The organism is Caminibacter sp. (genome assembly GCF_053999135.1).
In genome coordinates this window covers 1-53,125 of record NZ_JBMXVQ010000051.1, presented here as the reverse complement: position 1 = coordinate 53,125, position 53,125 = coordinate 1, and the positions used below count along the sequence as shown (strand labels likewise).

The 53,125-nt window shown below is 32.6% G+C and carries 60 protein-coding genes and 1 pseudogene; 25 read left to right on the top strand and 36 right to left on the bottom strand.

Translation table 11 applies throughout. The annotated features are described in order from the left end of the window. Positions 1–114: 114 nt before the first annotated feature. Entirely contained in the window at positions 115–420 is a 306-nt protein-coding gene (locus tag ACXJH6_RS04440; protein WP_456470558.1) for a hypothetical protein, read from the top strand. 44 nt (positions 421–464) lie between these two features. On the opposite strand, the gene ACXJH6_RS04435 is transcribed toward ACXJH6_RS04440, so the two are convergent. From ACXJH6_RS04435 to rbp, 10 genes are all read right to left on the bottom strand, one after another. Further along, the gene (locus ACXJH6_RS04435; RefSeq protein ID WP_456470557.1) at positions 465–1,103 is read right to left on the bottom strand and encodes a Crp/Fnr family transcriptional regulator; all 639 of its coding nucleotides are present in this window, start codon (positions 1,101–1,103) and stop codon (positions 465–467) included. Further along, positions 1,100–2,353: a homoserine dehydrogenase gene (locus ACXJH6_RS04430; protein WP_456470556.1), complete on the bottom strand. Its 1,254-nt coding sequence runs from the start codon at positions 2,351–2,353 to the stop codon at positions 1,100–1,102. The genes ACXJH6_RS04435 and ACXJH6_RS04430 overlap by 4 nt, the downstream gene beginning before the upstream one ends. Next, complete coding sequence (locus ACXJH6_RS04425; protein WP_456470555.1) at positions 2,346–3,182, bottom strand: RpnC/YadD family protein; 837 nt, start codon at positions 3,180–3,182, stop codon at positions 2,346–2,348. Before ACXJH6_RS04425 ends, ACXJH6_RS04430 begins: the two co-directional genes overlap by 8 nt. Beyond that, the gene (locus ACXJH6_RS04420; protein ID WP_456470554.1) at positions 3,179–4,378 is read right to left on the bottom strand and encodes an LL-diaminopimelate aminotransferase; all 1,200 of its coding nucleotides are present in this window, start codon (positions 4,376–4,378) and stop codon (positions 3,179–3,181) included. Before ACXJH6_RS04420 ends, ACXJH6_RS04425 begins: the two co-directional genes overlap by 4 nt. Beyond that, entirely contained in the window at positions 4,375–5,151 is a 777-nt protein-coding gene (locus ACXJH6_RS04415) for a hypothetical protein (protein WP_456470553.1), read from the bottom strand. The genes ACXJH6_RS04420 and ACXJH6_RS04415 overlap by 4 nt, the downstream gene beginning before the upstream one ends. Next, positions 5,148–5,897 (bottom strand): helix-turn-helix domain-containing protein, encoded by a 750-nt coding sequence (locus tag ACXJH6_RS04410; RefSeq protein ID WP_456470552.1) that lies wholly within the window; start codon positions 5,895–5,897, stop codon positions 5,148–5,150. The genes ACXJH6_RS04415 and ACXJH6_RS04410 overlap by 4 nt, the downstream gene beginning before the upstream one ends. Next, positions 5,887–6,552 (bottom strand): 23S rRNA (guanosine(2251)-2'-O)-methyltransferase RlmB, encoded by a 666-nt coding sequence (gene rlmB, locus ACXJH6_RS04405; protein WP_456470551.1) that lies wholly within the window; start codon positions 6,550–6,552, stop codon positions 5,887–5,889. Before rlmB ends, ACXJH6_RS04410 begins: the two co-directional genes overlap by 11 nt. A gap of 45 nt (positions 6,553–6,597) precedes the next feature. Further along, a complete protein-coding gene (gene rsmI, locus ACXJH6_RS04400) occupies positions 6,598–7,386 on the bottom strand; it encodes a 16S rRNA (cytidine(1402)-2'-O)-methyltransferase (RefSeq protein ID WP_456470550.1) in 789 nt (262 codons plus the stop codon). Then, on the bottom strand, positions 7,387–7,587 hold the full coding sequence (rpmE, locus tag ACXJH6_RS04395) for a 50S ribosomal protein L31 (RefSeq protein ID WP_456470549.1): 201 nt from the start codon (positions 7,585–7,587) through the stop codon (positions 7,387–7,389). Positions 7,588–7,737: 150 nt separating this feature from the next. Further along, positions 7,738–7,989, bottom strand: a complete 252-nt coding sequence (rbp, locus tag ACXJH6_RS04390) for an RNA-binding regulator (RefSeq protein ID WP_456470548.1) — start codon at positions 7,987–7,989, stop codon at positions 7,738–7,740. Positions 7,990–8,087: 98 nt separating this feature from the next. Between rbp and ACXJH6_RS04385 the strand changes: the two genes are divergently transcribed. After that, positions 8,088–8,525 (top strand): DNA polymerase III subunit alpha, encoded by a 438-nt coding sequence (locus ACXJH6_RS04385; RefSeq protein WP_456470547.1) that lies wholly within the window; start codon positions 8,088–8,090, stop codon positions 8,523–8,525. On the opposite strand, the gene ACXJH6_RS04380 is transcribed toward ACXJH6_RS04385, so the two are convergent. Together ACXJH6_RS04380 and dnaE are read right to left on the bottom strand one after the other, a co-directional pair. Further along, positions 8,509–9,000, bottom strand: coding sequence for a hypothetical protein (locus tag ACXJH6_RS04380; protein ID WP_456470546.1), 492 nt, complete (start codon positions 8,998–9,000; stop codon positions 8,509–8,511). The two genes, ACXJH6_RS04385 and ACXJH6_RS04380, sit on opposite strands and share 17 nt — an antisense overlap. Positions 9,001–9,030: 30 nt before the next feature. After that, on the bottom strand, positions 9,031–11,934 hold the full coding sequence (gene dnaE, locus ACXJH6_RS04375; RefSeq protein WP_456470545.1) for a DNA polymerase III subunit alpha: 2,904 nt from the start codon (positions 11,932–11,934) through the stop codon (positions 9,031–9,033). Between the two features lie 52 nt (positions 11,935–11,986). On the opposite strand from dnaE, the gene thrC reads away from it, so the two are divergent. Both thrC and ACXJH6_RS04365 read left to right on the top strand, forming a co-directional pair. Further along, a complete protein-coding gene (thrC, locus tag ACXJH6_RS04370; RefSeq protein ID WP_456470544.1) occupies positions 11,987–13,507 on the top strand; it encodes a threonine synthase in 1,521 nt (506 codons plus the stop codon). A 25-nt stretch (positions 13,508–13,532) separates the two neighbouring features. After that, positions 13,533–13,736, top strand: coding sequence for a hypothetical protein (locus ACXJH6_RS04365; protein WP_456470543.1), 204 nt, complete (start codon positions 13,533–13,535; stop codon positions 13,734–13,736). A 392-nt stretch (positions 13,737–14,128) separates the two neighbouring features. Here the strand turns inward: ACXJH6_RS04365 and ACXJH6_RS04360 are convergent, their stop codons facing one another. Next, entirely contained in the window at positions 14,129–14,854 is a 726-nt protein-coding gene (locus ACXJH6_RS04360; RefSeq protein WP_456470542.1) for a YdcF family protein, read from the bottom strand. 12 nt (positions 14,855–14,866) lie between these two features. Between ACXJH6_RS04360 and ACXJH6_RS04355 the strand changes: the two genes are divergently transcribed. The 3 genes from ACXJH6_RS04355 to ACXJH6_RS04345 all read left to right on the top strand — a co-directional run bounded on the left by ACXJH6_RS04355 (position 14,867) and on the right by ACXJH6_RS04345 (position 18,695). Beyond that, entirely contained in the window at positions 14,867–15,586 is a 720-nt protein-coding gene (locus ACXJH6_RS04355; RefSeq protein WP_456470541.1) for an SDR family NAD(P)-dependent oxidoreductase, read from the top strand. 28 nt (positions 15,587–15,614) lie between these two features. Beyond that, complete coding sequence (locus tag ACXJH6_RS04350) at positions 15,615–17,654, top strand: molybdopterin oxidoreductase family protein (protein WP_456470540.1); 2,040 nt, start codon at positions 15,615–15,617, stop codon at positions 17,652–17,654. A gap of 153 nt (positions 17,655–17,807) precedes the next feature. Further along, positions 17,808–18,695: a YfdX family protein gene (locus ACXJH6_RS04345; RefSeq protein WP_456470539.1), complete on the top strand. Its 888-nt coding sequence runs from the start codon at positions 17,808–17,810 to the stop codon at positions 18,693–18,695. Positions 18,696–18,703: 8 nt separating this feature from the next. Here the strand turns inward: ACXJH6_RS04345 and ACXJH6_RS04340 are convergent, their stop codons facing one another. The 7 genes from ACXJH6_RS04340 to ribA are packed head-to-tail and all read right to left on the bottom strand — an operon-like array spanning position 18,704 to position 23,387. Further along, the gene (locus ACXJH6_RS04340; RefSeq protein ID WP_456470538.1) at positions 18,704–19,780 is read right to left on the bottom strand and encodes an FtsW/RodA/SpoVE family cell cycle protein; all 1,077 of its coding nucleotides are present in this window, start codon (positions 19,778–19,780) and stop codon (positions 18,704–18,706) included. Next, positions 19,771–21,204 (bottom strand): methyl-accepting chemotaxis protein, encoded by a 1,434-nt coding sequence (locus tag ACXJH6_RS04335; protein WP_456470537.1) that lies wholly within the window; start codon positions 21,202–21,204, stop codon positions 19,771–19,773. The genes ACXJH6_RS04340 and ACXJH6_RS04335 overlap by 10 nt, the downstream gene beginning before the upstream one ends. Continuing rightward, the gene (locus ACXJH6_RS04330; protein ID WP_456470536.1) at positions 21,194–21,727 is read right to left on the bottom strand and encodes a PAS domain-containing protein; all 534 of its coding nucleotides are present in this window, start codon (positions 21,725–21,727) and stop codon (positions 21,194–21,196) included. The genes ACXJH6_RS04335 and ACXJH6_RS04330 overlap by 11 nt, the downstream gene beginning before the upstream one ends. Beyond that, positions 21,724–22,101 (bottom strand): hypothetical protein, encoded by a 378-nt coding sequence (locus tag ACXJH6_RS04325; protein ID WP_456470535.1) that lies wholly within the window; start codon positions 22,099–22,101, stop codon positions 21,724–21,726. The genes ACXJH6_RS04330 and ACXJH6_RS04325 overlap by 4 nt, the downstream gene beginning before the upstream one ends. After that, on the bottom strand, positions 22,088–22,285 hold the full coding sequence (locus ACXJH6_RS04320) for a hypothetical protein (protein ID WP_456470534.1): 198 nt from the start codon (positions 22,283–22,285) through the stop codon (positions 22,088–22,090). The genes ACXJH6_RS04325 and ACXJH6_RS04320 overlap by 14 nt, the downstream gene beginning before the upstream one ends. Then, positions 22,273–22,812: a 16S rRNA (guanine(527)-N(7))-methyltransferase RsmG gene (gene rsmG / locus ACXJH6_RS04315; RefSeq protein WP_456470533.1), complete on the bottom strand. Its 540-nt coding sequence runs from the start codon at positions 22,810–22,812 to the stop codon at positions 22,273–22,275. The genes ACXJH6_RS04320 and rsmG overlap by 13 nt, the downstream gene beginning before the upstream one ends. Before the next feature lie 17 nt (positions 22,813–22,829). Next, complete coding sequence (gene ribA, locus ACXJH6_RS04310; protein ID WP_456470532.1) at positions 22,830–23,387, bottom strand: GTP cyclohydrolase II; 558 nt, start codon at positions 23,385–23,387, stop codon at positions 22,830–22,832. A gap of 67 nt (positions 23,388–23,454) precedes the next feature. On the opposite strand from ribA, the gene argF reads away from it, so the two are divergent. The 5 genes from argF (at position 23,455) to ACXJH6_RS04285 (ending at position 26,350) form a co-directional block, all read left to right on the top strand. Further along, positions 23,455–24,384 (top strand): ornithine carbamoyltransferase, encoded by a 930-nt coding sequence (argF, locus tag ACXJH6_RS04305; RefSeq protein WP_456470531.1) that lies wholly within the window; start codon positions 23,455–23,457, stop codon positions 24,382–24,384. Further along, on the top strand, positions 24,369–24,740 hold the full coding sequence (locus ACXJH6_RS04300) for a DUF2603 domain-containing protein (protein ID WP_456470530.1): 372 nt from the start codon (positions 24,369–24,371) through the stop codon (positions 24,738–24,740). The genes argF and ACXJH6_RS04300 overlap by 16 nt, the downstream gene beginning before the upstream one ends. 102 nt (positions 24,741–24,842) lie before the next feature. Beyond that, entirely contained in the window at positions 24,843–25,595 is a 753-nt protein-coding gene (locus tag ACXJH6_RS04295) for a peroxiredoxin (protein WP_456470529.1), read from the top strand. 73 nt (positions 25,596–25,668) lie between these two features. Beyond that, positions 25,669–26,064 (top strand): Fur family transcriptional regulator, encoded by a 396-nt coding sequence (locus ACXJH6_RS04290; RefSeq protein WP_456470528.1) that lies wholly within the window; start codon positions 25,669–25,671, stop codon positions 26,062–26,064. A gap of 10 nt (positions 26,065–26,074) precedes the next feature. Then, positions 26,075–26,350 (top strand): DUF503 family protein, encoded by a 276-nt coding sequence (locus ACXJH6_RS04285; RefSeq protein ID WP_456470527.1) that lies wholly within the window; start codon positions 26,075–26,077, stop codon positions 26,348–26,350. Here the strand turns inward: ACXJH6_RS04285 and pyk are convergent. The 4 genes from pyk to aroF all read right to left on the bottom strand — a co-directional run bounded on the left by pyk (position 26,347) and on the right by aroF (position 30,350). Beyond that, complete coding sequence (pyk, locus tag ACXJH6_RS04280) at positions 26,347–27,729, bottom strand: pyruvate kinase (RefSeq protein ID WP_456470526.1); 1,383 nt, start codon at positions 27,727–27,729, stop codon at positions 26,347–26,349. The genes ACXJH6_RS04285 and pyk overlap by 4 nt on opposite strands. Next, on the bottom strand, positions 27,729–28,373 hold the full coding sequence (locus ACXJH6_RS04275; RefSeq protein WP_456470525.1) for a bacterio-opsin activator: 645 nt from the start codon (positions 28,371–28,373) through the stop codon (positions 27,729–27,731). Before ACXJH6_RS04275 ends, pyk begins: the two co-directional genes overlap by 1 nt. Position 28,374: 1 nt before the next feature. Further along, entirely contained in the window at positions 28,375–29,223 is an 849-nt protein-coding gene (locus tag ACXJH6_RS04270; RefSeq protein WP_456470524.1) for a KaiC domain-containing protein, read from the bottom strand. A gap of 68 nt (positions 29,224–29,291) precedes the next feature. Further along, a complete protein-coding gene (gene aroF, locus ACXJH6_RS04265; RefSeq protein WP_456470523.1) occupies positions 29,292–30,350 on the bottom strand; it encodes a 3-deoxy-7-phosphoheptulonate synthase in 1,059 nt (352 codons plus the stop codon). Positions 30,351–30,493: 143 nt separating this feature from the next. Between aroF and ACXJH6_RS04260 the strand changes: the two genes are divergently transcribed. Next, entirely contained in the window at positions 30,494–31,240 is a 747-nt protein-coding gene (locus tag ACXJH6_RS04260; protein ID WP_456470522.1) for a 3'-5' exonuclease, read from the top strand. Here ACXJH6_RS04260 and ACXJH6_RS04255 read toward each other — a convergent pair. Together ACXJH6_RS04255 and ACXJH6_RS04250 are read right to left on the bottom strand one after the other, a co-directional pair. Beyond that, positions 31,237–32,895 (bottom strand): GGDEF domain-containing protein, encoded by a 1,659-nt coding sequence (locus ACXJH6_RS04255; RefSeq protein WP_456470521.1) that lies wholly within the window; start codon positions 32,893–32,895, stop codon positions 31,237–31,239. The genes ACXJH6_RS04260 and ACXJH6_RS04255 overlap by 4 nt on opposite strands. Continuing rightward, entirely contained in the window at positions 32,892–35,342 is a 2,451-nt protein-coding gene (locus ACXJH6_RS04250) for a [protein-PII] uridylyltransferase family protein (RefSeq protein WP_456470520.1), read from the bottom strand. The genes ACXJH6_RS04255 and ACXJH6_RS04250 overlap by 4 nt, the downstream gene beginning before the upstream one ends. Positions 35,343–35,385: 43 nt before the next feature. Here ACXJH6_RS04250 and mqnE point away from each other — a divergent pair, with 43 nt between their 5' ends. The 12 genes from mqnE to holA all read left to right on the top strand — a co-directional run bounded on the left by mqnE (position 35,386) and on the right by holA (position 46,594). Beyond that, complete coding sequence (gene mqnE / locus ACXJH6_RS04245) at positions 35,386–36,411, top strand: aminofutalosine synthase MqnE (RefSeq protein WP_456470519.1); 1,026 nt, start codon at positions 35,386–35,388, stop codon at positions 36,409–36,411. A gap of 87 nt (positions 36,412–36,498) precedes the next feature. Next, positions 36,499–36,939 carry a 50S ribosomal protein L9 gene (rplI, locus tag ACXJH6_RS04240; protein WP_456470518.1) on the top strand — a complete coding sequence of 147 codons (441 nt, stop codon included), beginning with the start codon at positions 36,499–36,501 and terminating at the stop codon, positions 36,937–36,939. After that, positions 36,939–37,493 carry an ATP-dependent protease subunit HslV gene (hslV, locus tag ACXJH6_RS04235; protein WP_456470517.1) on the top strand — a complete coding sequence of 185 codons (555 nt, stop codon included), beginning with the start codon at positions 36,939–36,941 and terminating at the stop codon, positions 37,491–37,493. The genes rplI and hslV overlap by 1 nt, the downstream gene beginning before the upstream one ends. Before the next feature lie 10 nt (positions 37,494–37,503). Further along, positions 37,504–38,811 (top strand): ATP-dependent protease ATPase subunit HslU, encoded by a 1,308-nt coding sequence (gene hslU, locus ACXJH6_RS04230; RefSeq protein ID WP_456470559.1) that lies wholly within the window; start codon positions 37,504–37,506, stop codon positions 38,809–38,811. 8 nt (positions 38,812–38,819) lie between these two features. Further along, entirely contained in the window at positions 38,820–39,698 is an 879-nt protein-coding gene (gene era / locus ACXJH6_RS04225; protein WP_456470516.1) for a GTPase Era, read from the top strand. Further along, positions 39,670–40,887 carry a hypothetical protein gene (locus ACXJH6_RS04220; RefSeq protein ID WP_456470515.1) on the top strand — a complete coding sequence of 406 codons (1,218 nt, stop codon included), beginning with the start codon at positions 39,670–39,672 and terminating at the stop codon, positions 40,885–40,887. The genes era and ACXJH6_RS04220 overlap by 29 nt, the downstream gene beginning before the upstream one ends. Further along, positions 40,884–41,336: a hypothetical protein gene (locus ACXJH6_RS04215; RefSeq protein WP_456470514.1), complete on the top strand. Its 453-nt coding sequence runs from the start codon at positions 40,884–40,886 to the stop codon at positions 41,334–41,336. The genes ACXJH6_RS04220 and ACXJH6_RS04215 overlap by 4 nt, the downstream gene beginning before the upstream one ends. Then, complete coding sequence (locus ACXJH6_RS04210) at positions 41,333–41,623, top strand: hypothetical protein (RefSeq protein WP_456470513.1); 291 nt, start codon at positions 41,333–41,335, stop codon at positions 41,621–41,623. The genes ACXJH6_RS04215 and ACXJH6_RS04210 overlap by 4 nt, the downstream gene beginning before the upstream one ends. Beyond that, on the top strand, positions 41,624–42,892 hold the full coding sequence (locus tag ACXJH6_RS04205; RefSeq protein WP_456470512.1) for a type II secretion system protein GspD: 1,269 nt from the start codon (positions 41,624–41,626) through the stop codon (positions 42,890–42,892). Between the two features lie 30 nt (positions 42,893–42,922). Continuing rightward, positions 42,923–43,726, top strand: a complete 804-nt coding sequence (locus tag ACXJH6_RS04200) for an HDOD domain-containing protein (protein WP_456470511.1) — start codon at positions 42,923–42,925, stop codon at positions 43,724–43,726. Next, positions 43,723–45,675 carry a ribonuclease R family protein gene (locus ACXJH6_RS04195; protein ID WP_456470510.1) on the top strand — a complete coding sequence of 651 codons (1,953 nt, stop codon included), beginning with the start codon at positions 43,723–43,725 and terminating at the stop codon, positions 45,673–45,675. The genes ACXJH6_RS04200 and ACXJH6_RS04195 overlap by 4 nt, the downstream gene beginning before the upstream one ends. Position 45,676: 1 nt before the next feature. Then, positions 45,677–46,594, top strand: coding sequence for a DNA polymerase III subunit delta (gene holA / locus ACXJH6_RS04190; protein WP_456470509.1), 918 nt, complete (start codon positions 45,677–45,679; stop codon positions 46,592–46,594). Here holA and ACXJH6_RS04185 read toward each other — a convergent pair. The 10 genes and pseudogenes from ACXJH6_RS04185 to ACXJH6_RS04140 all read right to left on the bottom strand — a co-directional run. Further along, the gene (locus ACXJH6_RS04185; RefSeq protein WP_456470508.1) at positions 46,560–46,934 is read right to left on the bottom strand and encodes a nitrous oxide-stimulated promoter family protein; all 375 of its coding nucleotides are present in this window, start codon (positions 46,932–46,934) and stop codon (positions 46,560–46,562) included. The genes holA and ACXJH6_RS04185 overlap by 35 nt on opposite strands. 63 nt (positions 46,935–46,997) lie before the next feature. After that, positions 46,998–47,468: a tRNA (cytidine(34)-2'-O)-methyltransferase gene (locus tag ACXJH6_RS04180; protein ID WP_456470507.1), complete on the bottom strand. Its 471-nt coding sequence runs from the start codon at positions 47,466–47,468 to the stop codon at positions 46,998–47,000. Beyond that, positions 47,461–47,592: a flagellar M-ring protein FliF gene (locus tag ACXJH6_RS04175; RefSeq protein ID WP_456470506.1), complete on the bottom strand. Its 132-nt coding sequence runs from the start codon at positions 47,590–47,592 to the stop codon at positions 47,461–47,463. Before ACXJH6_RS04175 ends, ACXJH6_RS04180 begins: the two co-directional genes overlap by 8 nt. Before the next feature lie 9 nt (positions 47,593–47,601). Beyond that, positions 47,602–48,429 carry a formyltetrahydrofolate deformylase gene (purU, locus tag ACXJH6_RS04170; protein ID WP_456470505.1) on the bottom strand — a complete coding sequence of 276 codons (828 nt, stop codon included), beginning with the start codon at positions 48,427–48,429 and terminating at the stop codon, positions 47,602–47,604. Positions 48,430–48,651: 222 nt separating this feature from the next. After that, positions 48,652–50,070 (bottom strand): annotated as a pseudogene (locus ACXJH6_RS04165) (methyl-accepting chemotaxis protein); the annotation flags it as partial. Between the two features lie 161 nt (positions 50,071–50,231). Continuing rightward, a complete protein-coding gene (locus ACXJH6_RS04160) occupies positions 50,232–51,290 on the bottom strand; it encodes a tRNA nucleotidyltransferase/poly(A) polymerase family protein (protein WP_456470504.1) in 1,059 nt (352 codons plus the stop codon). A 10-nt stretch (positions 51,291–51,300) separates the two neighbouring features. After that, positions 51,301–51,549 (bottom strand): CiaD-like domain-containing protein, encoded by a 249-nt coding sequence (locus ACXJH6_RS04155; protein WP_456470503.1) that lies wholly within the window; start codon positions 51,547–51,549, stop codon positions 51,301–51,303. Continuing rightward, positions 51,549–51,788: a tetratricopeptide repeat protein gene (locus ACXJH6_RS04150; RefSeq protein ID WP_456470502.1), complete on the bottom strand. Its 240-nt coding sequence runs from the start codon at positions 51,786–51,788 to the stop codon at positions 51,549–51,551. The genes ACXJH6_RS04155 and ACXJH6_RS04150 overlap by 1 nt, the downstream gene beginning before the upstream one ends. Then, positions 51,775–52,839, bottom strand: coding sequence for a 3-isopropylmalate dehydrogenase (gene leuB, locus ACXJH6_RS04145; protein WP_456470501.1), 1,065 nt, complete (start codon positions 52,837–52,839; stop codon positions 51,775–51,777). Before leuB ends, ACXJH6_RS04150 begins: the two co-directional genes overlap by 14 nt. Then, positions 52,826–53,125: 3-isopropylmalate dehydratase small subunit (locus ACXJH6_RS04140; RefSeq protein ID WP_503417177.1), on the bottom strand; the 300-nt coding region annotated here is incomplete at its 5' end. The genes leuB and ACXJH6_RS04140, both read right to left, overlap by 14 nt.

Sequence of the window (53,125 nt, the reverse complement as noted above, 5' to 3'; positions counted from 1 at the left end):
TTATGGTTATTGAAGTTGTTAGAATCTTAATTTTTCATGGTCTGTCTATTTTCAATTGGTTAATATCAGTTTATTTATGATATAATTTAAAAAAATAACCTAAAAAGGTCATGAATGAATTATACGATTCCACGCGATTTGTTTAATGAACTTGTAAAAAATGTGGGTAAAGAAAGTGCTGAAAAGTTTGCAAATGCGTTTGAAAGTTTTTTAAAACTTTATAACGAATTAAGAAGCGAACTTGCAACCAAAGAGTTTGTCCGTGCCGAAATTAATGAAGTGAGAGCCGAAATTAATGAAATAAGAGCCGAAATTCAAAAAAACACTCTCCTTTTAAAAGTTTTAATAGGTATAAGCATTTTTGCATTAACTATTTTTAATCCGAATTTTATAATGTTGATAGAAAAAATTTTTAAGTAATATGAATTCAAAACTCAACTGACTTTAACCAATCCAATAACCATTCAGGCATTTATATATTCTCTCAGTCTTTCATAATCTATAACTTTTATGGATTTCTCACAATAACAGATAATTCCTTTGTTTTTTAATTTAGAAAGTATTCTGCTGAGAGTCTCGGCGCTCATTCCAAGTTCGTTTGCAAGCATATATTTTTTCTTTCTGACAAACTTTTGCGGGAAATTCAGAAGTGTGTATATCACTCTTTTTGTTGCGTCAAATTTTTGAAGTTTATTAAACTCTATTTCCTGCATAATCTGGTTGCTTAGCATCTTTATTATTCTGTCGCTAAAAGGAGGGGTTGATATATGTTTTTGAAATTTTTCGTAATCTATTGCTATTATTTTGCTTTCTTCTTCCGTTTTTGCGTTTAAACAATACGGTTTGTTTTGGATTTTTGAAATAAGACCGAAAATATCGCCGCATCCGAACTGGTTTTTTGGAATAATGTTTCCTTTTAGGTCCGTGTCATACATAAGAATCTGTCCTTTGACAATACCGTAAAAATACCTCTTTTCCTCTCCCTCAAAAAATATTATCTCATTTTTTAAATAGGTTTTTATAAAAGAAAAAGAGGAAATCTCCTCTAAAAGGGAGTCTTCTATATTAAAAAATAGGGATATTTTTTTGAGTTTATGTATCACTCTTCTATTCTTATGTAATTTACAGGTTTTATTACGAAATCAAGTTTTTGAATTTCATCTATTGCTTTTTTTATCTCTTTTTCTTTACATATATGGGTTGCAAAAAGCAGTTTTACGTATCCGTTTCTCGGTTTTTGTAAAAAGCTTTCTATTGAAATATTGTTTGTAGCCAGAATATTAGCTATCTTTTCAAGGACACCGAGCTTATCGTTTACGGCAATTCTTAAGTAATATTTGCTTTTTATCTCTTCAGTAGGTTTTAAGTTTAACTTTTCAAGTTCAAGAGGAATTTTATAGCCAAGCATTGGGTTTTTGTTTCCTCTGGCAATTTCAATAATGTCGCTTATAACGGCACTGGCCGTTGCATCCCCTCCGGCTCCCGGACCGTAATACATTGTTTCTCCCACAACGTCGCCTATTACGCTAACGGCGTTCATAACTCCTTCCACTTTGCTTATCATCTCTTCTTTTCTTATAAGGGTTGGATGGACTCTCAGTTCTATTTCGCTTCCCGTTTTTTTTGCTATTCCAAGAAGTTTTATTTCGTATCCAAACTCTTTTGCAAATTCTATATCCGTGAGGTTTATGTTTTCAATACCTTCAATTAAAATATCTTCCGGTTTTGCGTCTATATTATATGCGATACTTGCCAAAATAAGCAGTTTGTGGGCCGCATCGTATCCTCCTACATCAAAAGTTGGGTCGGCTTCGGCATATCCTTTCTGCTGGGCTTCTTTGAGAACTTCTTTATAATCTCTGCCTTTTTTCATTTCGCTTAAAATATAGTTGCAGGTTCCGTTTATAATTCCTTTTATTTCTAAAATATGATTGGCGCTCAGTCCGTCGCGCAAGGCTTTAATAATAGGGATGCCTCCCGCTACGCTTGCTTCATATTCAAAAGGGGTTTTTGCCAGTTTTTGCAGTTCAAATCTGTGATAGGCAAGTAGGGCTTTGTTTGCGGTAACGACCGCTTTGTTGTGGAAAGGGGCATTTTTAACCACTTCATATGCATTTTCAACCCCTCCCATAAGCTCCACTACTATATCTATTTCAGGGTTGCGGGTGACTTCTTTATAATCTGTGGTCAAAGGAATATCAATATCTCTTTTTTTATTTATGTCTCTTACAACGCCTTTTATAGCTTTTATTTCTTTTCCCGCTCTTGCTTTGATAAGGTCTTTATTTTTTTCAAGGTTTTTAATAACGGCTTCGCCTACCGTTCCTACTCCGACTATTCCTATTTTAACCATTTAGTTCCTTTATAATTTCTTCTACTTTTGTTAAAGGTAAATTTACTTTTTTGGCGATTTCTTCTTTTGGAAAGTTTAGTTCGTAAAGAGCTATGACTTTGCCTTTTATAAGACCCTGTTGTAGTCCCTGTTGTAATCCTTTTTCTATCCCTTCTTTTATTCCTTTTTCCAATCCTTTTTCTAATCCTTTCTCCAATCCTATTTCATAACTAGGTAGATCTTCCCATGTTAAATTCTGAAGTCCCATTTCAGCCTCCTTTACTTCTTCTTTTAGATTTCTGCTTGTAGAAAGTTCTTCAAGCATTAAAAGGTATTTTCTAAATTCATTTTCATTTTTTGAAAGGGTGTATAATTTGTGTAAAATTTCTTTAATCACTTCTTTAGGGTTGTTGTTACCAAAATCACATAGAATGGCCAATACTAAGCTTTCAGGATTGTTTATTTTTAAAAACCTGTCACATGGAATGGTTTTTAAATCTATAATCTCGTATTTAAAATTACAGCTGTGTGTTTGGATATGGTTTTTCATAGAAACTTTTTCTTTACCTAAAAAAAGGACATATTGATAAATATCCATATGATATCTTGAAAAGATTTCTAAAAAATATCTTGCCATTCTGATATGCATATTTTTATCGTTTCTCGTTTGAAATTCTATATGCAAAATTTTGTCTTCTGTTTTTATTAGGATATCGGCGTCTCTTTTTTCGATTTTAGGAAATTCGAAATCCAGAAACTCAAATTTTTCAATATTAATGTTGAGTATATGTTTTAAAACGTCTTTTATGGCCTCTTTTGTAATGTCTTTTAATATTAAATCTTTTTTCATTCAAATTCTTTTAAAAAGTGTTTTACGTTTTTTGCCGCCTGACGAATTCTTTTTTCGTTTTCTATAAGGGCTATTCTTACATAATCATCTCCGTAAGCGCCAAATCCGATTCCGGGACTTACGGCTATATGGGCTTCTGTAAGGAGTCTTTTTGAAAATTCAAGGCTTCCTAAATGTCTGACTTTTTGAGGTATTTTTGCCCATACAAACATTGTGGCTTTTGGTTTTTCTATCTCCCATCCAGCATTTGCAAAACTTTCAATAAGCACGTCTCTTCTTTTTTCGTATGTTTTAACTATGTCTTTTACCAAATGCTGATAATCTCTAAGGGCAACCGTTGCCGCCACCTGAATAGGTGTAAACATTCCATAATCTATCCATGATTTGTATTTTTGCAAAGCTCCTATAAGTACCGGATTTCCAACCATAAATCCTACTCTCCATCCGGCCATGTTATAACTTTTAGAAAGGGTGAAACTCTCAACCGCAACTTCTTTTGCCCCTTTTGCTTCGAATATAGAAGGTGTTTTGTATCCTTCAAATGTAATATCCGCATAAGCTATATCGCTTATAATATAAAGACCTTCTTCTTTTGCAAAATCGACCGCTTTTTGATAAAACTCTTTGCTTACCGTTACGGTTGTAGGATTATGAGGAAAATTTAATACCAAAAACTTGGGTTTAGGTACTGCTTCTATCATGGCCTGCTTTAACTGTTCGAAAAATTCTTCTTCGTTTAATTCATATTTTTCATTATAAGTAAGTTTTACTTTTCTCACACTGGCACCTGCTAACATAAACGCGTATGAGTGTATAGGATATGTAGGGTCCGGAACAATCGCCACGTCTCCTACATTTGTTATGGCCTGTGTTAAATGAACGTATCCCTCTTTACTTCCCATAGTGACAACAGCTTCCGTTTCAGGGTCGAAAGTTACGTCGTATCTTCTGGCATACCAGTTACAAATGGCCTCTCTTAATTTATAAATTCCTTTACTTACCGAATATCTGTGATTTTTAGGTTTTTGGGCGGCTTCAATAAGTTTGTCGACAATCGGTTTTGGAGTGGGTCCGTCCGGATTTCCCATTGAAAAGTCTATAATATCAACACCTGCCCTTCTTGCCTGGAGTTTTAAATCGTTTATTACGGCAAAAATATAGTTAGGAAGTCTTTCTATTCTTTCAAAATGATTCATTGCAGTCCTTTTATAAAAATTCCTCTTTTAAAGTTTTCTTTGGTATAGTTGTCTCTTATTTTTATATATTTACAGTTTTCAGGAATGTTTAGTGTAATTTGTCTTTGTATAAATTCTGATGTAATTATATTTAATATATTCAGGTTTTTATCATAAAAAACTATATAAGGATACCAAAAATCGTATTTTGACGTTTTTATATACGCTTTTTTAAATCCCCCGGTTTCAATCCAGTATTCCCCTTTTGCATTTACTAAGGATTTTGTTTTTTGTGAAAGTTTTGTCGCTTTTACTGTTTCGTTTTCGCAGTCTATTTTATAAGTAAAATCCTCTTTTTTGTTTATTTCTATGACTTTGCATCCGTAATGTTCTATTTCGTTTAAGAAATTAAGAGGGTCTATATGGTGGTTTGAGTTTATTTCAAGGGTAATGGAATAGTTTTCTTTTTTTATTATTTTAGAGGGATAAAAATAGTAATATCCAAGATTTTGAAGTGTTTCATAAAGGGTTTTTGTATTGAAAACGGGATTGTTGTTGATAAAAATAAAAGTAGGGTGGGTTAGTTTTGGTTTTTTAAAAAATAGGTCTATAAGTCCGTTTTCTTTAAGAGCGGTAATTATTTCTTTTAAAGAGGCGTTTTGGTCGTTTACGGTTTCTTTTAAAAGCCCTTTATAAGTAGTGTATTTTTGCTCTCCTATGATATTTTTAATAATGTCTGAGGTGTTGAAAGCAAAAAGAGAGGTTAAAATTAAAAAAAAAAGTATTTTTTTCATTTTGAATATCCTGAAGGAGAAGTTTTTGTGTAATTGTATTCACCGTTTTTTAAAATTATTCTTACGATTTTTTTAGTGTTGGGCGTTATGTTTTTATCTCCGTATATTATATTTACAAAACCATGTCCTAGTTTTATATAATAGTTTGTTCCTTCTAACGTTTTTGGTTTGGAGGTTAAATATTCGAATGTTTTGTTATTATCAAGATTTACTGCCCTAAACCATATTTTCTGAATGGGAATTACGGTTATTTCTTTTGGGAGAGGCTTTGTTTTGTTGTGTTCTTTTGAAATATTGGCTTCCTCTTTTTTAACGGCAGTTTTAATTTCTTTTAGTGTATTAGAGAAATTTTTCTCAGGAACCGAAACAGTGCCGGAGGTATTGATATCAACGGTTTTTGGGAGTTTTTTTTGAGGGGTTTGTTTGTATAGGTATATTCCGCTTATTATTAAAAGTAAAATTAAAAATAATATTAAAAACGGTTTTTTGTTTTTTGGAGGCTTTATTATCTCTTCTTTTAATAATTCTTCTTTTGGAGGATTGACATATGAGTTGTATTCTTCTATTAGTTCACTTAAATCTATGTTGAATTCCCTTTGAATTACGTTAATAAATCCTAAAAACTTTACACGTGGAATTTTGTCAAATTTTTTTTCTTTTATAAGCCTTAAAGATACGGGGGAAATTTTAGTTCTTTTGGATATTTCTTCTATTGAATAAAGCTCGAAAAATTTTTCAGCATTCATTTGTAATCCTGTCTATAAGTATTCCAGCCGCTACTGATACGTTAAGCGAATCAAAATCCCTTTTCATATGTATCGTCAATATTTCATCAAGTCTTTCTTTTACTTTTTTACTTAACCCTTCGCCTTCGTTTCCCATAATAAGGGCAATTTTTTCTTTTTTTGAAGGACGGCATTTTCCTCCTAAATCTGCTCCTATTAAATGATAACCTTTTGTTTTTAAAATATTTATAAGTTCTAAAATATGTTGAAAGGTAACTATTTTCATATCAAGTGCTGCACCGGCGCTTGTTCTGATGATTCTGTCCCATTTTAAATCTTTTATACCTGTAATTATTAAAAGGTCGATGCCAAGGGCGTAAGCCGCCCTTGTTATTGCCCCTATGTTTCCCATATCCGTTACGCTGTCTAAAATCAATATTTTATCGCCTATAATATCCCACTCTTGCGGGGTAAATTCTATTTTTGCGAAAAAACCCTGATGATTTCCGTTTTTACTTAGTTTTTGGGCGAGTTTGTTATCGATAAATTTTACTTTAAATTTATTAAATTTTTTAAATTCGTTTTTACTTAATTTCTTGGATATCAGAATTTCCTTAACAATATCGGGATGTTTTTGAATTATATATTCTACTACTCTTTTTCCGTAAACTATCATAAATGTATTTTATCAAATTTAAAGGAAAAAAGTTTGTTTTATCTGTTATTTTTCGTTTAATTCTTTATAAATTTCTTTTGCCGATTTGTCTGATATTTTTGCGAGAAGTTTTGATTTTTCTTTAAGAGGGAGTGGGAGCGAAACTATATCTTCATATGATAGTTCAAGCGTTTGTTTTTTTGTGTCTTTATTTATAACTATAACCCATTCTCCTTTTGTATTTGTAAGTTCGATATCTTTTGCTTTGCCTTTTATGAAACTCTCATGCATTTTAGTCAGCTCTTTTGCCAAAAATACTTCTCTTTCGGGTGCTGAGTTTTTTAGTTCTTTTACAAGTTTTTCTATTCTGTGAGGCGATTCATATAAAATTGCTATTTTGCCGCTGTTTAGTATTTCTTTTAATTTTTCTTCTCTTTCTTTGCCTTTATGGGGTAAAAATGCATAAAAACAGAAATCCCCTTCAAATCCGCTTGCCACAAATGCCGTAAGAGCCGCGTTTGCTCCGGGAATTACGGTATAAGGAATGTTATGTTTTTGAGCAAATTTTACCAGTTTGCTTCCGGGGTCGCTAATTCCTGGCATTCCCGCATCGCTTACATAAACGCACTCTTTTGATTTTAATATTTCGGGGTCTAATTTTGATAATACTTTATCTTCGTTATGGGAATGCATGGATATAAATTCTTTATTTAAAGGGATATTTAAAAGGTTTAGCAGTTTTTTAGTGACCCTTGTGTCTTCACAAAAGATAATTTCAGCATTTTGAAGGGCTAAAAAAGCCCTTTTTGATATATCGTCTAAATTTCCAATTGGGGTTGGAACAAAGCTTAGCAATTAAGCAAGACCGTATTTTTTCTTAAATTTATCTACTTTTCCACCTTTTTCTATTGTTCTTTCTTTACCTGTATAGAAAGGATGGCATTTGTCGCAAACTTCAATTCTTAAATTAGGTTTTGTTGAAAGAATAGTAAATGTATGCCCGCAAGTACAGTTTACAGTACATTCAACGTATTCAGGATGGATACCTTTTTTCATTTTAGTCCTTTGTTAGGTTTTTTAGCCTATAGTTTTTAAGTTTGAAATTTTACTTTTTTAATCTTAAAGATTTCTTAATTTAAGCAAACTGTAAGTTAATAAAAATATTATCTCTGACACTAATAATGTAAAAAACAAAAAAGCAAGAGATTAAACTCTCTGCTCTCTTGGTCTTGCTTCGTTAACTCTAAGTCTTCTTCCTTGGAATTCTTTACCGTCAAGTTCTTCGATTGCTGTTTCAGCTCCGCTTTCCATTTCGATAAATCCAAAACCTTTGCTTCTTCCTGTTTCTCTATCATTAATGATTTTTGCTGATAGTACTTCGCCATATTCTGAGAATAATGTTTTTAGCTCATCTGCGCTAGCGTCGTAATTAATGTTTCCTACGTAAATTGTTTTCATGTGATTTCCTAAAATTTAAATTTGCATTGACATTATAACGGGATAATTTATAAAAAGCAAATAAAATTGGTATAATTAATAAAAAAAAGGAAAAATTTATGGGAATTAAAAAAAATTATACAGAATTCAGAAACGCTTTAACAAAAGGAGATACGAAAAAAGCGGAGGAATTTTTCAAAAAGGCTTTTGAAGACGCTTTTGCTCTTTATCAGTTAAAATTGACTAATAATGAAAAATTTGATTTATCAAACGAAGATGAGCTTTTTGCCGTTGTTACTCTGTTTGACAATATGCTAGGGTTTTATAAAGAGTGGATGTTAGAAGAGGGGATGGCTTTTGCCGAGTCGATGGTAGAGTTGGTGGATTCGCCTAAACTTAAGGAAATGTTTAAAGGATTTTCTTTAGGAATGCAGGCCGGGATTCCTTTGGACGAATTTATGAGGGATTATGTTGATTTGAGTAAAGTTGATGAGGAATTCCCTCAGTTTTTGTGTAATTTTAAAGAAAAAATAAAAGAACTTATAAAGAACACTTGAGATTGGTTTCTACTTTTAAAGAAAACCCAAAAGGTGTTTTTATTATTAAAACAGCTCTTTTTTCTCCCCTGTTTTTTTGAATTTCCTGATATATGTTTAATAAATCCTCTTCGTAGTTTTCGCTTATATTTCTTTCTATAATGATTATTTCATCTTTTACCGCCGCTTTTTCGTTTGCTGCATCTTCAAGACTCATAAGTTTTCTGCAGGTTACTCTTAAAAATTCTCCGACTTTATCTACTTGAGCTTTTATGGCTATTGGTTCGTCCAGGTTGAACTCCTGAAGTTTTTCCAAATCTCTTTCAAAAATCATAATGTCTATTTTTCCGTGATAATCCATAAGATTTGCTATGGCGAATTTATTGCCTTTTTTTGAAATTCTGACTTTCATGCCTTCTATTTTCCCCACAAAAAGTGCTTCTTGTCCTATTATTTCTTCTATTTCGCTTGAGAGATTGTATTTTAAATTTTTCATTTTTTCTTTATAAGGGTCAAGAGGGTGGGCTTAGACATAAAATCCGAGAGTTTCGTATTCACCTTCAAGAAGCGTTTTCATATCGAATTCGTCGGTCGCTTTTATTTGTAGTTTTTCCTGTATTTCGTCTTCTGTTTCTATATCGGCAAAAAGGGAATGTTCGTGGTTTATTGCGTTTTTTCTCTCTTCAATGCGTTTTTTAAATTCAAGCATATTTTCTATATTTTCCAAAAGTGTTTTTCTCGGATACCTAAAAGAATCCAAAGCTCCCGATTTTATAAGCTGTTCGAGTACTTTTTTATTAACTTTGCTTGTATCTATTTTTAATATAAAATCTTCCAAGTCTTTAAACGGTCTGTTTTGTACAATACTCTCAATTGCTTTTGCCCCAACCCCTTTAATTGCGCTAAGTCCGAAAAGAATTTTATCTTCTACCGGTGTAAACTGGGCGTTTGATTTTTGAACGTCGGGAGGCAGGACTTCAATCCCTAAGGATTTTGCTTCATCAATGTATCTGGCTATTTTGTCGGTATTGTCCGCTTCGTATGTTAAAAGGGCTGCGAAAAATTCCGTAGGGAAATATTTTTTTAGATACGCAGTCTGATAGGTTATCATGGCGTATGCTGCGGAATGTGATTTATTAAAACCGTATCCGGCGAATTTTTCTATTAAATTAAACAACGCTTTTGCGTTTTCATATGAAAATCCCTGTTTTTGTGCCCTTTTTGCGAATTCTTCTGCGTATTTTGCCATCAAATCCGCTTTTTTCTTACCCATAGCACGTCTTATAATATCGGCTTCACCTAAAGAAAAGCCGCCTATTGCCTGAACGATTTGCATAACCTGTTCTTGATAAACGATAACTCCGTATGTCGGTTCAAGAATAGGTTTTAAAACTTCTTCAAATTCGTCGTAAAAATAGCTTATCGGTTTTCTTCCGTGTTTCCTTTCTATGTAGTCATCAAGCATTCCCGCATCCATAGGACCCGGGCGGTAAAGAGCCAGCATTGCGATTACGTCTTCGAAATTGGTAGGTTTTAATCTTTTTGCCAAATCCTGCATACCGTCTGATTCTATTTGGAATAGTCCTAAAGTTTTTCCGCTTTGAATTAATTTAAAAACTTCCGGGTCGTCAAGCGTCAAATCGTCGACATTTACTTCTTTTTTTTGATTTTCTTTTATAAATTTTACGGCTTTGTCTATAACGGTCAAGGTTTTTAGTCCCAAAAAGTCGAATTTAATTAAATCGACCGGTTCTAAATAATTTAATGAATACTGGGTTGTGTGAAATTCATCGTGCTCATCCTGTTTGTAAAGAGGGGATTTGTTCCAGAGTTTCGTATCGCTTATAACCACGCCCGCCGCGTGTTTACCTGTGTTTCTTTTTAAACCTTCAAGAGCTTCGCCGAACGAATATAGTCTGTTATAAAGAGGGTCGTCTTCGGTTATCTCTTTGATTTTAGGTTCAAGTTCTTTTGCTTTTTGAAGGGTAATACCAAGTTGGTCCGGGATTAGTTTTACGAATTTATCCGCGGTTGAATAATCTATTCCGAATATTCTTGCCACATCCCTTAAAACACCTTTGGCAAGAAGCGAACCGAAAGTCACTACCTGCGCTACGTTTTCGTGTCCGTATTTTTTTTGGACATATTCTATTACCTCATCTCTTCTTTCCTGACAAAAATCGACGTCGATATCAGGCATTGAGACTCTTTCCGGATTTAGAAATCTCTCGAATAAAAGTCCGTATTTTAAAGGGTCTATATTGGTAATTTCAAGAGCGTACGCTACTAAACTCCCGGCGGCACTTCCCCTTCCCGGACCCACGGGTATTTTATTTCCATCTCCTCTTAAGTGGCGGCTTGGGTCTTTTGCGTAGTTGATAAAATCCCAAACTATCAGCATATATCCGGGGAATTTCATCTGTTTAATGATATCTATTTCATATTGTAAGCGTTTTTTATATTCTTCGTGTAAATGTTCAGGAATTTTTTTTAATCTTTTTTCAAGTCCCTGCCAGCATTTATATTTGAAATATTCGACATCGCTTTTTATATCCAATCCTTCTTTTTTTGCGTATTCTTCGGTAAATTTAAAAGTAGGGGGGGTGGGGTTTCCAAGAGGGATGTCAATATGTATATTTTCAAAAAGTTTTTTATTGTTTTGTAAAGCTTCAGGAATATCGGCAAAAATTGTCTCATATTCTTCAGGTGATTTTAAATAATATTCTCCTATGTCGAATTTTCTGTGTATATCGTCAAACTGTTTGTTTTCTTCTATACATTCAAGGGCGTCTTTGTAGATATAATCGAGTTTGTTTAAATAATAAATGTTGCTTGAGGCAATCAGCGGGATGTCTAGTTCGCCAGAGAGTTTGATTAAATCTTCTTCTATAAGTTTTTCTTTAAAATTATCTCTTCTTATTTCAAAATATAATTCGTTTATATCATTTTTGAGTATTTGTGCTATTTCAAACGCTTTTTTATATCCTTCAGCCCCTTTTAAAATATTCTCTTCGTCTAAAATATTTAGATGAAATCCTGTTTCGCTTTCTCTCATAGGAAGTATTACGGCAATATCTTTTTGATTTTTTATAAGCTCTTCATAAGGCAAAATCGCTTTGTCGTTGTTCATATGGTAAAGATACGAAATAGAACTTAAATACATAAGATTTTTATAACCTTCGTAATTTTTTGCCACAAGTACCATTCTGTGAACGTTTTCATCTCTGTTAACCAAAACATCCATACCGATTATTGGGTTTATCTCTTCTTTTTTACATGTTTCATAAAATTCAATTGCACTAAATAAATTGTCAAGTTCGCTTATTCCAAGGCTTTTATATCCAAGAGATTTTGCTTTTTTAATAAGGTCTTTTATTTTAAGCGATGAATGAAGAAGTGAATAATCGCTGTGGATATGAAAAGGGGTCACTTTTATCCTTTTTAATGAAATTATAGTAAAATTTCAATAAAAAAGGCTTAATATGAAGTTTATCGGAACAAGGGGAACTAAAGAAAAAAAGAAATTTTCCGAAGTTATTTTAAATCCGGCGGCACCAGAGGGAGGTCTTTATGTACCTGAGAAACTTCCAAAAATTGATGAAAGATTTTTAATAAGATATCTTGACCCGCAGGATGAAAAGACTTACAGACATATAGCAAAAGGAATATTGTCTCTTTTTAAGGTAGATATTGATAAAGATTTAATAGACAAGGCTTTATATACGTATCTTAAAAATTTTGACGACCCGGACGTTGTGCCTGTGGTAAAAGTAAAAAGCGATTTAAGTATTGCCGAGCTTTGGCATGGACCGACCCGTGCATTTAAAGATATGGCCCTTCAGCCTTTCGGGGTAATTTTATCCGCTCTTGCTAAACAAAAAAATGAAAATTATCTTATTATGGCGGCAACTTCTGGAGATACGGGACCTGCTACGCTTAAGACGTTTGAAAACAAAGAGAATATAAAAGTAGTGTGTATCTATCCTCATAAAGGAACGAGTGAGGTTCAAAAACTCCAAATGGTTACAACTGATGCAAAAAACGAAAAAGTTCTTGGAATTTTAGGGGATTTTGACGATGCCCAGACTTCTTTAAAAAATCTTTTAAAAGATGATGATTTTAGAAAAACGCTTAATGAGGCCGGAATTAAACTCTCAGCCGCAAACAGCGTAAATTTCGGAAGGATTATTTTCCAGATTATTTATCATTTCTGGAGTTATCTGAAACTGGTTGAAAACGGCGAAATAATCTTAGGAGATAAAATCGATGTAATAATTCCAAGCGGAAACTTCGGTAATGCCCTTGGTGCTTATTATGCTAAAAAAATGGGCCTTCCTATAGATAAAATCGTTATCGCTTCAAATAAAAATAACGTCCTTTACGAACTTATTAAATACGGAAGATACGATTTAAGGGATAAAAAACTGATAAAAACCATCTCTCCTGCGATGGATATATTAAAATCCAGCAACGTTGAGAGAATGATATTTGATAAATTCGGAGAAGAGAGAACCAAAGAGCTTATGAATTCACTCGAAGAGAAAGGTTATTTTGAACTGACTCCTGAAGAACTAAAAGCCGTTCAGGAAGATTTTGAAGCCGATTTTGCTACTGACGGGGAGTGTGAAGAGATTATTAAAAGATATGCAAACAAAGAAAATTATCTGATGGACCCTCATACCGCCACGGCTGTGAAAGCGTATGAAACCTTAAAAGAAAAAGGAAAGCTTAATAAATATACGGTGGCGTATTCAACAGCCGAGTGGACGAAATTCGCTCCGAGTATCTATTATGCCCTAACAGGCGAGGATGTAAACAGAGAAATTGCGGAGCTTGAAGAAAACACAATTTCCGATAAAGACGCTATAGCGTATATTGAAACCCACTACGATGTCAAAGCGCCTGATGTTATAAGAGAGCTTTTTGAAAAAGATATCGTAAACGAAAACATTATTCCAAAAGAGGCGATAAAAGAGGAGATTGTAAAATTTATTAAAAAATGATATAATTAATAAAAAAGGAGGGGAAATGCAAGTAGGTATGAATGTAAACAACAATTATCAAATGCAGCAAAACGACCAGCTTCAAAATCAAAAAGAGAATCAAAAAATACAGCAGCAACAGATGCAGGATGCTCAGTTACAACAGCAAAATCAACAAAATCAGCAGCAAATAGCCCAGCAGGTTGCAATGGCAACGGGGGCTGGCGTTAATCTTAACGTAATGGCTTAATGATTATACCAATTCCTAAAATAAATCAAACATTCATTTTAGGGGAAAAGAAAAGGGTACTGATTAAATAAAGTGAAACAATTGCAAATTTTAACGGAGAAAAAGCGTTAAAAAAAGTGCACTTAACCCGAAAGGCGCTTTACAGGCGTATGAAGTGCAAGTTTACACATTTTCATCGCCGTGCGAGCCTAAAAACGACAAGCAGTTGTCGTTTTTTTAACGGCTCTCCCGTTTGCACTTTTTAGCTTTTTCGAAGTGTTAAAAAATTTGCACTCTTGTTGAGCGTATTTAGTCAGTGCCAAGAAAAGATGAATGTAAGAGTTGTTTTGTGTTTTTGTATTATATTTTGATTAAAAAAACTTATCGGTGCCGGGCGGTAACAAGGTTTTTATTTATATAACACCTCTTAAATAGAGGCTTAAAATACCGAAATATTCGTGAATCGCTTTATAACTTTTATGGAAGCTTCCCTCGCCCGGGAAAAAGTCCCATACTGAAATGACGGGAGAAGAGAAAAAACCTATAGGTTTTGTAATAATTTTAAATCCGAAATGTTTAAAAAGATAATAGCTTCTTTTCATATGATAAGCACTGGTTATTAAATAAATTTCCTTTGGAATACCTTTTTTGTTAAAAAGTTCGGCGGTAAATTTTGCGTTTTCGTATGTATCAAGAGATTTTGTTTCATAAAGTGTTTTTATTTTACAGCCGCATACGGAGGTTATAAATTTTACGTCTTTTTTTATCCATTTAGCTTCTTTGTTTAATCCTCCTCCCGTAAATATAAAAGGCAGGCTGTTTTCTTTTGAAATTAAAATACCGTAAACTTCTCTTTTAAAAGCGTCGGGCATTGCATGTAAAATATCTTTTGGATTTACTCCCCCTCCTAATACGACAACCGCTTTAGGAGATATTTTTTCTGTTTTATTGAAACTCTCAAGCGGTTTTAAAAGAGCGTTTGCAACGGGTTTTATAGAAATCAGATAAAGAAGAATTCCTGAGGCAAAAAAAAGCCATTTAAATTTTTTTGCTAAAAAACCGGCTAAAATAAGTATAATTATAAAAATTCCCGGTGGCAAACAAAGATAAGTAAAAAGTTTTGAGATTATAAACATCATAAAGGAGCCTTTTTGAATGTAATTATAACAGGTGCAAGCAGGGGTATTGGAAGAGAACTTGTCAAAAGATACTCAAAAAAAGCAAATAGGATTTATGCCTTAGCAAGAAATGAGGAAAAATTAAAAAATTTATCAAAAAAATATCCTAATGTAATTCCGGTAAAACTTGATTTAGCAGAGATTGAAAAAGTAAGGGAGTTTTCAAAAAGCGTGAAGGATATAGATATAGTGATATGCAATGCGGCAATTTCCCTTCCGCATGCACCTTTTTTTACTCCTTTTGAAGATTTTAAAAAGACGATGGATATAAATTTTTTAAGCATTCATGCTCTTCTTGAGGGGATTGTTCCTAATATGCAAAAAAGAAAAAAAGGAAAAATTGTTTTAATTTCTTCTTTGGCATCTCTTGTGGGGGCACCAAGTTCTATGCCTTACAGTGCCTCTAAGAGAGCTTTAAATTCATATGCCCAGTCGTTGAGAAATCTTTTAGCCCCCGATATAAAAGTAATAAATATACTTCCTGGATTTATAAAGACGGATATGACCCAAAAAAATGATTTTTATATGCCTTTTTTAATGGAGCTTGATGAGGGAGTTGATAGAATTCAAAAAGCCATTGAAAAAAATTATAAAGAATATGCGTTTCCAAAAAGGTTTTATTATTTAATTAAATTCTTTAATATGTTGCCTGTAAGTTTACAGGATAAACTATTGCAAAAAGTGGCAAAATAAGATATATTTAGTCAAAAAAAGGGCATTAATGATTTCGGTTTGTACCTATTGCGGAGTGGGATGTGAAATAGACGCTCAAATTAATCAGGATAAAATAGTTAAAATAAAGCCTTTAAAAGAAGGAATTTCAAGCGGGGGCGAACTTTGTATAAAAGGTAAATACGGGTTTGAGTTTTTAAATCATAGACTCAAAAAACATCTGATAAGTTATGAATTTATAGAAAAAAACGCAAAAAACATGCCTTTTGAATTACAAATAAGAATCGCAAACCTTTATCCTTACGATGAAAAGTTTTATGAAGCTCCTTTTAGTTTAGCGCTTGACATTGCCGCATGGAAACTAAAAGAAATTATAAAAAACTATTCTTCAAAATCCGTTGCCGCAATAGGGGGAGCCAGAACAAATATAGAAAGCGCATGGCTATTTCAGCATTTTGCCAGAAACGTTGTAAAAACTCCGCATATAGATAACTGTGCCAGAGTTTGTCACTCTCCAAGTCTTAGCGGACTTAAGATGAGTATAGGGGAGGGGGCTAGCAGTGTTGATTTTGATTCTTTGTTTGATGCGCAGACTATTTTTGTAATAGGTTCAAACACAACCGAAGCGCACCCAATGGTGGCAAGCAGAATTATTAAAGCAAAAAGAAGAGGGGCAAAACTAATTGTCGTGGATGTAAGGGAAATTCCCCTTATGAAATTTGCCGATGTGGCCGTAATACTTCCTTTTGAATCCAATCTTCTGTTTTTAAACGCCCTGGCAAAAGAACTTATACAAAACGACTTGATAGATAAAGAATTTATAAATAACCGATGCGTAAAATATGAAGAATATAAACAACTTCTGTTGCATGATAAATATGATAAAAAATTTTTTGAAAAACTGCCCGGATTTGAACATATTTCAAAACAGGTAGAGGAAATAGCAAAGCTTATAACAAAAAAAACTATTTTTACCTGGGGTCTTGGAGTAACCGAGCATATTGACGGCACCGAATCGGTAAACGCTATCAGTAATCTAGCTATGCTTACGGGTAATTTTAAAAAAGGAGCCGGCGTATTGCCTTTAAGAGGGCAAAACAATGTTCAGGGAGCCTGCGATGTAGGGTGTCTTCCGTACTATCTGCCTGATTACATAAGACCGGATGAAGAACATATAGGACTTATGACGCCGGATATTATTGATGCTGTAACAGATGGTAAAATAAAAGCGATAATCAATATGGGGGAAGATATTTTACATATTCATCCAAATCAAAATAAAATACATAGGGCTTTTAAAGAGCTTGAATTTTTAATGGTAATGGAAGTTATGGAAAATGAAATTACAAAAGAGGCGGATATCGTATTTGCAGTAAAAAGCGCTTATGAAAAAAGAGGTGTTTACGTAAATGCCGAGAGAAGACTTCATCTCTCAAGACCTCTTGTAAAAAGCGATTTGCCTGATGACTGGGAGGTTATAAAGGAGCTTTCCAAAAGGCTTGGGAGGGATATAAATTATGTTTCAAGCGAAGATGTTTTTAATGCATGTAAAAAAGAAGTCAGCCGTTTTAAAGGCGCCACATACGAAAGACTGGAAAAAAAACCTCTTCAGTGGCCTATAAGTGAAGACGGAAGAGATACTCCCGTGCTTCATTTAGAAAAATTCAGTACGCCTGACGGGAAAGGTCATTTTCATTATCACAAATATCATATAAGAGGAGAGGTAAAAGATTTAATAGAAGATAAAAAAAGATGGTGGCTGAATACGGGAAGGGCGCTTGCTCAATATAATAACGCCGCGCAGACTAAAGTCAGTGAGAGACTTATAAAAAGATATGAGGATGATATTTTACTGGTAAATGAATGTCACAGGGATGAAATAAATGAAAAGGTAGTTTTAAAAAGTATTTACGGTAAAACTAAACCTTTAAAAGTTAAATTTACAAAATCCGTTAGACCTTATACGATGTTTGTGACGTTTCATTTTGCTAAAAACCGTATCAATTATCTTTTTGGGGACGAAGCCGACCATAAAGTAAAGACTGCCAGATTTAAGGCTATAGAGGTCGAGATTATTAATCTCGGCTGAAATTTTCTTTACAAAAAAACTGGGTCAAAGACTATATGATTAATACTTAAATATAGTAACTAAATTTTTTATTATAAATAATGCTTAAATATATTGACAAAAGGCAACTAAATATTGTATAATTTTATTACCAAAAAATTTAAGGAGGGGAACATGGCAGAAGTAAAAAAAAGAATGGAAGAAAATAAAGAGGTAACAAAAAAAGTAGAAGCCGCACAGGATAAATATGTTGATGAAAGAGTTAAAAAAATAACTGAAGAAGCGGTGGAGGCTATTAATCTTGTTGCTAAAGTAATCGAACTTCTTGATAAAAAAGAAAAAGATAAAGCGCTTGAAGAAATAGCAAATGTATTAGGAAAACTTGAAGTATTGATTACAAGAGATCCAAACTTACAGTTAGTTCCTGTAGATGTCAGGGAATCAGTAGTGGATTTTCCGGGAACTGTAGATGATGTTGAAGCTGCTAAAACAGAAATTGTCGCTTTAATTAAAACGGGTGAAGTTCAGTTGGCTAGAGATATTATGCTAAATTTGGCAAGTGAGCTTGATATTTTCGTAACAGCGCTACCTATTGGAACATATCCGGTAGTTTTAAAAGCTATTATTCCGTTAATCGAACAGGAAAAATATGAAGAAGCTAAAAAACTATTAATTGAAGCTCTTGAAACGTTGGTTCTTGAAAAAATAGTGTTGCCTTTGCCTATCTTAAGAGCGGAACAAACTATTATAAGAGCTCATGAACTAGCTAATGGAGAAAATCCTAATAAAGATGAATTGAAAGAACTTCTTGCGTATGCAAAAGAACAGTTAAAACTGGCTGAAGCTTTAGGATACGGAAGAGTAGAAATCGATTATAAAGATTTATATGAAGAAATTGAAAAACTTGAAAAAATTCTTGAAGGTGAAGAGTCAACAAAAGGTATTTTTGAAACTCTTAAAGAAAAACTTTCAGGAATTATGGCTAAATTCAATAAGCCTAAAGCTCCGACAAAAATGCCTCAGGCAGCAGATAATAAAGAAAACAAAGAGGAGTCTAAATAAGGCTTCTCTTATTTTACTCCATGAGAATGTAAAAATTCTTTTCTGCTTACTAAATTCTCCAAAATAGCAAACAATATCATAAAATTTATAAAACTGGTACCTCCATGACTTATAAGAGGAAGAGGGACTCCTACTACAGGCGCTAAATTCATAGTCATTGCCATATTTACGAATGCATAAATAAACAACATTAAAGCTACACCGGCATACATAACTTTTGCAAAATAGTCATCTTTTAATTTTTCGGCTTTTATCAAAAGGTAAACTATAAGTAAAAAATATAAAAATATCAACGATACAGCTCCTATAAATCCGAATCTTTCCACGAAATAAGCAAAAATAAAGTCGCTGCTGGCTATGGGTAAAAATTTAAGCTGCGTTTGAGTGGCTTCCGTTTTGCTTTTTCCGCTAAGACCTCCTGAGCCTATTGCTATTAAAGACTGTTTGACATGGTAACTTGGCTTATTTAAAAAATGTTCTATTCTTTTTTTTTGGTAATCTTTTAAAAGATATTTATACGCTACCGGGATAAAAATTATGCTAAAAATTCCTATACTTATCCAAATTTTTTTATCTACTCCCACAATAAACAAAACACCAAAACCGATAATGAGAGTAATAAGTGCGGTTCCTAAGTCCGGTTCTTTTGCTATAAGCAAAAAAGGAAGGATTATATAAAAAGATAATTTCAAAAATTCTTTAAAATTATAAACAGGTCTTGGGGGATGCTTATATATAAGGTATCCCAGCATTAATAAAAGTGTTGTTTTCATAAATTCGGAAGGTTGTATAGTAATGTTTAAAAGAGGTATTTTAAGCCATCTTTGGGCTCCTAATATTTTTACACCTGCAATATCCACTAGTAGTAGAAGTAAAATATTAAGCCAGTAAATAAACGGAATTATCCATAAAAGTTTTCTTATAGGAATAAAATAGACCGCCAAAAATACAGCTATTCCGACAGCTATATAAATAATTTCTTTTATAAAAAGTTTTTGGGATATTTCACTTACTAAAAGAAGGCTTATTATAATAAATGGAAGAAGCAAAAAAAGAAGAAAAAAATCGAACTTTTTTACTGACATGGATGTTTTGTATAGTCTTCAAACAGTTTTTCCATAGTTTCACTGAGTTTATGAGAATTTTCGTCAACTTTTTCGAATATTTCGATAATTTCATCTTTTCTTTTAATACATGTTTTATCTTTGGTACATTCAAGGGCTTTATTTGTAAAAAGATGAATATTTTTGTGGTATTTGTCTTTGATTTCTTTGTATTCTTTAAGACATCCAAGTTTAGATACCGTTTCTTCACTTCTTAGCCATTTTCCAAATTCGCATTCATTATCGCTTAGCATAGGAATTTCTTTTTCTTGGAATACTGATTCATAAGCGTTTAATTTATAAACTAAGTGAGCTAATCTTGCTAAATCAAGATACATTCTTATAAGTGCCAAATCGACATTTTTTCTGTTTTGCAGAGCTTTTTCTCTAAATCCTAAAACAAGTTGGTTTACCGTTTCAACGTCATCTCTGGAAGAAGTGGCCATTTCTGTGATTTTTTCGGCATTTGCCTGAATTTCACTTGTTTCTTGTTGTAGAGTTTTAATGGTTATTGAAATTTCGCTTGTTGCTTTTTGTGTTCTTTCTGCTAGTTTTCTAACTTCATCAGCAACAACCGCAAATCCTCTTCCGTGTTCTCCGGCTCTTGCTGCCTCTATTGCTGCGTTGAGTGCTAGGAGATTTGTCTGGTCGGCTATATCTGTAATTAATTCTACGATTTTTCCTATTTCGTCTGCTCTTTGAGAAAGCATATCAATGGCTTCGTTGGTATGGGCTATAAACTCTATAAGTTCCATTAAAACTTCTGAAAGTTTTTGGATTTTCTGGGCTGATTCGTCTGCTCCCTCGTAAATTTCGCTTGAGAGTTTATCTATTTCTATCATAAACGATTTAAGTTTTGTATTGAAAGAGATTTTGATATCGTTTAAATTTTTTTTGGTGCCTCCTCCGAGTTCGTTTAATTTAACAAACAGTTCACTTCTTGCCTGTTCTTTAAGAGCCGTGGAAATGGCTTTTACGGCATCGTTAATCATAATTACCGTTGAGCGGAATCTTCCTTTATATCCCTGAGGTGCAATATCTCTGTAATCGATTCCCTGTTTTGCGGCTTCTATCGATTCTTTAATATCCCTTTCAAATGCTTCTAGCTGGTCAAGAAGGTCGTTTACATCCCATGCCATTTCGCTAAAAGGGTCGTTTTGCGGTATTCTGGTTATTCTTTTTTCAAAATCGCCTCTTGCGGCCGCTTTTATTGTTTGATTTATTTTATTTAAAAGTTCACTTTGAGAAGATGCGGCTGGAGTTGATTTAAACAGACAAAAACCTCCGGCTATAAGTCCTACTATTCCAAGACCTAAAGAGATAAAATCGTTGTTTAAAAACGCAAGTGCGGATATAATTAAAAATATTGCTTCTATTACCCATAAACCTATTTTTTTATAATTCATTGATTAATCCTTTTTGAATTTTTATCATAAGTTCATTAAAAGACATATTATATTTTTTAAGAAGATTTTCCACTTCCATTAAAGAAGCTTCCATTCCTCCGCTTTGTTCTATGGATAGAAGATGTTTGTATAAAGGTTCTATTATTGATTTAAATCCTTCTCTTGGCTTTCTTCTTACCGAATAATAATCTATTATTTCTCCCTGTTCGTTCAAAGTAGGCGAAATATTGGCAAATACCCAGTAATATCCTCCGTCTTTTCTTAAATTTTTAACAAACCCAAACCACTCTTTTTTATTTTGGATATGGTCGTACAATATTTTAAATGCGCATCTTGGCATATCGGGATGTCTTAAAATGTTATGAGGGGCTCCTAAAAGTTCCTCTTCGCTGTAACCGCTCATTTGTATAAAAATTCTGTTTCCATATAAAATACGGCTTTTTAAATCTGTTTTTGAAACAATAAAATCCTCTTCTTTTAAAACCACTTCCTTTTCAATAGGGGTGACTTTTGGCTTTCTCATCTATTCTCCTTTAATTTGACTGCATCTATACCTTTTCTGGCAGCTTTTTCTATTTCATCAAAAGATTTTACTAAAAATACCACTTTTGTATCAAGTAAATATTCTTCAACGATTTTTTGAAACTCCGCGGCGTTTTCTAAAATATCGGTAAAGACATATTTGGCTTTAAGGTTTGATACCAATATAAGCTCTTTTATCGAAGATATGTTTACTCCGTAAGGAATTGAATTTTGTTTGCAGAAATTAAAAACTTCAAGGCTTGAATCGCAATAATCAAAAATAAGGGTAGAGTTTGAAGGGGAGTTTTTAATATCTTCAATTGTTTTTACGAAGTAAAATTTTTCTTCGCTAAAGGGGGCTTCAAGAATTTGCATAACAATCCTTACATATGTTTTTACCGTTAATTTGTTTTATTTCATTTTTTGGATAAAACGTTTTGCATCTATCGCACATAATTAGTTCATTTTGAGTTTCTTTTTTTTCGGAGACTTCTTTTTTTTTGAAAAAGAAGAAATAAACCGCTGTTGCAATAAGTGCGAAAAATATCAGTTTTCCCATTCGTCGCCTTTTAGAAATACGTAGTTTCTATTGTTTTTAGAAATTATAGACGCATTTATTCCTGTTAGTTCGTCTAAAACGTTTGAACCTTTATAGAGTAATATTTTACCATCTTTTTTTAAAAAAGGTTTTGCTATTTTTATAATTTCTTTTGTAGGCATAACAGCTCTGCTGGTTATCAAATCCACAGGGGGAATATCGCTGTTTTCAAGTCTCTTAGGAACGACGGTTACGTTTTTTAATCCTAAAACCGTTTTTAAATAATTTAAAAAACTGTATCTTTTTTTTAAAGGTTCTACCAGATACCATTTTGTATCAGGCATGGCAATCGCTAGTATTGCTCCGGGAAATCCGGCTCCCGTTCCTATATCTATTGCCGTTTTTGCCTCTTTTATTTTTTCCAGCGGATAAAGACTGTCTTTTATCTGTTCTTCTATTTCTTCGGGAGAGGTGTAATTGGTGAGTTTATGAATTTTATTCCATTTTAAAAGCTCTTTTGTAAATATTTCAAATTTTTCATTTTCCATTTTCAATCTTTCCATTTTTAAAGTTTGTGTCCTAGTTTTTCTTTTTTTGTTTTAAGATAATTTTCATTATAAGGATTTGGAGTAGCTTTTATCGGTATTCTTTCAACGACTTTTATTTCTTTAAAGGCGAATTCTTTTTTTGGATTGTTTGTTAGCAGTTTTATTTCTTTAATACCAAACTCTTTTAAAATTTTTTCCACTATACTAAAATCCCTCATATCGGCTTCAAACCCCAGCTGATGGTTTGCTTCTACCGTATCAAGCCCCCTGTCTTGTAAGGCGTATGCGTTTACTTTGTTAAAAAGTCCTATTCCTCTTCCTTCCTGTCTCAAATATATTACTACGCCTCCATGTTTTTGTATCTTTTTTAAAGCGGTCTGCAGTTGTTCTCCGCAGTCGCATTTTAAGCTTCCAAGAGCGTCTCCTGTGAGACATTCGCTGTGAATTCTTACATATGGGGTTTTAGGAATTTTTGGAGTAAAAATCACTAAATGCTCTTTATTGTCTTCTTTAAAAGACTGAATTTTAAAATTTCCGTATTTTGTAGGGAGGTTGGCTATTTCGGATTTTTTCAAAAAGCTCTCCTTTTTTGATAAAATTATATCTTAAATTAGCTATTAAATTATAGATAAAGGATTTACGTTGAAACATTTTTTATGGCTTTGTGATTATTCCAAAGAAGAAATTAAAGAAATTATAGACCTTGGATTTCAAATAAAAAAAGAGACAAAAGCTAAAATCTTTAAACCTTATTTAAAACATCAGCAGCTTGCTATGATTTTTGAAAAAAGTTCCACAAGGACCAGGGTTTCTTTTGAAGTAGGGATTAATCAGCTTGGAGGTAACGGGCTTTTTTTAAGCAGCAGGGATATTCAGCTCGGCAGGGGAGAGCCTTTAAAAGATACGGCAAGGGTTATAAGCCGTATGGTTGATTTAATTATGATAAGGACGTTTGGGCAAGAGAGGCTTGAAGAGTTTGCAAAATACAGTAAAGTCCCTGTAATAAACGGGCTTACCGATTTATGTCATCCGGTTCAGCTGCTTGCCGATTTAATGACGATGATAGAGTTTGGAAAATTTGATTTTGAAAATCCTCAAAATACTACGGTGGCATATATTGGAGACGGTAATAATATGGCTAATTCATGGACTGTTTTGGCTTCAAAACTTGGATTTAATTTAAGAATAGCCACTCCTAAAGGATATGAAATAGATGAAAATATAAAGCAAAAAGCTTTAGAAGAAGCAAAAAAAAGCAAAGCTAGGCTGGAATTTTTAAACGACCCGGAAGTTGCCGTTAAAGAAGCTGATGTTGTTACCACAGATACGTGGGTTAGTATGGGACAGGAAGAGGAAAAAGAAAAAAGAATAAAAGATTTTAAAGGGTTTGAAGTTGATTCTAACCTTATGAGTCTTGCTAAAAAAGATGCTATATTCTTGCATTGTCTTCCGGCTTACAGAGGATATGAAGTTAGTGAGGATGTGTTTGAAAAATATAGTGAAGTAATTTTTACAGAAGCGGAAAACAGATTACATGCTCAGAAAGGATTGATGGTTTGGCTAAAGAAATAGCAAAAAAAATAAATGTCAAAACACTTGTTGAGTGTAAAGACCTTGAAGTATTGGAGGGTGATTTAAACTCTCCTACATGGGTTATGATTACTCCTGATAAAAAACTTAAAGTGGTTCTTGACAGTGAGGAATATATCGATTTTATGGAAACTTTTAAGAGCACTTTAAAAGAAAATATAGAATTAAAACTTGAAAAAGCTATTTTAAGCGAATTTCCTATTGATTATGACGATGTCAAGGCGGTGGTTTTAGAAGAGATGAAAAAAAGTGATAAAAGTATTCAGGAGATAGTAGAGAAAGTTAAACTTGAACATCCAAATCTTTTTTATAATCTGGATTTGGAGAAAATATTCTAAAGGAAAAAATTTTTCTTTTTTTAATAATCTTTTATTGACAAAAATAATTTAATTTGATACAATTTTACTGTTAGCTTAACAAGCAGTTATAGGAGGTGCCAGATGGCATGTGAAAAAGATACAAAAGAATTAGCCCAAGAAACTAAAACAACACAAACCAAGGAGGAAATAATGGAAGAAATCAAAACTCAAGAAGGTGTATTGGTATTAAAAAATATGCCTGAATTTAAAATGGAAGCTTATAATGCGGAAACAGGACATTATACGGAAGTTAGCAGTGAGGATTACAAAGGAAAATGGACTGTAGTATGTTTTTATCCTGCGGATTTTACATTCGTATGTCCTACTGAAATTGCGGCTATGAATGCGGCTTTACCTTTCTTAAAAGAATTAGAAGTTGAAGTACTTGCCGTTTCAACAGATACAAAATTTTCTCATAAAAGATTTGTAGAAACTGAACCGTTACTTAAAGATTTAAAACTTACAATTGCGGCAGACCCTACCGGAGAAGTTACAAGAAAATTCGGTGTAATGATTGAAGGTGCCGGACTTGCTCTTAGAGGAAGATTTTTAATTAATCCGGATGGACAAATCGTAGCTGAAGAAGTTCAAGCTCCACCAGTTGGTAGAAGCGTAAAAGAGTTCTTAAGACAAATTATAGCTCATCAACATGCATATAAAACTGGAGAAGTTTGCCCTGCAAACTGGAAACCTGGTAAAAAAACATTACCTGTTAATACAGATATCGAACCTATGACAGGAAACGTTGGAAAATACGTAACTCTTGAGGACTTAATTGATGAAAACGATGTTAAAGAAATGGAAGAAATGGTAAAAGCGTTTAAAAACGCTTAATTTTTCCTTTTTTCTTTTTCTCAAAAAGTCTCAAGACTTTTTAAGAAAAAGAAAATACATATGAAAGGTTCAGATGAAAAATTATAAAAATTTGCTTGAACAGTCAAATTTAAAAACCACCCCTCAAAGACTTGCTATCTTAAAAGAATTAGATAAACACGGACATGCAAGTATAGAAGAGATTTATGAAAATATAAAAGAGATGTTTCCGAGTATTTCCCTTGCTACAATTTATAAAAATATAAGTGCTTTAAAAGATGAAAATGTTATCAGTGAAATATGTCTTCACCAAAAACCTAAATTTGAAATTCAAAAAGAGCCGCATGCACATTTTATATGTAAAAAATGCGGTAAGGTTGAAGACGTTCCTTTTAGTGAGATGATGAGTAAAGAATTGGAAAAAAAATATCCTGATTCTAAAAAAGAGCTGTATATTTACGGAATATGTTCGGAATGTAAGAAAAAATAAAGCTTTAAAAATGGTTATTGTAAATTTGATAACCGATTTTGAACTTCCATTTGTTTTTTCTTTAAAAGAGCGCCGTAAAATAATAAATTCTATAAAAGATAAACTCAAAAAATTCAACGTATCCGTTTTAGATATTTCAGGGGAATATCCTAAAGAAGCTTCTATAGCGATAGTGTTTGCAGCTCATAATGAAAAACAGGCAGGGGAAATACAAAGAAAAATAGAAGAATTTCTATATAAAAGTTTTCCTGAAATAGAGTTTTTTTTCGATATGGAAATTATTTAGATATCGTAAACCCTTATCATATTGGTAGTGCCTTCTCTTCCTATAATGCTTCCCATGGTAATTATTATTTTATCCCCTTCTTGAAGTTTATTTATTTTTTTAGCTGTATCTATAAATTTATGAATAAGCTTTTCGGGGTCTTTAATTTTAGGCATTTCAAAAATTTCTTCAACTCCCCATACCACTTTTAATTTTCGGCTGGTGTCTCTGCTGTGTGTTACGGCTATAATAGGTGATTTTGGTCTGTATTTTGCAATGGATTTGACGGTTGTTCCGCTGCTTGTAAAACTTATAATCGCTTTTGGTTCGATTGTCTTTGCCAAATCGGAAACACTAAGAGCTATTGCGTCGTCATCATCCGTTTCGTATCTTTTATGATAAGGATAGATGTTTTGGATTTCTTTTATAATTTTTACTAATGTTTCAACCGCTTTTATAGGGTATTTACCGACAGTCGTCTCATCACTTAACATGACAGCATCAGTTCCGTCCATAACGGCGTTTGCCACGTCGCTTACTTCCGCACGGGTTGGGAAAGGGGAATTTACCATAGAAAGAAGCATCTGCGTGGCGGTAATTACAGGTTTTTTCAGTTTATTTGCTTTGCGTATAATTTTCTTTTGAATTACAGGCACTTTTTCTATTCCAACTTCTATTCCTAAATCTCCCCTTGCAACCATAACCCCGTCGCTTACTTCCAATATTTCATCAAGATTTTCAACCGCTTTTTTGGTTTCTATTTTGGCTATAACCCAAGGGTTTGCCCCCGCTTTTTTTAAAATAGATTTGGCTTTTAAAATATCGTTTTTTGAATTTACAAAAGATATCGCTACAATATCTACTCCGTTTTTGGCTCCAAAAATTAAATCTTTTTCATCTTTTGGCGTAATTGCCGAAATTTTAAGGTTTGAGTGTGGAAAATTTACCCCTTTTCTGCTGGATAAAACACCTTCGTTTTTTACTTCTAATACCAGATAATCAGGTGTTTTTTCCACTACTTTCGTTCTTATCGAACCGTCTGCAAAAAATACATATTCCCCTGGTTCGACTTGGTCTATAATTTCGGGGTAGCTGATGGTTAAATCATAAGCGCTTTTAGGATTCTTTTTTACAAGGCGTATTTTGTCTCCTCTTTTAAGTTCCAATATGCCGTTTATTTCTCCGATTCTTATTTTAGGTCCGCTTATGTCCTGTAAAATAGCAGTTTTTGAGTCGAGTTTTTTGGCTGTATCCCTGATTTTTTTAATGGAGGATTTATGGGTTTTATGGTCTGCGTGTGAAAAATTTAAGCGAAAAACATCAACTCCGGCTTTTATCATATCTTCAATTTTATCATTACTGCTAGGTCCTAGTGTTGCTACTATTTTTGCTTTTTTCATTATATTCCTTTAGCTGTTAGGAAATCTTTTATCTCTTTTAAAAGTTCCGCAGGATTTTTAACGGGATATTCTATTTTGTTTGCTATTTCTTCTCCTGAGATGCCTTTTATATTTATATGTTTTAATCTTTCTTTTAAAATTTCTGCATCTTTTATAGGATAATGCAGGCCTTTTATATTTTTTAATACAAGATATGTCCATGGAGCATCGCATTGCTGAGTGATTTTTTCTGCCATTGCACGACAGTATTCCATAACTGTCTGAGAATCCTCTCCGCTTTTTATTAATTTATAGGCAAGTTTTGCTATTCCCCCTGCTGTATGAACCTTTAGCTGTTTTTTTTCTTCTTCTGTTAATTCATCTAAGTGTTCTATTTTATAAAGGGCTAGATTCGGGTCCGCTCTTAAAATTTGTCTGACGGTGTTTCTTGTAATTCCTAAAAACTGAGCTATTTCATCTTCGGTTTTTAAAAATTCTTCTCTTAATACAATAGCGAAGCTGGCCCTTGCAATACTTGGAAGCCAAGTAAGCGTTCTGTATTCGGCTAATTTGTCAAGACCGCCTAAAAGGTCTATTGATTTGAAAAATACTCTTTCTGCTATATATTTAATGTTTGTGTCGTCTGTGTTTATGTTTAGAATCATTTTATTCTCCTTGAATTGGTTTTCCTATTTTTACAAGCCCTGTTTCTGTGATTTCAAGAAACCTTACTTTAGTGTCATGTCCGCACATTCTGCAACCGTCTATTCTAAAAAGCCTTACTATTTCTCCTACGGGTTTTTTATAGATTCTTGCTTTATAAGTTGAATCTATAAGTTCTTTACTTAAAACAATTGTTCCATCAACTATATGTCCTACGGCATATCCCCCTGCGGCTTCTGAACTTAATAAATCATGACCGCTTCTTTTTTGAGATATTAAAATTGTTGTTTGGTACCATTTTTTTAAAAAGTTGTAAATTCGTCTGACGATAGTTCTTGCCATCATTTCTTTATTTTCAAACAGTCCCGTTACCGAGTCTATTACGGTAAATTTTATTCCATATTCTTTAATGGCATATGCAAGCGTATTTAAAAGGGTTGGAATTTCATCTCTTAATTTATAATTTGAAGTTGCGTCTATAAAAATAATATTTTCATCTATTACGTTTTCATCTATATTCATAGCTTTTGCGCGCTGTTTCATACTTGCTACTACGAAATTTGCCGGAGTTTCCACGGTAATAAAACATACTTTATGTTCTTTTGCTTGATATATTGCAAACTGTTCGGCCATAAGACTTTTTCCTGTGTCATTTACTCCCGTGATGTTACATACGCTGTATTTAGGCATTCCGCCTAAAAGTTTTTTTACGGGTTTGCCGTTTTCTATTTCGGCTATGAAAAAAAGTTCGTCAAGTCCTTCTATTCCTGTAGGTACGCCTTCAAGTTTAGGGGCTTTTTTAGAAGCTTCTTTTGCAGTTATTACGGCTTCTTTTATTATTTCATATTCCATAAAAGGCCTTTTTTATTAATTGTAGCAAATAAGAAAGAAAAAGGGAAGAAAAATAGAGTGCTAAATTGTTATTTTACTTTAATACAGTCAGTCTCTTTTTGTTTGTCAAATTCCCACCACTCTTTTTGATTCCAAGGTTTAAGTTCTTTTAATTTGTTCATAAGATATTCAAAATCTCTTGGAAGAAGCGCCTGGTCTCCGTCGCTTAGAGCTTCTTTAGGACAGTTGTGCATTTCTATTATAAGCCCATCGGCACCTACAGCCATTCCGCCATATGCAAGAGCGCTTACAAATTCCCTTTTACCGGCGGCATGACTTGGGTCAATTATAATAGGAAGATGGGTCATTTTTTGCATAATAGGTACCAGCGTTACGTCTAAAGAATTTCTAACAGCAGTTTCGTATGTTCTTGTACCTCTTAAACATAATATAACTTTATCGTTTCCCTCACTCATAATATATTCGGCACTCATTAGATGTTCTTTTACGGTAGAACATATTCCGTTTTTAAGAATTACCGGTTTATCAAGTTTTCCTATTTCTTTTAAAAGAGGGAAGTTTTGCATGTTTCTAGCACCAATTTGAATAACGTCAGCGTATTTGTAAACAACGTCAATGTCTTTTATGCTCATAAGTTCTGTTACAATTGGAAGTCCGGTTTCTTTTTTTGCTTCCATAAGCATTTTAAGGCCTTCTTCCCCATGTCCTTGGAAAGTGTATGGAGAAGTTCTTGGTTTATAAGCTCCTCCTCTTAACATATGAGCTCCGTTTTCTTTTGCCACTTTTGCCAAATATACTACATTTTCCACTGTATCCACGCTGCAAGGCCCGGCTATAATAACTTTATTTCCGCCTCCTATTTTAACCCCGTCAACTTCTATAACAGTATCCTCAGGATGAAATTCCCTGCTTGCTCTTTTGTAAGGAGCGGATACTTCAAGTACTTTAGCTACTCCCGGAAGCGTATTTAAAGGTCTTCCCACAAGGTCTGTTTTGTCTCCTATAATGCCTATTACCACCTGTTTTTCTCCGGGAGCAATACTCACATCATGTCCCCACGCTTTAATTTGTTCTATTGTTTTATTAATTTCATCTTGCGTAGCCCCCACTTTCATAACTAATACCATTTTTATCCTTTTTTGAATTTTTACCATATTATAGCAAGTTTGCTTTATGAATGCAATAAAAAAATATATTAATTGATAAACTTTTTCCCTAATCTTATATGTTTTATATTATTTTGGTTATAATTTTATAAAAAAGTAGGGGTATGTTTGGAAAGTTAATAGAAAAATTAAAAAAAGGCGTATCAAAAAAGGAATTTGTTCAGGCATTAAAAAAACACTATCCCGGGTTTAATTTTAAATCTTTATACGATTTGCTCAGGTTTCAGGGGCTTCCTTTAACTATTAAAAAAGATAAAGTTTATTTAAAAACCGCTCTTATGCCTTATGATGAGGCCGAATATACCGTTGTGGATTTGGAAGTTAATAATTCAAAACCAAAAGAAGGTCAGATTATAGAAATAGGGGCTGTTAAGATAAAAAATAAAGAGCCTGTAGAAGAGTTTTCTTTTTTGATTTATGCAAAAGATATTCCAAAATATGTGACTAAAGTTACCGGTATAGACGATAAAATGTTAAAAAATGAAAAAAAACAAAAAGAGATTTTGGAAAAATTCAGACTGTTTTTAGGAGACAGTATTATTGTAGCCCATGCAGCGGATTTTGATTATAATTTTTTGGCAAAGCAGTTTGAAAAAGAGAATTTAGGATATCTTTTAAACAGGCATCTATGTACTATATCTCTTGCTAAAAAGACTATTCCGGCTACCAGATACGGACTTAAGTATTTAAAAGAGGAGCTTAAACTTCCCGAAGAAATAGACCACAGGGCTCTTGGGGACGCGAGAACCACTTCAAGAGTCTTTTTAAAGGCTCTTGATAATCTGCCAAACGAAATTGTATCGGCGGAAGATTTAATTGAGTTTGCAAAACCTAATAAAAACAAATGTTAGGCATTATAGTTTGTTTCTTTTTCTAGTTGTTTGTTAAACAACACTACTTTGTTTCTTCCTGTTCTTTTTGCTTCATACAGTGCTATATCCGCATATTTAATGCACTCCCATCCTTTCATGCAATGGTCAGGGAAAATACTGATTCCGATGCTTATGGTTTTTTTAATACTCTTTTCCCCTATGTCTATTATAGTGTTTTGGACGTTTTCCCTTATTTTTTCAGCTACTTTTACGGCATCGTCGATTGATTTTATATTTTGAAGGATAATTAAAAACTCCTCACCTCCGTATCTGATGGCTATATCGCTTTTTCTTATTGAAGATTTTAAAATATTTGAGAGCGTTTTTAGAACGATATCTCCGGCTTCATGGCCGTACGAATCGTTTACTTTTTTAAAGTAATCCATATCTATCATTAAAAACGCCATTTTTTCGCTTCTTCTTTGAGCGGCGGCTATAAGGGTAGGGAGAATGTTTTCAAGGTATCTTCTGTTAAAAAGACCTGTTAGCGGGTCTTTTATAGTCTGGTTATGAAGTTTTTCAAGGGTGTATTTAGCTTCTATAACGGCTGAAACTTCATTTAGATAAGCTTTTATGTAAGGCAGGTTTTGCTGTAAAAGTTCTTGGTCTTTTTCTTTATCCATCATCATTTTTAAAATTCCCGTAAAATTTCCTCCACTGCTAAAAGGGAGGCATATATATTCGTTTTTGCATATATGGAATTCGCATATTTTTTTAAATTTTAAAGAGTTGATTTCCTTATTGAGCCTGTAAGCCCTGCAGTTTTCAAAATTTTCCAAAATATTACAGCATATATCCCCCCCCTGGGAATATATTAAAAGGGCGTTTCTTTCGCTGTTGTCAATTCCCACTAAAGCAAAATGGTTTATATTAAAACCTTTTATTATGTCTATAAGTCTGTTTAATATGCTGGTAGAAGTGGCGTCGTCTTCAATTAATCTTTTAAACTGAAAAATATTTGCGAGTTGTTCGATTGTTTCTTTTGCGTCGTTTAAAGGGTCTTTTGATTTTTCTTTTTCTATTAATGTAGTGTATTTTTCTTCTATTACGCCAAAAGAATTTTTCATTTTGTTAAGGAAATTATTGTAAGAATCTACAAATTCTTTTGCTTCTCCTTTAAGTTTAGTTTCTATTTTTTGATTAAAGTTCCCTTTTAATATCTCTTCGGTGGATTGTTTTATTTTTTCAAGAATTTCAAGATAAGGAGTTAAATAATAATTTACGATTAATATGATAATAATTAAAGAGATAATTGCAATTGCTATAAGCTGTAAGACAGCATTTTTAAGTTTTGAAAAATAATCTACTCCGGAAAAGGTTATCTGTAAAACTTTGTTGTCATCAAATGGGGTAATTGAAATGATGGTCTGAGTTTTGAAATTATATTCTATTTTAATGTTTTCTGTTTTTTGGCCTGGTATAAATTTTATATCGTTTATATGGTGGGAATTTTTAATAATTTGTAAAAATTTTTCTTTATTGTTTGTTTCTTCTAAAATTTCTTTAATAAGAAGTGTTTGGTTTTCTATAAGCTGATTTGAGAAATTAAAAAATGAAAATCCTACTATTGCTGTTCTTATTATGGTGGAAATAATCATAATAAGAGCGATTATAATTAAAATCTTTTTTTTCATTCGCAGAGCCTTTTAATGATTTTTTCTTTTTTTTGACAAAAACCGCTTTCTTTTGGAATTATGAATAAATCCCTTGCAGTATTTTTTTGTGATAATATTTTAACATCTTCTACGCTTATGTCAAACCTGTCAAAAATATCCATAATGGTAGAAATTATACCTTTTTTATTTTTTGTTTTCAATTTTAAGCTGGCATAATTTTGAGAATGGTTACAATCCGTTTCAAATTCCTCTTTTTTAAAGCTAAGCTTTGTGTTTATCTCTTTTTTTTCAAACGCCTGTTTTATTCTTTCCTCTATTAAAGGAAAATCATATGCTTCAACTTTTTTATTAAACTCTGTTTTAAAATATTTTATATCTCCTATTTTATAAATTGAAAGATGGTTTAGGTTTAGGGTGTGGAGTTTTTCCAAAAACCAGCCTATGGAAAAATTAAGAGTTTCTTTTTTTGCTAGATGAATAATAAGATGTTTTTCATTTTCGAATTTTATTTTAAAATTTTCCGTGTTTTGTATCCAGTTTAGGATATTTATGATTTCAGTGGTAGAGTTTTGTAAAAAGAGTTGGTTTGAAGGCGATTTTAATAGTTCTTTTTGAAGCTTTAAAGGAAGTTTTTTAAAATCTTTTTTATAAAGAAGTTTTTTTTCTTTTCTTTTTCGGATAGCCATTTCGTTTAAAAGTTCTTTATTGTGTAAAGCATTTAAGGTGTTTTTATAAAGGGTTTTTAAAAGATTTTCCTTATATGAATTAAAAATTCCCTGACCTACGGCTTTGATGTCCGCTATCGTTAAAATATAAAGTAGGTCCAAAAATTCTTTATTTTCCACTGTCTGAGCAAATGATAAAATTACTTTGTCGTTAAAAATATCTTCTCTTTGAGCCACGTTTGACATAAGGGTGTGATGTTTAATCAGTTTTTCTATAATGTCGGGATTTGGAAATTTTATTTCCGCAGCGAATTCTTTGGCTGTTTTAGCTCCGATTGTGCAGTGATTTTCCGTTCTTCCTTTGCCGAGGTCGTGGAAAAAAGCGGCAAATCTTAATACGGCTTTTTGTTTTTCTTTAAGATATTGAAACATAGGGATTTTTTCTATTTCTTTTAGCGTGTAAAGAGAATGGATGTCAACGGGATACTGATGGTATCCGTCAAATTGGGCTAAGTACTTTACTTTTTCAAAAGGAGGAATGATTTTGTCAAGTTTATCAGCTCTGTAAAGAGCCAAAAAAAGAGGATATGCGTTATGAGAATAAAAAAGTTTTTTTATCAGGGATTTTGGCAAAATATCGTTTTTTGATTTGATATTATTTACAACGGAAATGTCGAATTTTGTAATTTTTTCGGTAATATTTAATAAATGTTGGATATAATCTTTAAAAGAACACGACGTTTTAAACGTGGAATAGAGAACGTTTTCGCAAAGATATAAATATCTTGAAACTCTTTTTTCTTTTGCTTTTTTTAAATTCATTTTATAAAGATAAGGTTTTATTATTTTTTTTATTGTAATTTCACAAAATGTATTAACTTTCCATAACGATTTTAGTAAATCTTTTATAAATTTTCTTTCAGCACGAAGCCTTGGAGAATCCTCATATCCCATCTTTAGGGCTATGTCCCTTTGATATTGAAGATATACGGTATCTGTTTTTTTATTTGCCGTTATATGCAGATAAACTCTTGTTTTGAATAAAAATTCAAGTGCGCTTCTGTATTCTCTAAATTCTTCTTCGCTTGCGAAATTTGGAATTAAATAAGAGTTGTTGGGGTAATTAAATATAACTTTTGTTATCCAAAGAAGCGTATTGGAATCTCTTATTCCGCCAAATCCCTCTTTTATATTCGGTTCCATAGAAATGGGATGTTTTTTGTGTCTTTGTTTCATTTCTTCATATTTGGCAAGTATATATTCTTTTTTATTGTAGTTTCTTATTTTATTGAGTCTGTTTTGTGTTTCATACCATAAAAATTTGCTGCCTGTAATAAATCTGCTTTCAAGCATAGCGGTTTTTATGGTGATGTCTTCATTGCTTGCAGGAAAAAGATCATTTAATTTATGAACCCTGTGACCTATTTTTAAATTTAAATCCCATAACATGGTAATAAAACTTTCAATAATGTTTTTTATATTATATCCCGGAGGGTCTTTATATACTATCATGATATCTATATCGGAATAAACGGAGAGCTGTTCTCTTCCGTAGCTTCCGAGGGCGATTATGGATATCGGGATGTTATTCATCGGGGGTCTGAATTCTTCAAATGATTTTTTTAAAATGTATTTATAAATAAGGGTAATAAAATAGTCCATTTTTTTTGTGTGTTTTACAAAAAAATCTTTACCGCCTTTTACGGTAGTCTGATTTAAATAGTTTTTTATCTCTTTTTTTATTTTTTGTGATATTTCAAAATCGTTGTTTGAGTTATAAATTAACTCTTCAAGTTGCATTTTTCCTCTTTTTGTGTTATTTTATCAAAAAAAAGGTAGGTGGATGAATTTCGAAATTGAAAAGCTTTACGATTACGATATTTTTACTCTTGGAGAAATGGCAAAAGAGATAAGGGAAAAAAAATTCGGGAGAAAAGTTTTTTTTAATGTTAACAGGCATATAAATCCGACTAATATTTGTAAAGATATATGCAAATTTTGTGCTTTTTCGGCAAACAGAAAGAATCCGAACCCTTATACTTTAACTATTGAAGAGTGTGTGGGAATCGCAAAAGAGGCGTATTCAAAAGGAGCTAAAGAAGTTCATGTGGTTTCTGCACACAACCCGGAAGTAGGATATGATTATTATATGAATATTGTAAAAGAGATAAAAAAAGAACTTCCCGATATTCATATTAAGGCTTTTACCGCTGCCGAGGTTAATTTTTTCAGTGAGCTTTCTTCTAAAAGTTATGATGAGGTGTTGGATGATATGATAGAGGCCGGAGTTGATTCAATGCCGGGGGGAGGAGCCGAAATTTTTGACGAAACGGTAAGAAACAAAATATGTAAAGGTAAAGTCAGCAGTGAAAACTGGCTTAAAATACATAAACTGTGGCATAAAAGAGGCAGAAAAAGCAACGCCACGATGCTGTTTGGGCATATAGAAAACAGACTTCACAGAATAGACCATATGATGAGACTCAAAAGACTGCAGGAAGAAACAGGGGGATTTAACGCTTTTATACCTTTGGTTTACCAGCGTCAAAACAACTATTTAAACGTTAAAGAATTTTTAACAGGCACAGAAATTTTAAAAACGGTAGCTGTAAGCAGAATAATTTTGGATAATATTCCTCACATAAAAGCATATTGGCCTACATTTACGCTTAATTTGGCTCTTGTGGCCCAGGAATACGGAGCCGATGATATAGACGGTACTATTCAAAAAGAATCTATTCAGTCTTCCGCGGGAGCGGCTTCTAAAAACGGACTTGATATGGAAGAGCTGATTTATCAAATAAAAGATGCGGGATTTGTTCCAGTTGAGAGAGACAGTCTTTATAATGAAATTAAAATTTATAAGTAAGAAGTTACTTTTTTGCAATTTTAACTAATTTTAAGTAAAATTCAGTAATAAAATTAAAAAATTTATAAAAAACTCAAAAGGATAAATATGAAAGTTTTACTTATAAAAGACGTAAAAGGTCTTGGAAAGGCCGGAGAGATAAAAGAAGCTAAAGACGGATATGCCAGAAACTTTTTAATTCCAAGAGGCTTTGCAAAACTTGCAACTCCCCAGGTAATTAAAGAATGGGAAAAAGAGCAGGCTGAAAAACAGGCCAAACTTGAAGCTGAGCTAAAAGAACTTAATCAGATAAAAGAAAAACTTGAAAATACGAAAATCGTAATTAAGCATAAATTAGGAGCAAACGGTCAGCTTATAGGCTCCGTTACCAATAAGGAAATAGCTGAAAAATTAAAAGAGATGGGATTTGATTTTGATAAAAAACAGATAGAACATACAGCGATTAAAGCTCCCGGGGAATATACAGTGGATATTAAATTAGGCCATGGAATTCATGGAAAAATCAATTTAGTGGTGGAAGGCGAGTAATGGGTAATATTCATTTAGAAGCCACTACGATACTCGGATATAAAAAAGACGGAGTGGCCGTAATAGGAGGGGACGGTCAGGTTACGTTCGGTCATGCCGTACTTAAAGGAAATGCAAAAAAAGTAAGAACTCTTTATAACGGGAAAGTCCTTGCCGGATTTGCCGGAAGCACGGCTGATGCGTTTATTTTATTCGATATGTTTGAAAACCATCTTCAAAACAGAAAGGGCGATTTATTAAAAGCCGTTATCGATTTTGCAAAAGAGTGGAGAAAAGACAAGTATCTAAGACGACTTGAAGCTATGATGATTGTTTTAAATACAAAGCATATTTTCATTCTTTCAGGTAACGGTGATGTTGTTGAACCGGAAGATGGCAAACTCGCTGCAATCGGAAGCGGAGGAAATTTTGCGATTTCTGCTGCTCGCGCACTTGACAGACACGCCGAGCTTGACCCTGAAAAGCTTGTCAGAGAATCACTTCAAATCGCTGGGGAGCTTTGTATCTATACCAATACCAATATTACTATTTTAAAATTAGAGGAGGATAAATAATATGGCGGAAATGACTCCAAAAGAGATTGTAAAATATCTTGACGAATATGTGGTAGGGCAAAAGGACGCTAAAAAAACAATAGCAATTGCTCTTAGAAACAGATATAGAAGAATGAAACTTCCAAAAGAGTGGCAGGATGATATTCTGCCTAAAAATATTCTTATGATAGGGCCTACTGGTGTTGGGAAAACGGAAATTGCCAGAAGAATGGCTAAGATGATGAAAGTCCCTTTTGTAAAAGTTGAGGCTAGCAAGTATACGGAAGTAGGGTTTGTAGGGCGTGATGTTGAGAGTATGATAAGGGATTTGGTTAATAATTCTATGAATTTAGTCAGGGCTGAAATGGAATCTCAGTCAAAAGAGCAGATAGAAGAAGACATTATCAATGAAATAACTAAAAAGCTTATTCCGCCCCTTCCTAAAAACGCTCCTGAAGAAAAACAAAAAGAGTATGAGCATACTTTTAATAAAATGAAAGAAAAAGTTAAAAGCGGAGAAGTTGACCATTTAAGAATTACTGTAGAAATGGATGAAAATATGGAACTTGACGATTCCCTTCCTCCTGATATGGTAAAAGCTCAGGAGAGTATCGTAAAAATTATAGGAATTTTTAATAAAAGTAAAGAAAAAAAAGAAGTTACAGTAAAAGAAGCAAAAGAACTTTTAAGACGTCAGGCTGCTGATAAGTTTATAAATAAAGAAGAGCTTAAAAAAGAAGCTATAAAAAGAGCTGAAAACGGTATTATTTTTATAGATGAAATTGATAAAATCGCAGCTACCGGAAATACCCGCCAGGACCCTAGTAAAGAGGGAGTTCAACGGGACTTGTTACCTATTGTAGAAGGCTCTACCGTAAATACAAAATACGGCTACGTAAATACGGACCATATTTTATTTATAGCAGCAGGTGCTTTTCATGTAAGCAAGCCTAGTGATTTAATTCCCGAACTTCAGGGTAGGTTTCCTTTAAGAGTCGAGCTTCAAAGTCTTGATGAAGAAGCTTTATATCAAATTTTAACACGTCCTAAACACTCTTTAATCAAACAGTATCAAAAACTTCTTGAAGTGGAAGGCGTTAATCTTGTTTTTGAAGAAGATGCGCTTAGAGAAATTGCAAGATATGCGTTTTTAGCCAATGAAAAAACGGAAGATATCGGAGCTAGACGTCTTCACACGGTTGTTGAAAAGGTTCTTGAAGATATTAATTTTAATGCGGATGAGTATAAAGGTCAGGATTTTATAATTACAAAAGAGTATGTTAAAGAAAGACTTGATGATATAGTGGAAAATGAAGAAATAACAAAATACATTTTATAAGGAATTTAATGCCAAAAAGCGGATTTGTAGGAATTTTAGGAAAACCAAACGCCGGTAAATCAACACTTCTTAACTGGCTTTTAGGAGAAAAAATCGCTCTTGTTTCTCCTAAAGCAAATGCCAGCAGGAAAAGAGTCAATGCTATTGTTATGCATGGAGATGACCAGATTGTTCTTCTTGATACTCCGGGTCTTCATGAAAAAGAAAAGCTTCTTAATAAATTTATGTTAAAAGAAGCCTTAAAAGCGTTAGGTGATAGTGATTTAGTTCTTTTTTTAGCGGATGTAAAAGACGATTTGGACGGGTATAAGTGGTTTTTAGAACTTAATAAAAAAAATATTCCCCATATAGTGGTTTTAACGAAAACGGATTTGGCAAGCGATGAAGAGGTTCAAAAGAAAATAGAAGAGTATAAATCTCTTGGGAAAGCGCTGGCTGTTATTCCAATAAGTGCTGTAGAAGGTAAAGGTAAAGATGAGTTGCTGGATGAAATAGTAAAACACCTTCCCGAACATCCTTATTATTACGACCCTGAGATTATCTCCACGGAACATATCAGGGATATTTACAAAGAACTTATAAGAGAGGCTCTTTTTGAAAAGCTAGGAGACGAACTGCCTTATGAAACGGATGTACTTATAGACAAAATAGAAGAGTATGATAACCTTGATAAGGTTTATGCGACGATTATAGTGGAAAGACCTAGTCAAAAAGGTATGATAATCGGTAAAAAAGGTCGCAAAATAAAAGAAATAGGAACGTATGCCAGACAGCTTTTAGAACAGTTTAGCGGTAAAAAAATATATTTAGAACTTTATGTAAAGGTTGTACCGGGCTGGAGTAAAAATAAGCGTATGCTTGAAGAGCTTGGTTACGAAGTTGATTAAATGTAAAAAAATTTTAGGAATAAAAAAAGAGGCTTTTCTTTTTGATTTTTCTTCTAGATTCGAAAAAATAAGCTCATTTCTTACAAAAGAGTGTATTGTTTCTTATCTTTATTTTGAAAATGCCGTTTTTTACAATTTTGATGTTTTAAAAGAGATTTTTAATGAAATAGAGGATATAGATTCTTTTGTCGGTATAAAAATTTCCGATGAATTCGGAAGTGATGAGAAAATTGTCAAATATACTTTTTTTAAAACGTATGATAGGGTTGTGTTTTCATGTGTGGCAGTAACTAAAAAAAATATGAAAGCCGAATTTAAAGAGGTTTTAAAAAAAGTGTCTTATATAGATTATGTCTCTTTTGTTTCTTTTTCTTTTGAAGTTTTATACGAAAAAATGGAAAAAATGTGTGACGCTTTTATTGTGCTTTCTTCTAAAGAGGGGTTGATTTCCTTTTATAAAAACGGGAGACTGATTTTTATATCCCATATTTTATTTGGATATGAAAACAACGATTTTTTAAGTGAAGATTTAAAAAAAGAGATTAAACGCGTAGAAAATTATTTAGGTATTTCAGTTAAAAGAATTTTTATTGATAGGGAATTGGAAGGATTTGAAAACTTTAACCTATCAGGTACGGATATTTTTTTGGAGATGGGCGCTAAGCAGGCGCTTTATGATAAACAAGGAGTTTACAATTTTTCTATTTTTTTAAGGAAAAAAAATTTTTTTGAAAAAAATAGAAAAAGAGTGTTAAATATTTTTTTGTTAAGTTTGAGTTTTTTGCTGGTAGCGGTGGTTATTTTAAGGCATTATTCATTACAACAAGAAAATATTAGGCTTAAAAAAGAGCTGGTAAAATTTAATTTCAAAATAAACGATAACTTAAATAAATTAAAGCTTGTTTCCGTTACGTCCTATAAATCATTAATATCGGAAATTAAAAATATAAATTCCAAAAAACCAAAAAGCCTTTGTTTAAGTGAATTTGGCGTTAATTTTGAAAAATACGGGGTTTTCTTAAAGAAACTGTCGTTTAAAAAAGGAGTTTTTTTATTTGAAGTTTATTCGGAAAATGAGAATTCTCTGTTTGATTTTATGACGTTTATGAGAAAGAATTTTAAAATAAAAGATTTTTTTCTAAAGGTAAAAAACGGGTTTGTAATTGCTTCTTTTAAGGCTGTTGAATGATAAAATTTGTGTGGATTTTTATTATCGGGGTTGTTTTAGGAGATATTGTTTATCAGATTGTTTTAAACAAAAACAACCGTGAATTGAAAATTATTTGTGAAAATAAAAGGAAGCTTATAAAAAAACAAAATGAAATATTAAAAAGGGATAAGAAGATTTTTAATGAAAAAACTAAAAAATTAAAAAATTTATTTATAAATGAGAATTGGATTGTCAATAAGCTTAAAAACTGTCCTAACATCAGTAAAATAGAACAGACCACTTTTGTTAAAAGCGGTAGAGTGTATGAAAAAGGAAATTTTGTAGTGGAAATAAACGATTCTTACAAAGGATTTATGAAATGTATTTATCTTTTAGAAAAAAGCCGAAAACTTATAGATGTGGATGAATTTAATTTATCCGAAAGCGGAGGCGTATTTACAGTAAAATATTTTGGTGTTTCATTTTGAGAGTGCTGCTGTTTTTTTCCCTGCTTTTAGCCGATGATAAATTTTATAAAGATTTTGAAATAAATTCTTCTTTTAAATCCCCGTTTATAAAAAAAATCACTAAAACTCCTACAAATAGATATTATAAACTGATTTGTGTGTTAAACGGGTACGCTTATATAAAAAGTGATAAAAAGACATTATGGTATAAAAAAGGGGATAAAATAAGCGGAGCTGTTATTAAAAAGGTCTATTTTGACAGGGTAGTTTTAAAAAACGGTTTGGAATTAAAAATAAAAAGGCATTAAATGAAAAAAATTTTGTTTTTTTTAATAGGAATATTTATTTTTGCCGGTGAATGTAAAATTTCTTATATTAATTCATCAGATATCAGAATTTCTAAAAAGATGTTTTTAGAAAGGATTTTAATTGACGAATGCGGATATAACCTTTCCGTAATGGATGAAGAAAGTGAAAAATTTTTGAGACATAATATGCCTTATGTCAAATTTAAAAACCAACCTTTAAGAAAAGTTTTGGATTATCTGCTGGGAGATTTTCTTTTTTTTAAAATCAAAGGCAGGGTTGTAAAAGTTAAATATTCAAAAACAAAAAAATATTCTCTTGATTTTATTCCTTCCGTTATTAACGGCTCATCCGTATTAAACGCTACGAATAATCAGGTTTTTAGCAGTTATAAGTTTGATTTTTGGGGAAAGATACTTTCTCAAATTAAGGATATTTTAAAAAGTGATTCCAATTCTTCTATGGCGGTAATTAATAAAGAGGCTGGAGTGCTGATAGTAAGAGGTTCTAAAAGAGAGCTTAAAAGAGTAGATAAATATGTAAAAAGTCTGACAGATTCTTTAAATAAGGAAGTATTGATTGAAGTAAAAATTTACAGTGTGGAACTTTCTAAAAACCGTTCAAGCGGAATAAACTGGAATGATTTGTCTTTTTCTTTGGATAAAAGCGTTTTGGTAAGGAGCGGAAATATTTTCGGTAAAAACAGCGTTTTTAACTATTCGGTTTTTAACGTAAACGCTTTTTTAAATTTTTTATCTCAAAACGGCAATGTAAATTCTCTTTCTAATCCCAGAATCATTACGCTTAATAATCAAAAAGCCATTATCAGTATAGGAGATACCGTATATTACAAATATGCTTCTAAAATAATTAACGACCAAAACGGAAATCCTCAGACCGAATATACAATAGGCTCTAAATTTGTGGGGGTAGTGCTGGATATTACCCCTAAAATTACGGAAAATAATGAAATTATTTTAAATATATCTCCAAAAATAAGCGCTTTTAGGGATATTAACCAGTTAACCGATGAAAACAGGGGAATGCCTCCTGATACCAGAGATAACGTTTTGCAAAGCGTTATAAAAATAAAAAACAACGAAACGGTTGTTTTAGGAGGGCTTATAAGTTCCGATGAGGTTTTTACAATAAAAGGCGTTCCTGTTTTAAAAGAAATTCCTTTAATAAAATATATTTTTTCTTCCAAAGAAAAGGTATCCAACAAAAAAGAGCTTGTATTCGTAATTACTCCTAAAATTTTAAAAAAATAGATTATAATAATATTAAAAAAGGAGCGTTAAATGAACGAAAAAATAATAAAACAGATAAAATCTCTTCCGCCTCTTCCTAAGAGTGTTATGGAAGTTCAAAGAATTACGAACGACCCTAACTCTTCTATATCCGATTTGGTAAAAGTTATAAAAGAAGACCCTATGTTGATAGCCAATCTTTTAAAAGCTGCCAATTCTCCTCTTTACGGATTTACAAGACAGATAAAAACGGTCGACCAGGCCGTAAGTCTTTTTGGAATGACGACCGTTAAAGGTTTTGTAATATCTTTTGCCGTTAGGAATAATCTTAAGTTTGATTTGAGTGCGTATGGTATAGACGAAAATCGGTTTCACGACGTAAGCATTAGAAGAAATGCTCTTGCTTTTAACTGGTACAGGACAAAAAGGGACAAACTTGATATAATTGCGACAGATTCCTTTTTGATTGATTTAGGGGCGGTGATAATCTCTCTTATTTTGGTAGGTGAGGGAAGAGATAAAGAGTTTAGGGAAAGATTAAACAACGAAAACAGAATAGAACTCGAAAGAGAGTTTATAGGTGCTACTGCTACTGAAATTACTGCTGAAATATTCAAACACTGGCATTTTGGAGAAGAGTTAATAGAACCGATATTTTATATAGACAATCCTTTGAGTGCTCCAAATTATAAAGAATGTGCGGCAAGTTTGGACGTTATAAGAACGATTATAGATTTGCTTGATATGCAAACTGAAACGGCTGTTCAAAAAGGAATTCAAAAAGCGCAGGATTATAATCTTGATATCGAAAAATTAAATAAAGCGTTAGAAGTTTTAGAAAAAGGAAATGAATGAAAGAATTTGCTTATAAATTAGTAAAAGGAATAGACCGAAAGGATATTCCAAGAGATAAAAGAGATATTGTTAATGATTTAATAGCACTGGGAATAGTTACGGATGGTAAAATTGTCCAGCTTAAATCAAAATACAGAATAGGAAAAGTGGAAGTTACCAAAAAAGGATTTGGTTTTTTAATTCCCATAGGAGTTAAAGAGAAAGATTATTTAATAGAAGCCCATCATTTAAATGGAGCTGGTAACGGAGATTTGGTTATAGCCCAGAGGCTTTTAAACAAAAAAGGAAGACCTAAAGCAAAAGTTGTTTATATTTTGGAAAAAGCGTTTGCATACAGCGTTGTATATCTGACTTACGAATATAAAAAAGGTAAAAAAATCCCTGTACTTAAAAACGTTAAAACAGACCAGCCCGTATTTGTAAACGAAAAGAAAAAAACACTCAAAAAGCTGCCAGAAGGCGCGGTATTTAAGGTAAATAACTATACCGCAAAAATTGAAGAGGTGTTGGGAGTTTTAGACGACCCTTGGGTTGATGAAAAAATATCTTTAGCCCTTTATAACAAAAAAGAGGAATTTAGTAAAAAAGCGATTAAAGAAGCAAAAGCGTTTGGAGATTATGTGGATAAATCCATGTATCCTGAGAGGGTGGATTTGACGAATCTTCCTTTTTGCACAATCGACCCGCCTACGGCAAAAGACCATGACGATGCGATTTATTATGATAAAGAAAAAAACGAAATTTACGTGGCTATTGCAGATGTGAGCGAATATGTGTATTTAAACGGAAATATAGACAGGGAAGCTAAAGAGAGAGGTTTTAGTATATATTTTCCGCATAAATCCATTCCAATGCTTCCAAGGGAACTTAGCGAAAATATCTGTTCTTTAAAAGAGCATGAAGACAGGCTTGCTTTTATTTTTAAAATAACCCTTAATAATAACTACGAAGTAATAAAAGAAGAACTTTTTGAGGGAATTATAAATTCTCACAGAAAATATTCGTATGACAGGGTTGACGAGTTTTTGGAAGGTAAATTTGAAAATACAGACGATACCGATAAAAAGATTTTAGAATGGCTTATGCCTTTATGGGAAAAAATAAAACATATAAGACATAAAAGACTTAAAAAAGGTCTTGAATTTGAAAGTGACGAAATCAGAATGAGTCTTGATGAAGATGGAATGATTAAAGAAGTTACAATAGAAAAGGAAACCCCTTCCCATAAACTGATAGAGGACTGTATGCTGCTTGCGAATCAGGCTGCGGCGAAAATGATTGATTTTGGGATTTTCAGGGTTCATGAAAAGCCTTCTCAAACTTCACTGGACGAACTTTATACCGAGCTTGGAGCTCTTGGAATAGATGTGGATGTAGATGAAAAAGATTTTGTAAAAGTGGTTGAAAAAATTCAGTCTCAGGCAAAAGAGATGGGAATTAAAAAATTTGTGGATAAACTTATTATACGCTCTCAGCAGCAGGCAAGATACGATGCCGTATGTACTCCTCATTTTGCCCTTGGATTTGAGAGGTATTCCCATTTTACGTCTCCTATTAGAAGATATCCCGATTTGATTTTACACAGGCTTCTTAAAGCCACTATTAAAAATCAACAAAAGATAGTGGATTATATTCTGAGAAATGTTGAAGCCCTCGTGGTTAAACTCAGCGAGCTTGAAAGAGAAGCTATGAAAGTAGAATGGGATTTTTATGACAGAAAATACGCAAGGTTTGCCGCATTGCATATAGGCAATAAATATAAGGGCGTAATTGAAGATAAAGAAATTCCTCCTATTGCCAAAATTTTAGAAGACAAGCTTTTAGGAGCTAGGGTGTTTTTGAAAAATACCGAACAGTTTAATCTTTTTGAGAAAGTGGATGTGGAAATTCTTAGCAGCAATATTGCAACAGCTAAGATTAAGGGAAAGGCGTATAAAGAGGAAGTTTAAGATGTATAAAAAAGATTTTGATAAATTAAGCCTATTACCTCATCATTTGTTGTTATATGGAAACAGTTTTTATCTCCAAGAATATGAAAAAAAGATTTTGAAACAATTTGAAAACGCTAATATTATTAAAATGTATTATGATGATTATGATTTTGAAACGGCAAAAACCCATCTTAGTGAGAGTTCTCTTTTCGGGGATATCAATGTTTTAATAATAAAACATTCAAAGGTTCCTCCAAATATAGAAAAACTTATTAAATATACTAAAGGGAGTTATCTTTTTTTCTTCTATTACGGAGATAAAAAACCGGATGTTTTCGGAAAAAATTTTGTAAGATTTTTTGAACCGAATTTAAAAGAAAAACTTGAATTTATAGGAGCTTTTTCAAAAGAATACGGAGTGAATATTTCAAAAGAGGCCTCTTTATATTTGGCTTCTGCGGTAGAGCCTTCTTTTTTCAGATATGAAATAGAAAAACTCTCTTTATATTCTTCGGATATTTCTTTGGAAGACGTTAAAAAACTTGTGTTTTTATATAAGGAAGAGTCTTTTGAGGAATTAAGCGTTTCTGTGTTAAAAGGAGAGGATTTTTATGAAAAATTAAATAACCTTTTGGAAATTAGCGATTTTAAAAGAATTATTCCGGCAATAATAAGATATGTAAGAGAACTTTTCGAATACCATGTATATATAAAAAAAACGGGTGCTTCTTCGCTTGAAGGATATCTTGGGTATAAGCTTCCTTTTCATATAGAAAAACAGAGAATTGAACTTGCAATTAAATTTAAAGAAAAAGATTTTTACGAACTTTTAAAAAATCTTCTTAAATTCGAACTTGAAATGAGAAGCAGTGAAAAAAATAAAGAAGCTGTTTTTTGGGAAGCTATGAGTTATTTAAAAATTTTTGCTTCTTTTTAAATAAGTTTTTTATTTTTTTTGCGGCTTTTGTAACTCCTAATTTCATTCCGGAGTATCTCATCATTTTTGCCATCTGTTTGTATTTGTTTTTTTCATAACATGGGTTTGGACAGTTTCTGCATCTCGGTTTCGGGTTGTTGGGACATTCTTGAAGTTTTGAAAAAGAGTATTGAATAAGAGTGTGACACTCTTCGCATAGGTTAAGAGTTAAAGTGAAGGTTTTATTTTTATAAGGGATATGATATGTTTTTGAAAACTGTCCTTTATGTTTATCATGACAAAAAATGGTAAAAAATTTTTCAAGGGTTTTTATTTCATTTTCAAATTTTTCCGGAGTCATTTTAAACCTTTAAACATTCGTAGGGGAGAACAAAAGAAGTATATAATATTTTAAACAATGTATTCATTGATTTAAATCAACAAATGTCTGGAAGTTTTGTCTTATTGCTTCATAAAGAATAATGCCGGTACTTACGGCAAGATTTAAACTTCTGCCTTTTTTTGTCATAGGTATGGTGATACACTGGTCTTTGAATCGTTTTAGGATATTTTCGTCAATTCCTTTTGTTTCACTTCCGAAAATAAGATAATCTCCGGGTTTATAGTTTTTTTGAAAATAGGGGGTATTTGTTTTTGTGGTGGCAAAAAAACATCTTGAAGTATCGATATTGTTTAAAAATTCTTCCGTGCTTTCCCATATTTTTAAATCAACGTTATCCCAATAATCAAGTCCCGCTCTTTTTACGGCTTTTTCACTTATATCAAAACCTATAGGTTTTACGATATGTAAAGAGGCCCCGGCGTTTACGCATAGTCTTCCTATATTGCCCGTGTTAGGAGGTATTTGAGGATTAAACAGCACTATGTTAAACACGTTTGGACCTTTTTATCAGATGTTCTAAAATTTTTGCTATAGCTTTGGGCTTTTTGGAAAATACGTTTTTTAATCTGTCTTTTATTATTTGGTATTTTATCTCTTCTTTGTTTATATTGTTCACAGCCGCTCTTTATAATATGATGGTTTTATTGGCATATACAAATATTCTGTCTTCAATTGCTAGCTTAATGGCTCTGCTTAAGACTATTTTTTCTATATCTCTTCCCTGAAGTCTCATCTCCTCCCAATTCATCTCATGGTCTACTCTTATAACGTCTTGTTCTATTATGGGACCGTCGTCGAGGTTGTTGTTTACGAAATGGGCTGTAGCGCCTATAATTTTTACTCCCCTCTCATATGCCTGTTTATAGGGATTTGCCCCAATAAAAGCCGGCAGGAAAGAGTGGTGGATATTTATAATCTTGTTTGGAAACTCTTCTACGAAATTGGGAGTGAGTATCCTCATAAATTTAGCCAGGATTATAAAATCAGGATTTGTGGGTTTTATAATTTTGAGCATTTCGTTTTCATGTTCTACTCTGCTTTTACCTTCGGCCGGAATGTAGTAAAAAGGAATGTTGAATTTTTCCACTAAATCTTTTAAATTGTTTCTATTTGCGATTACTCCTAAAATTTCCACATCCAAATCACCGCTATATTGTTTAATTAAAATATCTCCAAGGGCGTGGGCTTCTTTTGTAGCCATAAGGAAAAGTCTTTTTTTTCTTTTTTTATAGATTCTGACGTTTGCGCAGGGAACTTCTTTTAAAATCTGTTCTTTTAATTTTTCTTTATCCACTTTACCGACAATTACCGCACGGAAAAAGAATTTATTGTTTTCTTTATCAACGAATTCCTGTTGGGTTTCTATATTAAAATCGTTTTCATATAAAACTTTGGAAATTTTATAAACAAGACCTTTTTTGTCATCGCAGTCAATTAAAAGAGTATATTTCATATCAGGCCTTTTTAATTAAAATTTTATCATATAAAGGAGGAGAAAAAGAAACTAAAGTTTAAAGTGAGAACTTTCTTTTTCCAAAAGAGAAATAATGTTTTTTAGCTGATTTGAAATAGATTTTAAATCTTTTGCAATGTGTTGAGATACTTTACTTTCATTTACCAAACCGTCTATTGCTTTAATTAGTGATTTTATATGTTCTTTTGTTTTTGTCGTTTCTTCTAGTGCTTTTGAAGAAATTTCTATTGTATTGCTTAGAGAGTGCATAGTAGAGTCGGTTTTATTTATCAGAATATCCGTTTTGTCTGTAATAAATATAAATTCTTTTGCTTTTTCCTCTATCTCTTTTTGAGCCTGCATAATTCCCTGGACGATTATATTTATAGCCGCGTCTATTTCGCCTAATGATTTTTGAGTTCTTTCAGCCAGTTTTCTAACTTCATCCGCAACAACGGCAAATCCTCTTCCATGTTCTCCGGCCCTTGCGGCTTCTATTGCGGCATTAAGAGCCAGTAAATTTGTCTGGTCTGCTATTTCTTTTATTATATTTATAATATCTTTTATCTGGTGGGATTGGTCTGCAAGAGATGTTATCTGATTTGCTATTTCATTCTCTTTTTCTTTTTCAAATTCTATTTTTTCAACTACTTCTTTTAATGTGTTTACCGTATCTTCCAAAATATACTGGGTTTTATTGATATCTTCTACGGTTTTTTGCACTTTTTCTTCGGCTGAATCCACTTCTTTTTCAATTTGTTGGCTGTTGTTTTGTATTTGTGAGATTAGGGCTGATTGGTTATTAACGCTTTTTTCCATTTTTTGAGCATTTTCGTCAAGTTTTCTTGCTATTGAAGAAGTTGTTGTCAGCATTGTTTTTATTTTCCTGATTAATTCCGCGAGTTTGGTTATAAAATTGTTAATTGCTTTTGCTATTAGTCTTATTTCAGGTGTTCCTTTTTCAGGGAGATGAATGCTTAAATCGTCCTCGTTTTTAGATAAGATTTCCGCATACTCTTTTACCGGATTTATTATATTTCTCTCAAAGAAGAAGTTAATTGAAAGGCTTATTATGGCTATAAATGCAATTATTGCCAGAATGCCGCCTATAAGCATTATTTTTTGAGTTTTTGAAATGGCTCCTTTTACCTGATTCATAGGAACTTCAACACTTACCATCCCCCTAACATCTCCGACTTTATAATTAAACGCCACATTTCCGTAATCTTTTACCAGTGCTTTATAAAGATTTTCCGGAACTTCTTTATAAGGTATTCCATGACATTTTAAACAGACTTTTTTTATGTAAAGGGGTTTTGCGTATCTGATAATCTCTTCTCCTTTTTCATTTTTGGCTATTTCCCAGTATTCAGGAAGTTTTTTTTCTTCAAGAAGCTTTAGAACTTTTATTTCATCTTTATTTGGTTTATTTAGGGGGTTTCTGTATTTTAAAGAAGTCTGTTTAATATAAAATCCTGATTTTTGCGTAACTTCCGCGGCTACGTTTCTTCCCGAGAATGCTGGAGTACAAGCCCATCTTGAAAGACCGTCTTTAACCGTTACGTGAGGAGCCACCTTTGCCATATAATGTCTCATAGCGATTAACTGTTCGGCCGCTTTTCTAGCTTTATCAACTCCTTCATTTATGGCAAGTTCTTTTAATTGGTTTTGAATTACAAAGTATCCGGGAATTAAAATAATGATAAATGCACTTATGATTATAAGAATAATTTTGGTTTTGGAAGACATTTTTTCTCCTTAGCAACTTGTATGGGGAATTATACAAAAAAAAAGATTAAAACTTAATAGAAAATAATTTCTACAGGATAGTTTCTTATTTCTTCTAGAATTGATTTTCGTGGATTTTTAGGGTCAATGTGTTTTGGACGGTATTTTTTATCCCATAGATTCTCTTTTTTTATCCACTCCTCACAGCAGTTGAGGTTAAGAATTGAAAAAGTTTTTAGCGGATATTTAAGTGCAAGAGCATAAAGAAATCTGTTTGTAACTTTTTTTGGACGTTTTTTGATTTTTATTTCTCTTTTTAGACGGTTTGGAAGATTAAGAATCTTAATAACTTTTGCATGATTTAAATGTTTATAATAAATCAAATGATAAAGAAAAAAACTTTCGATTGGATTGTGTTTGTAGATTTTTGCCAAATAAAAAAAGTCTTTTTTACTGAATGTTAGGTTAAAAAGTTTTTTTGCAATACATAAAGTTATGAAATAATAAAAGCCGTAATAAAGATAATTTGATTTAAACATCTTTTCAAACTCCATATAAATTCTCTCACGGCTTAAATCGCTTAGGTCTATTAATCTGCACAGTTTGATTGTTTTATCTGCAACTTTAAATTTTAGTCTTGATGAAAACTGCATAGCCCTTAAAACTCTTAAAGAGTCTTCAGTAAAAGTTTTATCATCTATATGACGGATTATTCTTTTTTTAATATCGTTAATTCCTCCCCAAAAATCAAGAATTTTGCCGGTATAGATGTTTTGCATTAAAGCGTTCATGGTAAAATCGCGTCTTTTTGAGGCTGTTTTTTCATCCTGTGTTATAAAGACTTTAAATCCTTTATGTCCTTTTGATATTTTACTTTCAATCCTTGGTAGGGCAATATCGAAGTTTTTCCATTTATATACGAAAAAACTTTTTCCAACTCCTTTAGCGCCGAGTTTTTTCATAAGAGAGTCAAATTTTTCGGGATTAATATCATAAACTTCTAAATCATACTCTTTTGGAGTAATTCCGAGTATTTTGTCTCTTACGCATCCTCCGACAAGATATACTCGGGAAGTATATGGAGCAAAAAATTTTTTTAAAAACTTTAAATCTTCAAACTTTTCATTTTTCACTTTTAACTTTTCACTTTTGTGAGAGTTTTTCATCTATTTTGGCAAGAAGATATTCCAAAAAGTTTAACGTAACGTCTAGTTTAACGTCGATATTTTGAGTGTTTGGTGATTGAAGACCGTCAAACAATACTAAAATTCTTTCTTTAATATGTCTTAAAAACTCTTTATCGCATTCCGTTTTTTTTTCGTTTATCTCTTCTAAAAACTCTTCTTCTTCTATTTCCTGAAGCGTTTCAAGTATTGTTTCTTTTAAGTCCATTATATCTCACTTAGCCATTTTTCGAATTCATATCTGTTTTTTTGGTTTATTTTATCAAATTCCTGTAACTTTATAATGTTTACACCTTTGAATTTTTTTCTTGATTTCAATCTTGTTATGGCTTCTTTAAGCTCTTTGTCGTTTGGATATTTTTTTAACAGTTTTTTATAAATTTCCAGGGCTTCATATTTAAAACCCTGGTTTTCAAGTATTTGAGCGTATGTTTTAGTTAGCGGCATGTTCTGCTATTAAACTTCCCATTTCAGATGTGGTTACCACTTCTTTTGCGTCGAAATTGGCAATGTCTTTTGTTCTATATCCTTCCGCAAGCACTTTTTTAATAGCCTCTCTTATTTTGTTTGCTCCCCTGTTTTCTCCTAAATAATCAAGCATCATAGCGGCACTAAGTATTGTAGCTATAGGATTTGCTATTCCCTGTCCGGCAATATCCGGAGCGCTTCCGTGAATAGGTTCAAAAAGTCCCACTTTCCCTCCTATACTCGCACTTGGAAGAAGCCCTATACTTCCTACAATCATACTTGCTTCGTCACTTAGAATATCTCCGAAAATATTTCCTGTTAAAATAACATCAAACTGTTTAGGGTCTCTTACCAGCTGCATAGCCGCATTGTCCACATACATATGTTCAAGTTCCACATCAGGATATTCTTTGGCTACTTCGCTTACAACTTCTCTCCACAGTTCGCTTACCTCAAGAACGTTTGCTTTATCTACTGAAGTTACTTTTTTTCTTCTTTTTTGTGCTTCTTTAAACGCTACATGAGCTATTCTTTCTATTTCATCTCTTGTATAAATCATTGTATTATAGGCTTTATTGTCGTCTTTATATCTCGGCTCTCCGAAATATATACCCCCGGTAAGTTCTCTTACCACTTCCAAATCAACGCCTTTTATGACTTCAGGTTTAAGGCTTGAAGCATTTACAAGTTCGTCAAAAATAATGGCAGGTCTTATATTTGCAAAAAGCCCTAACGATTTTCTAAGTTTTAAAAGTCCGCTTTCGGGTCTTTTTTCCTTAGGAAGAGCGTCCCACTTAGGTCCTCCTATAGCTCCGAATAAAATGGCATCGGAATTCATACATCCTTTAATTGTTTCATCAGGGCAGGGATTGTTAAACACATCAACCGCGGCACCCCCGAGCAGATACTCGTTATATTCCAAATCAAAACCTTCTTTACTTGCAACCGCATCCAATACCTTTATTGCTTCATCTACTATTTCCGGACCTATGCCGTCGCCTTTTAATACGGCTATTTTATAACTTCTCATTTTTTTCCTTTATCATTTCTTTTGCGTAGTTAATAAGTCCTCCAGCGGCAATAAGTTCTTGCATAAAAGGAGGAATAGGGGCGAATTTATACTCTTTTCCTGTATCTATATTATGGACTATTCCTTTATCAAGGTCTATTTTAACAAGTTCGCCTTCTTTTATTTCATCGCTCTCAAGTAGTTCAAAAATAGGAAGCCCCATGTTAAAACTGTTTCTGTAAAAAATTCTTGCAAAACTTTTTGCTATAACCGCCGCAACTCCCGCCGCTTTAAGGGCTATTGGAGC

Bases quoted from the DNA above. Each gene is read 5' to 3' on its own strand.
- rplI (WP_456470518.1), top strand. From the start codon at position 36,499: ATGAAAGTTTTACTTATAAAAGACGTAAAAGGTCTTGGAAAGGCCGGA.
- ACXJH6_RS04330 (WP_456470536.1), bottom strand. From the start codon at position 21,727: ATGAGAAAGCCAAAAGTCACCCCTATTGAAAAGGAAGTGGTTTTAAAA.
- ACXJH6_RS04320 (WP_456470534.1), bottom strand. From the start codon at position 22,285: ATGGGAAAACTGATATTTTTCGCACTTATTGCAACAGCGGTTTATTTC.
- hslU (WP_456470559.1), top strand. From the start codon at position 37,504: ATGACTCCAAAAGAGATTGTAAAATATCTTGACGAATATGTGGTAGGG.
- ACXJH6_RS04185 (WP_456470508.1), bottom strand. From the start codon at position 46,934: ATGACTCCGGAAAAATTTGAAAATGAAATAAAAACCCTTGAAAAATTT.
- era (WP_456470516.1), top strand. From the start codon at position 38,820: ATGCCAAAAAGCGGATTTGTAGGAATTTTAGGAAAACCAAACGCCGGT.
- ACXJH6_RS04350 (WP_456470540.1), top strand. From the start codon at position 15,615: ATGATTTCGGTTTGTACCTATTGCGGAGTGGGATGTGAAATAGACGCT.
- ACXJH6_RS04250 (WP_456470520.1), bottom strand. From the start codon at position 35,342: ATGCAACTTGAAGAGTTAATTTATAACTCAAACAACGATTTTGAAATA.
- holA (WP_456470509.1), top strand. From the start codon at position 45,677: ATGTATAAAAAAGATTTTGATAAATTAAGCCTATTACCTCATCATTTG.
- ACXJH6_RS04415 (WP_456470553.1), bottom strand. From the start codon at position 5,151: ATGAAAAAAATACTTTTTTTTTTAATTTTAACCTCTCTTTTTGCTTTC.
- ACXJH6_RS04215 (WP_456470514.1), top strand. From the start codon at position 40,884: ATGATAAAATTTGTGTGGATTTTTATTATCGGGGTTGTTTTAGGAGAT.
- ACXJH6_RS04275 (WP_456470525.1), bottom strand. From the start codon at position 28,373: ATGATTCTAAACATAAACACAGACGACACAAACATTAAATATATAGCA.
- ACXJH6_RS04260 (WP_456470522.1), top strand. From the start codon at position 30,494: ATGTTTGGAAAGTTAATAGAAAAATTAAAAAAAGGCGTATCAAAAAAG.
- ACXJH6_RS04295 (WP_456470529.1), top strand. From the start codon at position 24,843: ATGGCATGTGAAAAAGATACAAAAGAATTAGCCCAAGAAACTAAAACA.
- ACXJH6_RS04380 (WP_456470546.1), bottom strand. From the start codon at position 9,000: ATGAAAAATTTAAAATACAATCTCTCAAGCGAAATAGAAGAAATAATA.
- rlmB (WP_456470551.1), bottom strand. From the start codon at position 6,552: ATGATAGTTTACGGAAAAAGAGTAGTAGAATATATAATTCAAAAACAT.
- mqnE (WP_456470519.1), top strand. From the start codon at position 35,386: ATGAATTTCGAAATTGAAAAGCTTTACGATTACGATATTTTTACTCTT.
- hslV (WP_456470517.1), top strand. From the start codon at position 36,939: ATGGGTAATATTCATTTAGAAGCCACTACGATACTCGGATATAAAAAA.
- ACXJH6_RS04335 (WP_456470537.1), bottom strand. From the start codon at position 21,204: ATGAATTATAAAAAAATAGGTTTATGGGTAATAGAAGCAATATTTTTA.
- pyk (WP_456470526.1), bottom strand. From the start codon at position 27,729: ATGAAAAAAGCAAAAATAGTAGCAACACTAGGACCTAGCAGTAATGAT.
- ACXJH6_RS04195 (WP_456470510.1), top strand. From the start codon at position 43,723: ATGAAAGAATTTGCTTATAAATTAGTAAAAGGAATAGACCGAAAGGAT.
- leuB (WP_456470501.1), bottom strand. From the start codon at position 52,839: ATGAGAAGTTATAAAATAGCCGTATTAAAAGGCGACGGCATAGGTCCG.
- ACXJH6_RS04425 (WP_456470555.1), bottom strand. From the start codon at position 3,182: ATGAAAAAAGATTTAATATTAAAAGACATTACAAAAGAGGCCATAAAA.
- ACXJH6_RS04440 (WP_456470558.1), top strand. From the start codon at position 115: ATGAATTATACGATTCCACGCGATTTGTTTAATGAACTTGTAAAAAAT.
- ACXJH6_RS04205 (WP_456470512.1), top strand. From the start codon at position 41,624: ATGAAAAAAATTTTGTTTTTTTTAATAGGAATATTTATTTTTGCCGGT.
- aroF (WP_456470523.1), bottom strand. From the start codon at position 30,350: ATGGTATTAGTTATGAAAGTGGGGGCTACGCAAGATGAAATTAATAAA.
- ACXJH6_RS04410 (WP_456470552.1), bottom strand. From the start codon at position 5,897: ATGAATGCTGAAAAATTTTTCGAGCTTTATTCAATAGAAGAAATATCC.
- thrC (WP_456470544.1), top strand. From the start codon at position 11,987: ATGAAGTTTATCGGAACAAGGGGAACTAAAGAAAAAAAGAAATTTTCC.
- ACXJH6_RS04255 (WP_456470521.1), bottom strand. From the start codon at position 32,895: ATGAAAAAAAAGATTTTAATTATAATCGCTCTTATTATGATTATTTCC.
- ACXJH6_RS04325 (WP_456470535.1), bottom strand. From the start codon at position 22,101: ATGCAAATTCTTGAAGCCCCCTTTAGCGAAGAAAAATTTTACTTCGTA.
- purU (WP_456470505.1), bottom strand. From the start codon at position 48,429: ATGAAATATACTCTTTTAATTGACTGCGATGACAAAAAAGGTCTTGTT.
- ACXJH6_RS04345 (WP_456470539.1), top strand. From the start codon at position 17,808: ATGGCAGAAGTAAAAAAAAGAATGGAAGAAAATAAAGAGGTAACAAAA.
- ACXJH6_RS04360 (WP_456470542.1), bottom strand. From the start codon at position 14,854: ATGATGTTTATAATCTCAAAACTTTTTACTTATCTTTGTTTGCCACCG.
- ACXJH6_RS04385 (WP_456470547.1), top strand. From the start codon at position 8,088: ATGGGAATTAAAAAAAATTATACAGAATTCAGAAACGCTTTAACAAAA.
- rbp (WP_456470548.1), bottom strand. From the start codon at position 7,989: ATGAAAACAATTTACGTAGGAAACATTAATTACGACGCTAGCGCAGAT.
- ACXJH6_RS04365 (WP_456470543.1), top strand. From the start codon at position 13,533: ATGCAAGTAGGTATGAATGTAAACAACAATTATCAAATGCAGCAAAAC.
- rsmG (WP_456470533.1), bottom strand. From the start codon at position 22,812: ATGGAAAATGAAAAATTTGAAATATTTACAAAAGAGCTTTTAAAATGG.
- ACXJH6_RS04340 (WP_456470538.1), bottom strand. From the start codon at position 19,780: ATGTCAGTAAAAAAGTTCGATTTTTTTCTTCTTTTTTTGCTTCTTCCA.
- ACXJH6_RS04270 (WP_456470524.1), bottom strand. From the start codon at position 29,223: ATGGAATATGAAATAATAAAAGAAGCCGTAATAACTGCAAAAGAAGCT.
- ACXJH6_RS04155 (WP_456470503.1), bottom strand. From the start codon at position 51,549: ATGGACTTAAAAGAAACAATACTTGAAACGCTTCAGGAAATAGAAGAA.
- ACXJH6_RS04150 (WP_456470502.1), bottom strand. From the start codon at position 51,788: ATGCCGCTAACTAAAACATACGCTCAAATACTTGAAAACCAGGGTTTT.
- ACXJH6_RS04200 (WP_456470511.1), top strand. From the start codon at position 42,923: ATGAACGAAAAAATAATAAAACAGATAAAATCTCTTCCGCCTCTTCCT.
- rpmE (WP_456470549.1), bottom strand. From the start codon at position 7,587: ATGAAAAAAGGTATCCATCCTGAATACGTTGAATGTACTGTAAACTGT.
- ACXJH6_RS04285 (WP_456470527.1), top strand. From the start codon at position 26,075: ATGGTTATTGTAAATTTGATAACCGATTTTGAACTTCCATTTGTTTTT.
- ACXJH6_RS04420 (WP_456470554.1), bottom strand. From the start codon at position 4,378: ATGAATCATTTTGAAAGAATAGAAAGACTTCCTAACTATATTTTTGCC.
- ACXJH6_RS04290 (WP_456470528.1), top strand. From the start codon at position 25,669: ATGAAAAATTATAAAAATTTGCTTGAACAGTCAAATTTAAAAACCACC.
- ACXJH6_RS04430 (WP_456470556.1), bottom strand. From the start codon at position 2,353: ATGGTTAAAATAGGAATAGTCGGAGTAGGAACGGTAGGCGAAGCCGTT.